The organism is Chitinivorax sp. B (assembly GCF_005503445.1).
Taxonomy (GTDB): domain Bacteria; phylum Pseudomonadota; class Gammaproteobacteria; order Burkholderiales; family SCOH01; genus Chitinivorax.
The window spans coordinates 1-57,671 of record NZ_SCOH01000001.1 but is presented as its reverse complement, the minus strand read 5'-3'; the positions used below and the strand labels follow the sequence as shown (position 1 = coordinate 57,671).

Genomic DNA, 57,671 nt, shown 5'->3' with positions numbered 1-57,671 from the left:
AATTTCCGCATCAACCATTTGCATGGTGGATTCAGACATATTCTTGTGCGTGGTAACGGAACGCCCCAAAAATACCTCTTGCTCATTATCGCCATACACCATAGGTCCCAGCGCTTCAGTCATACCATAGCGAGTCACCATGTCACGCGCAATTTGTGTAGCACGTTCAAAGTCATTGCCCGCACCGGTAGTCATCTGATTCATGAAGAGCTCTTCAGCAATACGGCCACCAAACAAGCACGCGATACGGGCCAGCAGATACTCACGGTCATAACACCAGCGGTCTTCTTCAGGCAGATACATCGTCACGCCCAAAGCACGGCCACGTGGAATGATAGTGACTTTATGCACAGGATCTGCCGAGGGTAACAGTTTACCAACAACCGCGTGCCCAGACTCGTGATAGGCCGTATTTTTACGCTCTTCCTCGCTCATCACCATGGAGCGCCGCTCGGCACCCATCATGACTTTATCTTTAGCCTTCTCAAAATCATCCATGTCAACCAAACGCTTATTCAAACGCGCGGCAAACAGTGCGGCTTCATTAACCAAATTGGCCAAATCCGCGCCCGAGAAGCCGGGTGTACCACGAGCCAACAGATCAGCACGTACGTCTGCGGCAATCGGAACCTTACGCATATGGACGTTGAGAATTTGCTCTCGGCCGCGAATATCGGGCAGCGGAACAACAACTTGACGATCAAAACGGCCAGGGCGTTGCAATGCAGGATCAAGTACATCAGGACGGTTGGTTGCAGCAATAACAATAATGCCCGAGTTGGCCTCAAAACCATCCATTTCAACCAATAGTTGGTTCAAAGTTTGCTCGCGCTCATCATTACCACCACCAAGGCCTGCACCACGTTGACGTCCTACTGCATCAATCTCATCAATAAAAATAATACAAGGTGCATTCTTCTTCGCTTGCTCGAACATATCCCGAACACGTGCAGCACCAACGCCCACGAACATTTCGACAAAGTCAGAGCCAGAGATTGAAAAGAACGGTACCTTGGCCTCACCAGCAATCGCTTTGGCAAGCAAAGTCTTACCGGTACCTGGGGAGCCTACCAGCAATACACCACGTGGGATGCGGCCACCCAGTCGTTGAAACTTGCTTGGATCACGCAAAAACTCAACAATCTCTTGTACTTCCTCTTTGGCCTCGTCACAACCAGCCACGTCTGCGAACAAGATCGGATTGCTGGACTCATCCAACATCCGGGCACGACTTTTACCAAAGCTGAATGCGCCTCCCTTTCCACCACCTTGCATCTGACGCATGAAAAAGATCCATACACCAATCAACAAAAGCATTGGGAACCAGGAAATGAATACCTGCATCAGCAAGGATTGTTCTTGTTCCTGTTTAGCAGCAAACCGAACCTTATGTTTGTATAGGTCATCAACCAAACGGTCATCACCTGGCGACAAGGTGGTAAAGGAAGTACTGTCAGTACGCTTACCCGTAATCAACTGACCACGTAGTACATTTCCTTCGATTTCAACAGATTGCACGCGACCACTCTTCACCTCTTCCAGAAATTCGGAATAAGGGATTTGACTTTGGGACTCATGCCGTTTGCTGAATTGGTTGAACACCGTCATCAGTACAAGGCCAATAATGAGCCAGATCGCGATGTTCTTGCCAATATTATTCACGTCAACTCCTTAGCGTGTGTGCGGAGCACAATACTCTCAGCTTGGATTCTAAACCCTCTTGACAACCCTGTCAGTAATCTGACGACATCTCACCGTCATCGGGGAAGACTGATGTGAAGTTTTCAAGCTTGTTCTTGCCAAGCAGGTAAATTTCGTTACTACGATCGCGGGAAGCTTTGGGTTTACGCGTCAACACCTGCTCAAAGCTCTTTCGCAGTAATGCCAAATACTCAGGATAGCCTGTTCCCTGGAAAGCTTTGACCAGATAGTTACCGCCAGGTTTCAGGTGGTGTTGTGCGAAATCCAGCGCCAACTCGATCAAATAGATACTTCGTGGCATATCCATCATGGCATTACCTGCCATATTGGGGGCAATATCCGAAATTACAAGATCAACTTGACGACCTTCCAACAGGGATTCGAACTCTCGTAATACCGGTTCTTCACGAAAATCCCCTTGCAGGAAGGTAACACCAGCCAGAGGATCCATTGGCAAGATATCCAAAGCGAGTACCTTGCCTTGGCGCCCAACTTTCTGGGCTGCGATCTGCGACCAACTGCCTGGGGCTGCCCCTAAATCGACGATGATCATACCTGGCTGAATCAGCTTGTCTTTTTCCATGATTTCAAGCAATTTGTAAGCAGCCCTGGAGCGATAACCCTCCTTTTGCGCCATTTGTACATAAGGGTCGTTAACATGCTCCGTCATCCATGCCTTGCTGGTCTTGGTTCGTTTCATAAGTTACAATACTAGGTTTTTCAGAGGGTTAACCCATGATCGAATTGACGCCGCTACAGCGCCGTTTTCTCCGCGCGCAAGCGCATCATCTGAATCCTACAGTGATGATTGGCGCCAATGGCTTATCCGAGGCCGTCATGCGGGAACTCGCCCGCAGCCTAGACGCTCACGAACTCATCAAGGTTCGGGTGTTCAGCGATGAACGTGATGCACGTGAAGCATTGTTGCAACAGATCTGCGACGATCTTGACTGCGCCCCCATTCAGCACATTGGCAAGCTTCTGGTTCTTTATCGCCCAGGCAATGAACCCAAGATCGAATTGCCCGATGACAAAAAGTCGCTTAACAAGCCTGCGCCCAAAGCCCCAGCTGAACCAACTTCTAAAAGAACAGCGAGTAAACCGATTGCCTCGGGTCGTCCTGGTGGCAATCGCCGCCGACGAGTAGGTCGCTAAATCCAAACAGCAAAAGGCAGCGGAAGCTGCCTTTTTGTTTTGCTTATTACTTACTACCTCGCGTAATCAACGCCAGTCCAAGCAAACACACACTCAAGTAGATGATACTAGAAATGGTATGTGCGGTTGCAAAACCACCGCCAAATGCCCCTGTTGCCACACTACCAGCCTTCGCCTTCAACCCGGTAATCCATGGATGGATAGCGAAGTGATTGATGGCAGTCAGAATTAACATCAACAAAACAATCCAGAATCCACTTTGCTTGAATGCACCAAAACCATCCGCTATCAGCGCATGCAACAACAGGTAAAAACCCGCCAACAACCCAATCCAGGCCATACCGACGAAAATCCGGCCTGCCAGTGCACCAGCCAGCGCTCGATCGTGTGGCAGGGCATGAAACAAGAGCGGTGCAACCAACGCACCCACAATCCACAGACCGCCAACCCACAGTGTCAAGGAGATGATTCTCAAGGTATCTGGAAAGTTGCCCATGGTATGTGCCTGCTTTTCTGGCTTAAATAAATTTCACATCCAACACTTCATACTCGCGAATACCACCTGGCGCCAACACCTCGGCGACATCGCCGGCATATTTGCCGATCAGGGCACGCGCAATTGGTGAGCTGATTGAGATTTTACCTAGCTTAAGGTCTGCCTCGTCATCCCCAACAATTTGATAGGTAACTGCATCGCCAGACTCCATGTCCTCCAGATCAACTGTCGCACCAAAAACAACACGACCATCAGAATCAACCAGCTTGGGGTCAATGATCTGCGCATTGGATAATTTACCTTCCAGCTCCTGAATACGACCTTCGATGAAGCCCTGGCGCTCCTTCGCCGCATCATATTCAGCATTCTCAGATAGATCACCCTGTGCACGTGCCTCCGAAATTGCTTCAATGACACGCGGACGTTCCACAGTCTTCAAACGGTGCAACTCCTCCTTCAATAACTCTGCGCCTACTACAGTCAATGGGACTTTGATCATAGCCAGAAACTCCACTAGCAAAACAACAGGCCGCCGTTCCGAAAACGGCGGCCTTGGGTAGGTTATAAAGATAATTTATCGGTTTTCTGCGAGTTGCGCGTGCAACCCTTGTAAGTCATATACCTGCAATTCAGCCATGTGCGCCATACCAATGGTGGCCGCACGTGCACCAGCCAAGGTAGTGTAAATGGTCAGACGAGCCTGTTGTGCCGCATGGCGAATGTAATAGCTATCCTGAATTGCCGAACGTTTTTCTTCCACCGTATTGATCACCATCTGAACCTGATCATTCTTGATCAGATCGACGATATTCGGACGTCCCTCATTCACCTTATTGACTGCCGTTACTGGAATACCAGCCTCCGCAATTGCAGCCGCGGTACCCTTGGTGGCCAGCAAACCGAAACCCAGCTCATGCAGATTACGGGCAACTTCAACCACACCAGCTTTATCCTGCTGCTTGACACTGATGAAAATGCTACCGGAGGTTGGCAATTTGATAGATGCCGCCAGCTGGCTCTTCATGAACGCTTCGGCGAAAGTTGCGCCCACACCCATGACTTCACCAGTCGACTTCATTTCCGGTCCAAGGATCGTATCGACACCAGGGAACTTAATGAACGGGAAGACTGCCTCTTTTACCGAATAGTACGGGGGAATGACTTCTTGTTGCACACCTTGGGCGTCCAAACTAATACCCGCCATACAACGTGCTGCAATCTTGGCCAACGGCAAGCTGGTTGCCTTAGAAACATAAGGCACTGTACGGGATGCACGCGGATTCACTTCCAGCACATATACGTCGCCATTTTGAATGGCGAACTGCACGTTCATCAAGCCAACAACATTCAGCGCCTTAGCCATTGCCACGGTTTGACGGCGCAATTCATCCTGCTTTTCCTGACTCAGACTAAATGGCGGCAGTGAGCAAGCAGAATCCCCGGAGTGAACACCAGCCTGTTCAATATGCTCCATGATTCCGCCAATCAGCACGCGCTCACCATCACTGATCGCATCCACGTCTACTTCTATTGCATCGTTCAGAAAGCGATCCAACAGCACCGGACTATCGTTCGACACCTTAACCGCCTCACGCATATAGCGTTCTAAATCGGCTTGAGCATGGACAATTTCCATGGCACGGCCACCCAATACATAAGATGGACGAACCACCAGCGGATAACCGATTTCCTGAGCCAATTGAATGGCTTCACCTGGGGTTCGGGCAGTACGGTTCGGCGGCTGACGCAAACCCAGCTCATGTAGCAGCTTCTGGAATCGCTCACGATCCTCCGCAGCATCGATCATATCCGGTGTTGTGCCGATGATGGGCACGCCGTTGGCTTCCAATGGTTTGGCCAACTTCAGCGGGGTTTGGCCACCATACTGAACGATCACACCAACCGGCTTTTCGACATGGACAATCTCCAAGACATCTTCCAGCGTCAGCGGTTCGAAGTACAGTCGATCAGACGTGTCATAGTCTGTCGACACCGTCTCAGGGTTACAGTTGACCATGATGGTCTCGAAACCATCTTCACGCAAAGCCAGCGCGGCATGCACGCAGCAGTAGTCAAATTCGATCCCTTGGCCAATCCGGTTCGGCCCGCCACCCAGCACGATGATCTTCTTGCGATCACTTGGCTGAGACTCGCACTCGTCCTCATAGGTTGAGTACATGTACGCAGTATCCGTTGAGAACTCAGCTGCACACGTATCAACACGCTTGTAGACCGGGCGCACCCCCAATTCCCAGCGATGCTTGCGAACATTGCTCTGATGCTCGCCAAGCAAAGTAGAAATTCGACGATCCGAGAAACCTTTACGCTTGAGGCGACGCATGGTTTCTGCATCCACCCCACTGAGGTCACGGCCCTTCAATGCTTGCTCTTCCTTAATCAGATCTTCGATCTGGATCAGGAACCAAACATCGATATGCGTATGGGCATGAATTTCTTCAAGTGTCATACCAGCGCGGAAGGCATCCGCCACATACCAGATACGCTCAGGGCCTGGGTCACCGAGCTCGGTTTCGATCTTTTCCAGATCACTGGTGATCTCATCCAGACCATAATGACCAGTTTCCAAACCACGCAACGCCTTCTGCAGCGATTCCTGGAAAGTACGGCCAATGGCCATGACTTCACCAACGGACTTCATCTGTGTCGTCAGGCGGTCATTGGCTTGCGGGAATTTCTCGAAGGCAAACTTTGGAATCTTGGTCACAACATAATCTATGGACGGCTCGAACGATGCCGGGGTCTTGCCACCGGTGATATCGTTCTTCAGCTCATCCAACGTAAAGCCAACAGCCAGCTTAGCCGCAACTTTGGCAATTGGGAAACCGGTTGCCTTGGAAGCCAGCGCAGATGAACGGGATACGCGTGGATTCATCTCGATGACGATCATCTCTCCATTGGCAGGATTGACCGCAAATTGAACATTGGAACCACCGGTATCAACACCTATTTCACGCAATACCGCCAGGCTGGCGTTACGCATGATCTGGTATTCCTTGTCGGTCAGTGTTTGTGCTGGTGCGACGGTAATGGAATCGCCAGTGTGCACCCCCATCGGATCGAAGTTTTCGATCGAGCAGATGATGATGCAATTATCGGCATGGTCGCGCACTACTTCCATCTCATACTCTTTCCAACCCAACACTGATTGCTCGATCAGCAATTCGTGGGTTGGCGAGGCTTCAAAGCCACGGGTACAAATTTCGAGGAATTCTTCTTTATTGTACGCAATACCACCGCCAGAGCCGCCCATGGTGAATGAAGGACGGATCAGTGTCGGGAAGTTGACTTCAGCTTGTGCCGCCAGCGCTTCTTCCATCGTGTGTGCAATGAAAGATTTCGGGCAGGACAGGCCGATCTTTTCCATCGCCAGTTTGAACTTGCCGCGATCTTCCGCTTTGTCGATAGCTTCCGGTGTTGCACCGATCAGCTCGACCTTGTACTTGTCGAGCACGCCGTTGCGCCACAGATCCAGCGCACAGTTCAGTGCAGTCTGGCCACCCATGGTGGGCAGAATGGCATCTGGACGCTCCTTGGCAATGATTTTCTCAACCATCTGCCAAGTAATCGGTTCGATATAGGTCACGTCCGCCATGTTCGGGTCGGTCATGATGGTCGCGGGGTTCGAATTGACCAGAATCACCTTGTAACCCTCTTCACGCAGCGCTTTGCAAGCTTGTGCGCCAGAGTAGTCGAATTCGCAAGCCTGGCCGATGACGATCGGGCCAGCGCCGATGATCAGGATGCTCTTGATGTCTGTCCGTTTTGGCATAGTGAATCCTTAATTACTTACGTTCAGCCATCAGCTTGATGAACTTGTCGAACAGGTAAGCCACGTCATGCGGGCCAGGGCTGGCTTCTGGATGACCCTGGAAGCTATAAGCCAGTTTATCGGTGAGCGCGATACCCTGCACCGTACCATCAAACAGCGAACGATGTGTAATGCGCACATTGGCCGGCAAACTGGCTTCGTCAACCTGAAAGCCATGATTCTGACTGGTAATCATGACTTGCTTATTATCCAGATCCTGCACCGGATGGTTAGCACCATGGTGACCAAACTTCATTTTGCTGGTCTTGCCACCGGCGGCCAAACCCAGCAGTTGGTGGCCTAAACAAATACCAAAAATCGGTAGATTCTTGTCCAGCAGTGTCTGGATTGCTTTGATTGCGTAATCACATGGCTCCGGATCACCCGGGCCATTGGACAGGAAGATACCATCCGGGTTGTGGCTAAGCGCTTCTTCCGCCGTGGCAGTGGCTGGCAATACGGTCAACTTGCAACCACGCTCAGCCAACATACGCAGGATGTTGTGCTTTACGCCATAGTCGAAGGCAACCACGTGGAATTTGGACGCAGTCTGCTCGGTATAACCAGCACCCAGCTTCCATTCACGGGTAGACCATTCGTAGGCTTTCTCGCTGGTGACCACCTTGGCCAGATCCTGACCAGCCATGGAACCAAAGCTCTTGGCCATTTCAACTGCCTTGGCAGCGTCAATATTGTCGCCAGTGATGATGCAACCAGGCTGAGCGCCCTTTTCACGCAGGATACGGGTCAGCTTACGTGTGTCGATTTCAGCAATTGCCACAACATTGTTCGCCTTCAGGTAGTCAGACAGGCTTTGCTCACTGCGCCAGTTGGAGGCAGTCAGCGGCAGATTGCGAATGATCAGACCGGATGCGAACACCTTGCGGGATTCGGCATCTTCCTGATTGACCCCGACATTGCCGATGTGCGGATAGGTTAGTGTAACCAATTGCTTGTAGTAGGACGGATCGGTCAGGATTTCCTGATAGCCAGTCATGGCGGTGTTGAAAACCACTTCACCAATCGTGTGGCCTTCACTACCAATGGAAATCCCGTGGAACAATGTGCCGTCGGCTAGCGCGAGCAGTGCAGACTTTGTGTGAGACACCAGCGGCTCCTGAAGTAAATGCTATACAGTCGGGTTCGGACTGTCAGCCGCGTTGCCAAGAAACCTGGCCGGGTAGACCGTTTCGAACCCCTCCGTAAGAAGGGCGTAACAAAACGGGATAGGCAAAGGGCCTATCCCGTTCGTTTGCGTTGAATTTGTTGCGATTTTAACGCAACCGGCTTTTTTCTTCAATCTGCGTTTCCGCTTTTCATTGAACGCATTTGCGCCAACAGGTCAGTTAACGTTGTTTTAAGTCCTTTGGCTACTGATAACTGGTGCCCATGTTGGCAAGTCATGTCGGCACGCATGGCGGCGGCTTTTCGACGTAAAGCCCTGCCCGTCTCGGTCAAACGGATGACAACATGGCGCTCATCATCCGTTGATCGTTGGCGGGCTACATACCCTACTGTCGCCAAACGTTTCAGCAATGGTGTCAAAGTGCCAGAATCCAGGTACAGACGCTCGCCGATCTGCTTGACACTCAAACCATCCTGCTCCCACAGCACCAACATGACCAGATACTGTGGATAGGTCAGACTCAGGGGTGCCAAAAACGGCTGGTAGGATTGCACCATGGCTCGAGATGCAGCATAAAGCGCAAAACACAATTGCTGATCCAGCAGAAGATCGGCCGTTTCACCGTTTTCTTGTGACATGGTGGGCGTGACTTACAGCAGTTTCTCAATATCTCCAGCAATATCCTCGGGCTTGGTTGTCGGCGCAAAACGGTCAACCACCTTGCCAGAACGATCCACCAGAAATTTGGTGAAGTTCCATTTGATACCTTCCAAGCCAAAGATCCCTGGGGCAGAGGATTTCAGGAATTGGTAGAGGGGGTGTGCGTTTTCGCCATTGACGTCAATTTTGGCGAACATTGGAAAAGACACGCCATAGTTAACTTGGCAGAACTCGGCAATATCATTCTCACTACCAGGCTCTTGTGAACCAAATTGATTGCAGGGAAAACCAAGCACGACCAAGCCCTTGGCTGCGTAGTCCTTATGAAGCTTTTCCAGACCTTCATATTGCGGTGTAAAACCACACTTGCTGGCCGTATTGACAATCAACAACACCTTATCCTTGAATTCACCAATCGAGACTTCTTTGCCAGTCAGTGATGTTGCAGCGAGATCATAGAGAGATGTGGTCATGATGACACTCCGTTTGATGAGTGGAAATTCACACTACTATAACAAGCAACTATATTGCATACAATTTAATTGCTTACATCAAACAATCCTGAACATGCCATAATACGATCAGACTCAATACACGATATAAGGTTGCTTGCTACGCGGATGCGTCACCCAATCGGCATCAATCTGATAGACCGCAGCCAGACGTTCCGGTGTCAGCACGTCGCAAGGAGAGCCATAGGCCGCAATCTGACCTTGGTTCAATAGCAGGACTTCGTCTGCATACTGCGCGGCCAGATTCAGTTCGTGCAGTACCAATACCATGCCGAACCCTTGTTGTCTGGCCAATTGGCAGGCCAGCTGCAGCACTTGCAATTGATGGCTGGGGTCCAGTCCTGCGGTGGGTTCGTCCAGCAACAGATATCGGGGGTTGCAGTCTGCGCCTAGCAATTGTGCCAATACCCGAGCCAATTGCACCCTGCGTTGTTCACCTCCAGATAAAGCGATGAATTGTCTTGCCGCGAAAGCAGTGACATCCGCCATGGCTAATGCTTGTTGGACAATTGTGGCTTCATTGCCTCGCTGTACAGGTGGATGGCAGTAGCAGCCCATCGCCACCACCTCGCTGACACTCAACGGAAAATCGAGCCGCGTCTGCTGCGCCAACATGGCCCGATGACGGGCCAACTGGTCGGCCCGGAAGTTTGTCAGCGATTGACCATCCAATGTCACCGTTCCTTCATCAGGCTGAAGTGTACCCGCCAAAATGGACAGCAATGTAGACTTACCGGCACCATTTGGCCCCAGCAACGCCAGGACACGGCCCGGGGCGACGGTCAGGTTGACGTTCTGCAAAACGTAGCGGCCACCACGACGCAAGATCAGTTGTTCGGCTTGCAACATTTAGCGATTTCCTTTGACCATCAACCACAAGAAAAACGGGCCGCCAATCAGACTGGTCAACAAGCCAATCGGCAATTCAGCTGGCGCAATCACCGTGCGTGCCACAGCATCGGCAAACAACAATAACATGGCCCCAGCCAAAGCCGATGCTGGCAGTAACCATCTATGGTTACCGCCCAATAACAAGCGCATCAGGTGTGGCACCACCAAACCAACAAAGCCGATCGCCCCACATAGTGCCACTGCAATACCCACCAACAATGCCACCAGCAATACCAGCCGGCGCCGAATTCGCGGGACATCGAATCCGGCGTGCCAAGCTTCGGCTTCACCCAACAACAAGGCATTCAGCGCCCGCCAGTCGTGCAAAATGAAACCAGCCAATAACAAGGCTGCAGGCATCAACAATGCGGCACTTTGCCATGTGGCACCACCCAAGCTGCCAAGGGACCAGAACACGATGCTGCGTAACGCTTCATCCCCAGCCATGTAAGTAAACGTGCCCATCATGCTTGTATTGATCGCGTTGACAGCGATCCCTGCCAACAATAAGGCCAGCGATCCACGGTTCGGTTGCAACTTGCCAATCAGCATGACCAGCGAAGTAGAACCCAATGCACCGACAAATGCCGCGAAAGGCAAGGTATAAACCCCGGCGAAACCCAAGGCAATGGTAACCGTGGCTCCCAATGCAGCCCCGCTGGACACACCCAATAACCCAGGGTCCGCCAGGGGATTGCGAAATAGCGACTGCATGACACAGCCGGATACGGCCAATGCAACACCGCAGCCGATTGCCAAGGCGATTCTCGGCAAACGGATCTGCAACAGAACGGTTCTGGCCAATTCAGCATCCTCACCTCGCTGCCCGGTCATGCCAGCCAGAAGCGATGACAAAGGAACACCAACAGCGCCAACAACGGCAGCCAGTAGACAGGTGGCAATCAGCAGTGCCAGCAAAATGGCCAACCACAGTGAAGGCGGCCAGGGTAAAGTAGGACGGGTGGAAGGCAAAGCGTGGTCAGTCATCACAAATAGAGTATGGCTATTGTTGGGGGGAAATGGGTACAGGTCAAAGTGTAGCCAGCCAAGCTACCTGTAACACCGACAACCTGCGTTTATCTGATATGCAAATATGACAGGAAAAACCTGGTGCCTGCTGGGCATAGGCTGTGGATCACACCACGTGTCTATGCCCTGCCAGATTTATTGACTGCTAGCCACAACCGGCGTACTTCGCCATGCCTTGCGCAGCTCGGCAACAGCCTCCGCCACCCGTGGACCGAAACCCAGCAGAAACAGATCGTCGAATACCAGAATGCGCTTCTCTCGTGCGGCAGGTGTTAATGCAACGCCAGGCAAAGCCTGGATGCGGGCAACGCCACCCATGGCGTCGGCGCTCATGGTGGTGGTGACAATCCAGTCTGGCTTCGCGGCCAATACCGACTCCAACGACAACGGTCTATAGCCGTCAAAGCCGGAAATGGCATTCACCCCACCCGCCAGTTCGATCATGCGATTGGCAATCGTATCCTGCCCTGCGGATTGCGGTGTGCCACCCCGCGCCATCAAAAACAGCACGCGCGGTTTGGTCTGACGATCTTTCGCTACCTGTTGCGAGAGTAGATCCAACCTCTGTTCAATCTCATCCAACTTTTGCCTTGCTTCAGCATCCCGCTCCAATGCCTTGCCGACCCCCAGTAACCGTTCGCGCAACGCCTGTCGATCAGGCTCCGAAGACAATGACAGCATGTGAAGTCCCGCGGCCTTCAGCTGCTGCACCGCGACTGGCGGCCCTGCATGATCGGACAGAATGACCAAATCCGGCTTCAGTGTGATCACCCCCTCTGCCGAGAAATTGCGGTAATACCCAACCTGTGGCAACGATCTGGCCACAACCGGATAGCGGCTAGACTGATCTACACCAACTACCTGTGTACCACCACCCAATGCATAGACCACTTCAGTCAGCGCGCCACCCAGCACGACGATGCGCACTGGTGCTGCCTGAGAGGCTGCCGTGGCCAGCAGCAACACCCCCACCAACCAACGCCGTATCATGCCGTCTCCTCAGCCGGGATCAAATCCAACAACATGGCTCGCCAGTCCGGCAGTTCCGGCAGCCCTGGCTTGCGCTTGCCGAAAAGTTGGACGATCAGGCCACCTTGCACATCATACAACTCCAATGAGGTCACCCAGCCATCGACAGTAGGCTTGCTGACAACCCAGCTACTGGCAATAGCAGTGGTATTCAGGTGCATGCTGAAGCGTTCATCCAGCACGTTGAACCAGGGTCCAGTACGAAGCAGCCGCTGTACCTTGCCTGTATGGATTTGCACCATGCCAGGATTACCAACAAACACCATGATGTCCGTTGCTGTCTCAGCAGCCCAGTGCAGCACTCGCTCCACAGCATCGTAGCTGACCTCGCACGCCAAATCGCCACCTGCATGACGCAATGCCGTCAGCCTGGGCAACGCCAGTGATTTCAGCATACTGAAGAAGTCATGTGTATCCTTCAATGCCAACCATTTGTTGCGCAACGTTGCCACGTCCACCTCGACATCCAGTCGCTCGGCAATTACAGGTGTCGTATCCAGCTCGATTCGGTCACTGGCCGTCACCGCATACTGCTGTCGTATTTCCTGATAAGCGGACACATCGCTGTGCTCGGTAAGATAGACCTTGTGTAGCGCCATACCACGAGCATCAAAGAACTGCAGACTGCGGCGTGGACCGGATTGACCGGGCTCTTCCACAGCAAAAGCATGTCGCCATTGACTGAAAAATACCCGCAGATCGATATCGTCCCCCAAGGTCAGGCCGATCATGCCTTCGGCCTGAATATTGAGATAGGTACCGTGCCTTTCGTGGACACAGAAATCGTTACGGGTCAATGCCATGACATCGCCCAAACTCCCCAACTGCTTGAACAGCGCACGTAAATCACCCACCAATCGCGTCGCCTGTACTCCACACTGTGCATCCACAAGCGCAGCCTCGTTCACGCCCAATCGGCTGGCGGCTTCTCGAATACGCAATTTCGGCTCTTGTTCACATAGGGCTTGCCATGCGGCATAAAGCGGGTTGTCTTGTGATGTCATGGTTACCTCCGGTAGATGGAAAGTAGGTACCCGTCATCAACCGGTACCTAGTTGGATATCAAAGCCGCCAAGTCAGGCTGGCAGACACGTGGCGACCAGATTGGGTAAAGCGATCAATCGCACGGTTGTCCGCACGCTCCAGTGCTACATCGGCAGCATGCCAATAACGTTTGTCTGTCAGGTTGAAAACGCCAGCATTCAATATGAGTGACTTATTGATGCGATAGAACGCAGTCAGGTCCAATACACCGTAACCTGGGGGCTGGAACAGTACCTGATCGCTGACACGCTTCTTCTTGCCGGCAAACTGGCTGACTAGCAAACCACCCCATTGATCACCCGCACGATACTGCACACCCACCATGCCACTGGTCGGCAACACGGTGTTGAGCGGCTGGCCACTGGTCTGATCTTCACCACGGGCCTGAGCGATGCTGCCACGCAGTTGCCATTGCGACGCAAATTGCCAATGGCCTTTCAGCTCTGCACCACGAATACGGGCACGTCCGATATTGATGTTGATAAACGTCATCGGTGCAGCGCAACGAGGATCGCCTGGGCAAGCTAGTGTGGTCTGTTCGATAAAGTCGCGGTAACGGTTCTGATAGGCCGCAAAAGCGAGCTGGGCGGTCTGGGTACTCCACTTGAAGCCAGCTTCCACACCGCGACTGGTTTCCGGCTTCAACGATGGATTACCGATAGAGGCATAACCATGTGCCAGATTGGTAAAACCGTTGTTCAATTCGACATAGCTAGGTGCGCGGAAACCATGAGCATATTGCACATAAGCCATGGCAGACGGTGTCAGCTGATAGGCCGCTGACAACTTGGGCGACACAGCATGATCAGTCAGCGACACAGCGGTATCACCCCCTGCAAACAAACTATCAACCCTCGGTTTTAGCTGATACCGATCCCAGCGCAATGCTGGGGTAATACGCCATTGGTCAAACGACAGCTGATCCTGCGCAAACACGCCCCATTGTGTTACTTCAGTTTTCGGGAAATCTCGTACCGGGAAACCGCGGGTATTTGGCGCACTACAACGCACCGGGTCGCATTGTCCACCATCACGCACTTCGTCACTTTCAGTGCGCCAGCCATCCATCCCGACCAGAATCTGCTGCTTCAGTGCTCCTTGTCCGACCCAGGATTCAACCTGACCACTGAAACCGTTGGTGCGTTGTTCGATACGACTGTCGCGCCACCAAGACTGACCACCCGGCGTCACCTGACTACGCTCGGTATGTTGATCAGCCTTTCCGGTCTGGCGATACAGGCGCAAATTAGCACGGTCGATCAATCCACCACCATTGCCCTCAAACCAATACTCTGCAGCAAACCGGCGGCGCTGCTGCTCATCATCACCCCGACTGGCCAACACAGTTGCAGACAAGTCGGTTTGCACATTCGTCTCGACTTCGGTACGGCTGGCATCCACAGTAAAGCCCAGTTTGTGGCCTGTTGCGATATTCAATCGATACTTGGCCAATATATTGCCGCTACGGGTATCTTGTGGATTGGGTGTGGTGCGTAGGGTACCAGGCACATCTTCACGCCCTTGATTATCCATTTCATGACCACGGCGGATGCCCACCTGCAGCAAGAACTCGCCAGCGTCAGTACGAGCAACCCCAGCCACTGACAAATGCTTGCCTCGATCTGCGCTGGCATAGCTGCTCTTTACTCGCAGACCCAGGTTTTGCTGCCCGGTCAGCAGATCAACTGGTTCGAGCGTGCGATAAGCGATCACACCGGCCAATGCATCTGAGCCATATTGGGTAGAACCGGTCCCACGCAGAATTTCCACGTTACTCAGGCTATCCAGATCCACCGTATTGCGATTGGTACGGAACAGTGGACCAAAGCTGAATTCATCCGGTGTACGAACGCCATCCAGCATGACTAGCACCCGATTGCCCTCCAGGCCTCGGATATTGAAGCCAGACAAACCATACCGCCCGGCTGCATTGATAGCCGTCACGCCGGGTTCGAAACGCAGCATATCGGCCACGTTCTCGACCAACTGCTGATCCAGTACGGTGCGGTTCATTGACGATACCGTTGCAGTGGTCTGTAAAGCTTGCTGCGGCACGCGCCCGACCACATAAACAGTTTCACCAATTGATTCGACTGCCTGTGCCATTGGTGTCAATGCCATTGCACACACCACGCCCCAACGCACTACTACCATGCATTTCCCTTTCGAAAGACAGTTGATCCAGGTCAAGGCATTCATATTAATGATAACCATTATCATTTGCAATTAAATTAACCCATTCGAACACAATCAATCAGTTATCTAATCCTCGTTGATGCAACCCCGTTTCATCTAGCCAGCAAGTCGGATGAGTTGCACAGACCACCATTACTTATGAGAAACCACACATGACTGTCCGCAACCCACATTTCCGCAATCCATGGCTAGAATTAAATATTCATTTGATCCACACCAACCATGGCAGCATGCCGCTACCCAGGCTGGCGTGAGCACTATTGCAATCGGACCTTCCCCATGCTGCCGATACCTCCGTTGCCGCCCATCGGCCATCAAACACATAGCCTGCTTCAGCAAAGCGGCTTTACAAGATTTCGCCGTGGCCTTGTCATGCTGGTACTGTATTGCACATGCATGTGTAGTGAATTGATTCATGCCCGTGACATTCGTATTCTGCGGCCTGAGACCGACGACGATCTGCGCAACGGCTATCCAGTCGCCCTGCTGGAGTTGGCGCTGAAGAAAGCGGATCGGCAAGATTTCAGATTGGTCAGAACCCAACTCAGAATGGTACAAAGTCGACTGCTGTCGGAGCTGGAGCAAGGCAAGACCGTCGATGTAGTGTGGTCGATGACGTCGATTGAACGTGAACTACGCCTGAAGCCCATCCGCATTCCGATCGACAAAGGGTTACTGGGGTGGCGGTTGTTGTTGGTAAAGAGAAATCGCGTGGATATTTTTTCAACCATCCAGGCCTTGTCAGAACTGGGCGAACTCGTTGCGGGACAGGGTCATGATTGGCCAGACACGATCATTTTGAAGGCCAATGGTTTAACGGTTACAGCAGGCAGTCGATATGAAGGGTTGTTCAAAATGCTGACCACCGGGTTTGTTGACTATTTCCCGCGCAGTCTTGTTGAGATTGGCGCAGAAGCACAGTCACATACCAATCAAGGTATTGTCATCGAGCCTAGACTGGCATTGCGATACCCAACCGCGCAATATTACTTTGTCAACAAACAGGATGCCGAGTTGGCATCAGCCATCACCACCGGCCTGGAGCGAGCCATTCAGGATGGTTCATTCAATGCCTTGTTCAATCAGTACTATCAAGCAGATATTGCCAATGCCAAATTGGGATCGCGTCGGATTTTCTATTTGCAGAATCCACTGATTCCGCCAGAAACACCACTTCAGCGGACCGAATTGTGGTTCAACCCGCAAGAGATGAAACGGTAGCAAAGCAATCCCTGGCCAGCACTTTGTAAGCAGGCGGCCAATGCTGCTGTGCCTTTAATGTCATAACATGTCAATCGACAAGAAACCTGCCATGCCTGATTCGATATCACCACAGGCCTATTCAGTTTCAGTCACCGATCACACACACCTGTTGATTGGCATCGTATCCTACTTGCTGTCCATTCCTGTTCATGCAGATACACCCGCTCTGGTTCGCGTTCCGCAGGCGGAAAGTACACGTGACGCACGCAACCATTATCCAATCAACCTGCTCAAGCTAGCCTTAAGCAAACTGGACGACAAAGATTTTGAAGTGACAGCCAGCAACATACGCATGACGCAAAGCCGTGCAATGGCAGAGTTGGCACAAGGTAAGCAGATCGACGTCGCCTGGACAATGACTTCCGCCGAGCGGGAGCAGCAACTACTACCAATCCGCATCCCGATCTACAAAGGTTTGCTAGGCTGGCGCCTATTGCTGATCCACAACAGCCGGCAAATACCGCTTGCCGCAGTCAACTCCCTACCGGATCTGGCGCAATTCAAGGCTGGGCAAGGCCATGATTGGCCCGATACCGCCATTCTTCGACAAAACGGACTACCTATTGAAATCAGCGGTAATTATGATGGGCTATTCAAAATGCTGACCGTTGGCCGCATCGATTACTTCCCGCGCGGGCTGAACGAAATTGGCGATGAATGGCGGTTACATGCCAAAGACGGGTTGATGATCGAACAACATCTGGTCTTGCAATACCCAACTGCATGCTATTTCTTCGTGAACAGACACAACACTGAGCTGGCCAACACCCTTCACACCGGGCTGGAACTGGCCATCAAGGATGGTTCGTTTGATGCATTGTTCAACAAATACTTCAAACACGATATCGAACAAGCCAGGCTGGGAACACGTACAATCCTGCGACTGAAAAACCCGCTACTGCCGCCACAAACCCCGCTGCATCGATCGGAACTGTGGTTCATGCCCAACTAGTCATCTACACTACAGACCACCCAACATGCGCAACCGTGCCAGCCGGGTTGGGTCTGCCCGCACTGCGGGGTCATCTTTCAATGCTGCATAAGCTTTGGCAAACCACTTGGTGGCATCAGAAGGCTGATCCTTCGCCAACAAGTTTTCGCCCAGTTCTTCATAGACATAACCATCAGGCTGATCGGCTGCTTCCATTTGCTGGCGCAACAATTGCATTAAATGCAAGGCATCGTCGTAACGCTTCATGGTTCGTAACGTCCAGCCTATCATCCAACGGCCTTCGAACTCCCGTTGCGTAGCGCCCTGTACCCGCCATAACGGTATGGCGGATTCGAAGTATTGCAGCGCCAAGTCATAACGACCTTGGCTGTGATACGTCATACCGATGTTGTGCAATAAGCGGCTCGCCCATTCACGCGTACGCCGATCCTGACTGGCCTCGGCAATCGCCAAGGCGCGGCGATTCCAGTCGAGCGACGCATCACCTCGGGTGGCAATGGCTAGCATGTGCATTGCATCCACCACATAAAAATCAGCCTTGGCCCGCTGTGCTGCAGCCAGGGCAGCCTCGAACAAACCAATCGCCCGTTCGTTCTCTCCTGCCGAGTTGTAACAACGCCCCCGCTCCAACAGGTACCGGGCCTGCGCCCGTGGGCTGGCCTGTGTCAGGTCTGGGACCAAGCCATCCAGCAAGGCATGGGCCTCGGTAAACTGATTTCGCAGACTATAGGTACGGGCCAATTGCGTGGTCAGTTCGACCCGGTAATCCAGACTCTGCCCGCCAGCCTTGGCCTGAAATTCACGAAAACTCTGTTCGCTCAGGGCCGGCTGGCCGTAGTTCCAGACCAAGTCGAAATCTCTCGGCGCGCTCGGATCGAATTGGGTTACGGCACATCCTGAGCAGAAAAACAAAGCGGCCAGCATCATGGCTGACCGTTTGCCTTGTCGATGAGAAGACGCACATGCGTTCATGCTCTAGAAACCCAGCACGTCCTGCATATCGTACAACCCGGCAGGTTGCGTCATCAAAAAACGCGAAGCCCGTACTGCCCCTTGTGCAAAAGTAGCGCGGCTGGATGCTTTATGGGTGATTTCAACACGCTCACCCATTGTGGCAAATACCACGGTATGGTCACCCACCACATCACCACCACGCATGGTGGCAAAGCCAATGGTGGACGGGTCGCGTTCGCCGGTCACACCTTCGCGACCATACACCGCACAGTCCTTCAAATCCCGCCCCAAGGCCTTCGCCACCACCTCACCCATACGCAGTGCCGTGCCGGATGGCGCATCGATCTTATGGCGATGGTGCATCTCGACAATCTCGATGTCGTAACCGGTATTGAGTACCTTAGTAGCCATTTCCAGCAACTTCAGTGTCAGGTTCACCCCCACACTCATATTCGGCGCAAAGACAATCCCAACCTCTTTGGCACCTTCGGCCAGTTGTTGCTTTTGCTCATCGCTGAACCCAGTGGTGCCAACAACCATCTTCACACCCAGCTTGCGGCAGATGGACAGATGATGCAGTGTGCCTTCCGGACGGGTGAAATCGATCAGTACATCCACACCCTGTAACGCCGTCTCCAGTTGGTCGGTCACAATCAAATCGACAGGGGCACCTGGTGCCAACAGTGAGGCAGGACTACCCAGCAATGCACTGCCGCTATGCTCAAGCACCGCGGCTAGTCTGCAGCTGTCGGCTTGCATCACGGTTTCGATCAGGGTACGGCCCATACGGCCGCCAGCGCCGGCAATGGCGATCTTCAATGTCATGCTGTGCTCCGTTATTTGTCAGCAGCGCGCTTGGCATCGCTTTGCGCCTTTTCGGCTTCGGCGGCCCCTGCTTGCTGTAAGGTTTGTTCTCGCGCACTCTGTGGTGCTGGGGCTGCGATGAAGTTCTTCTGCGGAGGGAAAACATCACCTTCGAAACTCACCGCCTTGTCGCCATCAAAATTAACGATATAGCGTTTTTCGCTGACCAGCTTGCCACCTTTTACTTCACGGTAGACATAATCCCAGCGATTGGCATGGAAAGGATCCGTCAACAGCGGCGAGCCCAACACATAACGCACTTGATTGCGCGTCATGCCCGGCTTGAGCTTGGCAACCATGTCCTCGGTAATGTAATTGCCTTGCTGGATGTCCAGTTTGTAAGGTGTCAGCATGCTGCAGGCAGACAGCAACATACTCGCGGTAAGCACGGAAAGCAGTTTTTGCATTGTTTGGCGTTGGCAGGTGAATAAGTCAAATACACGGGAAGGACTGAACACGTCGAACAACCTCGGATTTCAAGCAAAACAGGCGGTACATGAACAATACTGGTACAACATATGTCTGATCGGTAAGACCGTAACTCTCAATCAGTCACACCAGCTTGCAAGGAAAGTTAGGGTTTATCGAGCCATCGGTTCGTGTAAACCCGCGTAAAACGCTATACTATAACCCAAATTCTTTACCTCTCTATCAGCCAATGAGCAAAGCCAGCGATCTTAAGGACATCGGCCTCAAAGCCACTGCCCCCCGTTTGAAAATTCTCAATTTGTTCGAAACCTCGGAACAACGCCACATGACGGCTGAAGACGTCTACCGTCTGCTCATTGCCGAAGACCTCGACATTGGCCTTGCAACTGTCTACCGCGTGCTGACTCAATTCGAACAAGCCGGCCTGCTGGTCCGTCATCACTTCGAATCCGGCAAAGCCGTGTTCGAGCTGAACCAGGGCAGTCATCACGACCATCTGGTATGCGTCAAATGTGGCAAGGTCGAGGAGTTTTTCGATGCCGAGATCGAAAAACGCCAAGATGCTGTTGCAAAAAAACACAGCTTCGTCATCGAATCCCATTCCATGTACTTGTACGGTTTGTGCAAGGACTGCCAGCCCGTCAAGGGCAAATCCGGCCATTAAGACACCCCGCACATGCTACGCTGGCTAGGCCCTTCGCTTGACTTCCCGCCATTGGATTCGGCGTTGATCAAGCCAAATGGCCTGCTGGCAATGGGAGGCGATCTATCGCCGGCGCGTGTACTGGCAGCTTACCGTCAAGGCGTGTTCCCCTGGTTCAACGAGGGTGAGCCCATCCTATGGTGGAGCCCCGATCCGCGTATGATCCTGTTCCCAGACGAACTGCGCATCACACGCTCGCTGGCCAAGACACTGCGCAACAAACCCTACGAAATCCGCGTTGACACCAATTTTCGCCAAGTCATGCAGGCATGTGCCGCACCACGCGACATTCATGGCGGCACCTGGATCACTGATGAAATGATCGACGCTTATTGCGTGTTACACCACATGGGTTATGCGCACTCCATTGAGTGCTGGATGGAGGGCGAACTGGCTGGCGGCTTATATGGCATGGCCATTGGCCAGATGTTCTACGGTGAGTCGATGTTTACGCACCGCACCGACGCCTCGAAGATCGCCTTTGTGCATCTGGTCAGACAACTAGGGCGTTGGGAGTTCCGCATGATCGATTGCCAGATGAAGACCAACCACTTGGCCAGCCTGGGTGGGCGCGAAATAGCAAGAAGCAATTTCGCTGCTAGACTCAAAGTACTGGTCGATGGCATCCATCGCCCTGGTCCATGGCAATTCGAACACAGCAGCGTATTAATTCAGGGGGCAGGATCAGCATGAGCAAACTGTCGGAACACGGACAATCGCTAATCCAGTTCTATGTCACTGCCCCCTACCCCTGTAGCTATCTGCCAGATGAAATGGCCCGTTCCCAGGTGGCCATTCCCGGTGATCTGATTGATGCCCAGATCTACAGCCAACTGGTACGTGCCGGATTTCGCCGCAGTGGTCTGTTCACCTATCGTCCTCAGTGTGATCGCTGCCGAGCCTGTGTACCAGTTCGTATTCCAGCCAAGGCATTCGCCCCCAACCGCACGCAACGGCGGGTGTGGAAACGCAACGAAACGATGACTGCAGAAATTCTCAAGCTGGGCTATAGCGAAGAACATTACCAACTTTATCGTCGCTACCAGGAAACCCGTCACGCCGGTGGTGGCATGGATGAGGATAGCCGTGAACAGTACCGCAGCTTCATTCTGAAAACCCACGTCGCCAGCTTTCTGGTCGAGTTTCGTGACGAACAGGGTACGCTAGTGATGGTAAGCCTGATTGACGAACTGGAAGATGGCCTGTCGTCCGTCTACACCTTTTTCGACCCGGATCTGCAGCAAGCCAGCCTGGGCACCTACAATATCATGTGGCAACTTCGCCTGGCCCGTAAGCTGGGTCGACAGTATTTGTACTTGGGTTATTGGATCAAGGACTGTCGCAAGATGACCTACAAAGTCAATTTCCATCCCATCGAAGGCCTTCAAGGGGGGAGCTGGGCACCGCTGCACTTATAGCCCGCTCTGCTTGTCAAGCGGCTTTCGAGCAAGCCACGTCAACATAACCAGCAGGATCGATCTGGTGAAATTGTTCCCATCATCCCGCAGTACAACCGTTCGCAAAGCTGGATCATCGTCATCTTTGCACACCGCAACGCAGCTGTTCCGCTATAATTCAGCGGTTTTGCCTGTCAGACCAACGATCCGATGATGACCACCGCCTACGCCCTTGCCCGCCCTTTCCTGTTCATGCTGGATGGCGAGAAGGCCCACCACCTGACGTTAGGTGCGCTGGACCTTCTGCACACTATTGGCCTTGCCCGGACTTTCGCCGGCCACGATGACGCGCAACAGCGCAAAGTCATGGGAATTGAGTTCCCCAATGCCGTCGGATTGGCGGCTGGCTTGGACAAGAACGGCGATCATATTGATGCGTTGGCTGACCTGGGCTTCGGCTTCATCGAAATCGGCACCATCACCCCACGCCCGCAATCGGGCAACCCCAAACCCCGCTTGTTTCGCTTGCCACAGGCCGAGGGCATCATCAACCGAATGGGATTCAACAATGCGGGGGTTGACGTATTGATCGATAACGTCAAACGGGCCAAATACAAAGGTGTGTTGGGGATCAACATTGGCAAGAATTTCGATACCCCGATCGAAAACGCTGCGGATGACTACCTGATCTGTCTGCGCAAAGTGTATGAACTGGCGACTTACGTCACCGTCAACATCTCCAGCCCCAACACCAAGAATCTGCGTCAGTTGCAGCAAAGTGACGAGCTCTCCGGTCTGCTGGGCAAACTGAAGGAAGAGCAGAGCAAGCTCGCAGACCAACATGGCCGTTACGTGCCGCTGACAGTGAAAATTGCTCCGGATCTGGATCCGCCACAAATTGGCGTGATTGCAGACTTGTTGATTCAGCATCGCATTGACGGTGTAATCGCCACCAACACCACGCTATCCCGTGCCGGCGTTGAACAGCTGCCACATGGTAACGAACAGGGTGGCCTATCCGGTACACCGGTTCGCACCAAATCCACCACGGTAATCCGTGAATTGTCCGACCGTCTGGATGGTGCCCTGCCGATCATCGGTGTAGGCGGCATTCTGGAAGGCGCCGATGCAATTGAAAAAATGCAAGCGGGTGCCAGTCTGGTGCAGTTGTATAGCGGGTTGATCTATCGCGGGCCAGAACTGGTTGGCGAATGTGTGCGTGCCATTGGTTGAGCCACAAGCCATCATGACCTCGATCCGATCCGAACAGATCCACCGCGCTTCAGCATCCATTCTGCTGCCGCTGATCAATCATCTGCCCAAACAGCGGGATGCCCTGACCTCGCTGGTCGACATTGGCTGTGGCCCTGGCCACTACACCATCGCGCTGGCCAAGCGAGGCTTTCCGATCGTTGGGGTGGATCATTCGGCGGCCATGCTGTACGCAGCCCGTAACAAAGCGCCCAAGTTGCCTTGGGTTCGCGCTGATGTGCACGCCCTGCCACTTGAGGATCAATCTGTCGATGTCGCTATCAGCACCTTATCCAGCCATTACTGGCGTGACCGTGCTGTTGCTTATCGCGAGCTGCGTCGGGTAGCCCGTCACTGCTTGGTGGAATTCACCAACTGCCGTGAATACATTGAACATTTCTGGCTGAATCGCTATTTTCCCAAGGCCATGCGCCGCACTGCCGAGCGCTTCCCAACACTGGAGCAATTGCGCCAGACGCTTCGCCATGCCGGCTTCTGTCATGTTGATCTCCAGCCATGGTTTGTCCCCAGGCCAGAACAGGTGACCACGCCCGTGGATGGCTTTCTGTATTGCGCCAAATACCAGCCAGCACGTTATCTGGATGACGATTTCCGCGAAGCCATCGGCACCTTCGTCAATGACATCGAACCCGGTGAACTCAACAAGGGCTTGCAGCAACTGTCTCAAGACATCGCCAACGGAACAATCGCCGCATACATTGCCAGCATCCCGCAGGATGTGCCGGATTACCTGTTCATCATCGCTGAGTGATTTTACCTGCCGTCCGGTAACGAACCGGCTGCTGTTTCCGTGAGTGTATCCATGGCCCGCAATATCGAAATCAAAGCCCGGGTGACCGACCGTGCCGCTTTACTGAAACACGCCAATGTCATCGCCGGCCAGCCAGCTGCCCTGCTTCAGCAGCGTGATACCTTTTTCCTATGCCAGCATGGCCGGCTCAAACTCAGGGTACTGCAGCCCGGCCAAGGCCAACTGATCCACTATCACCGGGCTGACCAGCAAGGCCCCAAGTTGTCTGACTATCGGATCACCGATATTGACCAGCCCGATGCCCTGCGCAATACGCTGAGCATGGCCTTGGGTATTCTTGGCGAAGTCATCAAGCAACGTATTCTTTATCTTGTCGGTCAGACCCGTATTCATATTGACCAGGTCGACGGATTAGGTGATTTCATGGAGCTGGAAGTGGTGCTACGTGACGATCAAACGGCGGCAGAGGGCGAGGCCATTGCACTCGCGTTGATGCAACAACTGGGCATTCATGCCGATGACCTGATCGAGGTGGCCTATCTGGATCTATTGCTGTCCCCGGAGATTGCCTGAGATGCGTCACTTACCTTCCTGCGACTATCCTACCCGCCCTTGGAAAAATGGCGGCGGGCAAACCCGGGAAATCATTGTATTCCCAGAGGGTGCCGGATTCGATGACCTGGACTGGCGCGCCAGCATGGCCCAAATCGACCAGCCTGGGCCGTTCTCCGCGTTCAACGGGCTGGATCGTTCCCTGACCTTGATTGCCGGTGACTCCCTGTCGTTATACGACGAAGACCGCTGTTATACATTGACGCCTTATGCACCTTCGATCGACTTTCCGGGTGAAACCGCCTTTGACGCCCACATACCGGATGGCCCGGTGCTGGATTTCAATGTGATGAGCCGTCGTGGCCGTTTCATGCACACCCTGCGACGGTGCAAACTGCAAGGACAGCACCAGTTACGCTGGCAAGGTGATGTGCTACTGCTGTTTCTGGCCAGTACCAAACCCGTAACGTGTCATGGCAGCCACACCGTCACACTGCAACAGCATGATGCCGTGTTAATGACTCGGCAAGATGTAGAAGTGATTGAAGTGACGGGCAATACGTTTGATTTGATCCTGATTGAAATCAGCGATTTGCGCTGAGAAAACCTATGCCGACCAACCTTGAACGTATCCCATTGCCGGCAGATAATTCCCGCAATACCTGAATTGCTGATGACGCTCTATTCCAATCTATTCCGTGCCAGTTGAACCATGTCGCTTTCTCATTACTTACTCCTGATCGTCGGCACGGTGTTTGTGAACAACATCGTGCTGGTCAGCATCTTGGGCTTATGTCCATTCATGGGCGTATCAAAAAAGCTCGATACTGCGGTCAGCATGGGTTTGGCCACGACCTTCGTATTGACGCTGGCGTCAGGCGCTTGCTATGTGCTGCAGCAATACGTCTTGGTGCCTCTGGATCTGGCTTATCTGCAGACCTTGAGCTTCATCGTGGTCATTGCCGCCATCGTGCAATTTGTGGAGATGGTGATTCACGCTACCAGCCCCTTGCTTTATCAGGTGCTGGGCATCTACTTGCCGCTGATCACCACCAACTGTGCCGTGTTGGGTATCCCGCTGCTCAACGTGCAACACCGTTACAACTTTGTGGAATCGTTGCTCGCCGGTGCCGGTGGGGCCATCGGCTTTACCTTTACGATGGCAGCATTCGCAGCGATGCGGGAACGGCTGGAAGGTGCAGACGTACCTGCCGCCTTCAAAGGAGTGCCGATCGCCCTGTTTACCGCCGGGTTGATGAGCCTGGCATTCATGGGTTTTGCCGGATTGGTCAAGAACTGAGATGAGCCCATTGTTGACAGCCTTATTGGTATTGGGGGGCATCGGCCTGTTGCTGGGTGCTGTATTAGGCTATGCCGCAGTACGCTTCAAGGTACAGGAAGACCCGCTGGTCGAGAAAATTGATGCAGTCCTGCCGCAAACCCAATGTGGGCAGTGTAGCTACCCTGGTTGTAAGCCATATGCCCAGGCCATTGCCGATGGTGAAGCGGACATCAATCAGTGCCCGCCGGGTGGCGATGAAGGCATCCACAAACTGGCAGAACTGACTGGGCTGGATTACAAGCCATTGAACGGCGAACACGGCATCGAAAAGCCCAAGGCAGTTGCCTTCATCGACGAACAGACCTGTATTGGCTGTACGCTGTGCATTCAAGCCTGCCCGGTGGATGCCATCGTGGGTAGCGCGAAAATGATGCACACCGTGATCGCCAGCGAATGCACCGGCTGTGAACTATGTATTGCCCCCTGCCCGGTCGATTGCATCAGCATGGTGGAGGAAGGCCAGACCATCGATACCTGGAAGCCCAGCTACCCGGTGTTTCAACTGAAGCTGGTCAAAGAGCCCGCCCGCGTATGAGCACGCTGACATTGCATCGCTTCCACGGTGGCATCCATCCGCCCGAGCACAAGGCTGAATCGAATGGCACGCCGATCGCCCAGCTACCTTTGCCACCCAGATTGATCCTGCCATTGCGGCAGCACCTGGGCAATGCCGCAGAAGCATGCGTGGAAGTCGGTCAAGCGGTCTTGAAAGGCCAGTTGGTTGCGCGGGCAGCAGGCGTGGTATCCGCGGCGTTGCATGCCCCCACCTCCGGCACGGTGATTGCCATTGCACCCCATACTTTGCCCCACCCATCGGGCCTGGCCGAGCCTTGCCTGGTGATTGAACCGGATGGCCGTGACCAATGGCAGCAGCGCACCCGTTTCGATTGGCAGACCGCCGGCCCGCGCGCTACCCGCGATTATCTGTGCGATATGGGTGTCGTTGGCCTGGGCGGGGCGGTCTTCCCTAGCCATGTCAAACTGAACGTGCCTGCTGACAAAGGGCTGGATACGTTGGTGATCAATGGGGCCGAATGCGAACCCTATATCACCTGTGACGATCGGTTGATGCGTGAGCGCGCTGCCGACATTGTCGCCGGTATCCAGATCATGCGCGAATTGATGGCGGCCAAATCAGTGCGTGTGGGCATTGAAGACAACAAGCCGGAAGCCCTGGCAGCCATGAAACAGGCTGCAGCCAATTGCGATATCGACATTATCCGTCTCCCTACACTGTACCCAAGCGGAGGCGCTAAACAATTGATCAAGCTGCTCACTGGCATTGAGGTACCGGGTGGTACGCGTGCCACAGCGCTTGGGGTGCAGTGCTTCAATGTTGGCACCGCTTACAGCATCCAGCGTGCAATTGTCTACGGTGAACCCGTCATTTCACGCATTGTGACGCTGACAGGGAATGTGGCACGGCCGCAGAATGTGGAAGCATTGTTGGGCACGCCGATTCACTGGCTGTTGGATCATGCCGGCAACCTGCCGGATACCGATCGTATCCTGATGGGTGGCCCCCTGATGGGGATCGAGTTGCCATCTCCCTTTGTACCGGTGGTCAAAGCAAGCAACTGTTTGCTGGCCGCATCGCCGCGTACCCTGCCCAAGCCTCGACCCGCCATGCCCTGTATTCGCTGTGGCGAGTGCGCAGCAGTCTGCCCTGCTGAACTGCAACCGCAAGACCTGTATTGGTTTACGAAGGCACATCAATTGGGCAAAGCGCAGGAATGGCATTTGTTCGACTGCATTGAATGCGGTGCATGCAGTTATGTCTGCCCCAGCCAGATTCCGCTGGTGGATTTTTACAAGGTGGCCAAGGCCGACATCTGGGCCGCCGAGCGCAAAAAACGTGCCGCCGACCAAGCCCGCCAGCGCCATGAATATCGGGCCGAAAGACTGGAACGAGACAAAAACGAACGCGCCATACGCCTGGCTGCCAAGGCAGCAGATGCCCGCAAAGCCGCCGAAACAGCCCAGGCGGAAGCCGCAGCCAATCCGGTGGCCGCACAGGCAATGGCTGATAAACAGGCTATCATTCAGGCAGCATTGGCCAGGGCGCAGGCAAAGCGCGCGGAACAGATCGAATCGCCCCCTTTACCTCAAATCGTCGATTCAACCGCGCCCGTCGACAGTAAACAGGCGATGATTCAAGCCGCCATGGCCCGTGCTGCGGCAAAAAGGGCATCGAAGCCACCCGACGATCCAACCAATCAATGAACTTGGTCCACCAGTTTGAATGGTGCGCACAAGGCCTGCGGGGCAGCCCGTCTGCTATGTGCATGGATCACAGAACCTTGGTACCTTGTGTCAAAGCTCAGGTGCGGAAATGGTCAACACAAACTCGATAACCCGTTCAAGCAGATCTGATTCGAGTGACAACTTTGTGAGTGCGTCATGTCTTATATTCAAGTTCAGCAACCTATACATCTACATCCCCGTCGTCGCACAGCCTGGTGGCAAACTGGTCTCTGTCTGGTTGGTTTGAGTCTGGTCAATGTAGCTTATGCAGATGATCCTACCCAGTATGCGACAGCCGGGGTTTGGATGGGTGCGCCCCTGGGAGCCAGCCTGGAAGCAGGTGCCGCCATCCCGTTGAGCGATGCGGATACCGCGATCATCGGCGGCGCAGAGATCGGAACCGGCGGCCATAAATACATGGTCGGTATGCGACTGATCGCCAAGGGACATGGCGCAGTCTGGGGTTCGTTGCGCTATGCGCAATGGCACGCCAATGATCATGCCATCGGGCTCAAGGATAATGCCATCTATCGTGGTCTGGAAGCACAGTTCCTGATCTTCAAGGCCTCGCTGATGTTCCCTGATCGCACTGCCCGTCATCGCGGTGCAGATCCGATGATTGGGCTATCGATTGGTTTTGGTATCTAACGCTGTTTGATGATGATCTTTTTCTCTACACCATCGTGGTCCCCATTACAACGAATCATGTTCAAGGTGCTGCTGGCCCTAGTGCCTGGCATCACCGCCTATGTGCTAGCCTTCGGGCCGGCCATTCTGTTGCAGCTGGTCTGGGCCAGCGTCCTGGCCCTGGGCATGGAAGCCGCCATGCTGGTGCTGTGCCACCGGCCTGTCGTGCCCTTTCTGACCGATGGATCGGCCTTGTTGACGGCCTGGCTACTGGCCCTGAGCCTGCCGCCCACAGCGCCCTGGTGGCTGATGGCTGTTGGTATATTCTTTGCCATTGTCGTGGCCAAACATCTCTATGGTGGGCTGGGAAATAACCTGTTCAACCCGGCCATGGTCGGTTTTGCTGTCTGTATCGTATCCTTCCCAGCCCAGATATCACATTGGTTGGCACCGATTAGCCTACAGACCCAGCCAATCGCCTTCACCGATCTGGCCAGCCAGATATTCCATTCCACACCCTGGGATGCCATGACCAGCGCGACCCCGCTGAATAGTCTGAAAACACAGCTACATACCGGGACTCCGATCCATACCATCCGGCCCCAACCTGTTTTTCAACAGGCAGGCCTGCTTTGGATTACGCTGGGCTATCTGATCGGTGGACTGTGGCTATTGCAACAGCGGGTCATCAGTTGGCATGTACCCATCGCAACACTTGGTACCTTCACCTTGCTGGCTGCCGCCCTGTGGCTGGTAGATGGCAGTCACTTTGCCTCACCCTGGTTTCACTTGCAGTATGGTGCCATCGTATTAGGAGCATTTTTCGTGGCCACCGACCCCGTCAGCGGGCCAACCACGCTTTTGGGCAAATTGATCTTTGCCAGCCTGATTGGCTTGCTGGCCTATGTGATCCGCGTGTTTGGTGGTTATCCGGATGGTGTAGCATTCGCTGTCCTACTGATGAACTCGTGTGCACCACTGATCGACCACTACACACAACCCGCGGTGTTCGGGCACAAAGGTAAGGCCAGCTCATGACCCCTACCTTGCACCATGTACAACGTGCCAGCTTGGTCCTGCTGGTGTTTTCCTTACTGGCAGCCGGCATATTGGCCGGTACCTACCTGATCACCGCCCCACGCATTCAACAAGCAGAAAATGAAGCCAGACTGGATTTGGTGAAGCAGATTCTGCCTGATGACCTGTTCGACAATGACCTGCTCGCCACCGAACGCACGTTGCGAGCTGCGGATGCCCCGACACTGAACAACGTCGAGGACACGCCCTACTACCTGGCCACCGTCCAGGGCAAGCCGACCGCCATTATCCTGCAGGCTAACGCCCCGGATGGTTACGCTGGCACAATCACCTTGCTGATCGGAGTCCTGTCGGATGGCACTGTCAGTGGCGTACGTGCGCTCCACCACAAGGAGACCCCCGGCTTGGGCGATTACATTCAACTGGGCAAACCCTATACCAGCCAAGGGCAACGCAAGACCGACTGGGTCCGTCAACTGGATCGGCAACCGCCGCAAGCCGCACCGCAATGGGCTGTTAGCAAGGATGGCGGCCACTTTGACTACATGGCTGGCGCCACAATCAGCCCCCGCGCGGTTCTGAAGGCCGTTGCGACCACTCAGCAATTTGTGCTGACACATCGGGATCGCTTGTTCAATCCATGAAGCCGGCACTGCGACAACGCGTCCAACTGGCCAGGGTTGTGCGCGACCGAATGCCAAGAAAAGGTGACCGCACACGCATACTGCAGCGATTGATCCAAAAGGGTATTGCCGATACTGTTCAATGCCCGTGTGTTTCCACCCCGCACCGCTGTTCGTGCCATCGAATCACGCCATCGAGCCGGTATTCGGCAGGTAGCAATGCTGGGAAGCCCGACCGCCATCTACCTACAGGGGATGTATGACGAGCTGGGCCAGCAGTGCCAAACGGCCTGAACGTGCTGCATGGCGATTCAAAAAAGCGGCTGACTGTGGACACCCGCGAAGCATGTGGATACATGCTCTGGATCGGTTCTGGGGCACGCCCTACTTTCCCCAAAACGCTGCCATCGGCCACCGTTATTTACGGCAGGCCATTGCTGCTGGCTTACCGGAAGCGTGAGATACGTTGGCGGATTATTTAGGCTCTGTTGACGTAGTTTCACGCACGCGTTGACCTGGTTTTGGGCATGAGCCTAAGAGCGAAGCTCGCCGCATAGTGATCTATGCAAGCGGTTTGCGACAACGGTGCATGCCCAAAGTCAGATCGGCGCGAGCTATGAAACTACGTCAACAGAGCCTACAACAGGGTTTATTGGGTTACACAATGGATCACGAACAAGCAGCATATTTTCGGCAACTTGCCAAGCGGCTCGAAAACCTGCCGCCGGCCAAAAGCCTTTGGCAACATTGGCACAAGCCGACCAGCCATACCATCACGCGACCCGTCAAACATCGTCACCAGTCTGACTAAGTGTTGTTTCAAAACAGCATTCCCATGACATTGGCAATCTGCAGCAATGCCAGTCCGATTTCCGATAACGATTGCAAATCCGTTGTCAACCACCCACTACGGATTTCACCAGTAGCGGAAATCCCTAACCCCGGCTATCGTGCGACCTCGCCCGAGTTTTCATAATCGGGTTTTGCGTCCTATACCGTTACTATCTTCTTGAAAGATCGGTAAGAGTACGCCCTTATAAGGACTGTGAACCATGAAATACAACTCGCTCGTTTTCTCTGCACTTTTTCTGGCTGCAGGCGTGGTCCATGCCGATGCGCTGGATGACATCAAAAAGAAAGGTACGCTGCTGGTTGGCGTTTCTTATGAATCGCCCCCATTTGGCCAACTGGACCCGAAAAGCCGTACCGTGTCAGGTTATGACATCGATTTTGCCGATGGCATTGCCAAAAAACTGGGTGTGAAACTGGTCATCAAGCCAATTGCCTTGGCAGATCGTTTGTCTGTGCTGCAAAGCCAACAAGTCGATATGGTCGCTGCGACCTTTACCAAGAATGTAGAGCGGGAGCGTCAGGTAGATTTCAGTTTCGGTTACTTCATTACGGGTCAAAAGTTTGTAGTGAAGAAGGGTCGTGTATCCAATGTAGACCAGCTGACCCAAGCAACGATCGCTGCAGTGAAAGGCACCACCAGCGAGAAACAGCTACGTAAAGAGCTACCACACGCCAAGGTTGTCGTGGTCGACACCGAACCTGACATGTTCAAACTGTTGGGCGAAGGCAAAGTGGATGCCGTGACCAACGACGAGCCTAACCTGGCGGCGCTGTTGGCCAAGATGCCAGGCAAGGAACAGTATGAAATCGCCCCGGTTTCGATTTCATTCGACGCTTATGGCATTGCCGTTCGCAAAGGCGAAAAACGCCTGTTGAAGGAAATCAACGACGGCCTGATCGACATGGAAAAGAACGGCGAAGCCACCAAGATCTTCAATCGCTGGTTCAACACCATGCCAATCTACCGTACTTTCAAGATCATTCCTTGATCGTGGCGTAACCGAGGGCGTGTGCCGCCGGCACACGCCTTTGACGTTCCCGTGCAAACCGACACGGCACCCTGCTGAATCCGACCAATCATGCAATCAACCTCATTGCAGTCTTTCAGCCTCTCCTTTCACAACCACCTGTTACACGCCGACCGTCTCGGCCAACATAACCCGCTACTGATGTTGCATGGTGCAGGTCAAGCATCACGCCAGCAATTTCTAGCCTTGCGATATGCCTTGCTGAAACAGGGACGAGCCAGTGTAGCGGCAGATTTGATTGGCCACGGTGAGACGGGTGGCCTGATACAGCACAGCAGTCTGTCGTTGCGTACCCAACAGACTCAAGCCGTCATTCAAGCTACAGACCTGGCCGGCCCATTGTCGTTACTGGGCTCTAGCATGGGGGCTTACAATGCAATCCGGCTCAGTACACTTTATCCGACCGTTCAACTGATACTTTGCGTGCCTGGCATCTATATACCTGCAGCATATGCTGTGCCATTTGGTCCGGCATTTTCTGCCATCATCCGCCAGCCTGATAGTTGGCAACACTCCGATGCCTGGGAAATTCTGTCTGGCTTTACAGGGCGGTTATTGATTGTAGCGGCAGAGCAGGATGCAGTGATTCCCGCCGCTATAGTCGAACGACTCTATACATCCGCCAACCGAGCCCGCGAGCGGGAACTGGTCTGGTTACCCACAAACCACGCCATTTGGCCCTGGCTGGATCAACACCCTGCGCACTTGGCTGCGCTGTGCGATAAAATCGGGGCATGAACGAGAAAACCCTATCAGATATCTGCCAAGATGCGTTGTGGCACCAAAACCCCGGTCTCATACAACTGCTCGGCTTATGTCCGTTATTGGCCGTCAGCAACACATTGGTCAACGGCACCAGTCTTGGTCTGGCCACCACCTTAGCCATGGCCGCATCAAGCACCGCCGTCAGCACCATCCGGCATTGGGTGCCAAGTGAAGTCCGCATCCCGGTCTTCGTGCTGATCATCGCTGCCTTGGTGACCGTGATCCAGTTGATGATGCAGGCTTGGCTACCCGGCTTGTATTCCATACTGGGCCTGTTCGTTGCCTTGATCACTACCAACTGCATTGTATTGGCCCGTGCGGAGGCCTTCGCCGCCAAGCATCGTGTGCTGCCGTCATTGGTGGATGGCTTCATGATGGGAATTGGCCTGACTGCCGTACTTGCCACCTTGGGAAGTTTGCGTGAACTGGTTGGCCAAGGCACCTTGCTTGCCGGGATTGATTTGATTGTCGGCCCTGAGTTTGGCAAAGCATGGGTGATTCATGTCCTACCGGTTGATTACCCTGGCTTTCTGTTGGCGTTGTTGCCCCCAGGTGCCTTCATGGGCCTGGGTTTATTGATAGCTGGACGTAATGCATGGCTAGCACACACGGCACGTCGCCATTCAGATCACCCGGCCCAAACCACCACAGCCATCGCCTCCTGATCACTACTTCTCAATTGTTGGACCGTATGAACGCCGCCAAACGTCGCCAGATTTTCGAACGCCTGCGTGAGCAGAACCCGCATCCCACCACCGAGCTGGATTACACCACGCCTTTCGAGCTGCTCACTGCCGTGTTGCTATCGGCACAGGCAACCGATGTTGGGGTCAACAAGGCGACCCGCAAGCTATTCCCCGTTGCCAACACGCCTGCCACCATTCTGGCCCTGGGCCAGGAAACCCTTGAGCATTATATTGGTAGTATCGGCCTGTACCGCAGTAAGGCCAAAAATCTGCTGGCTACCTGTCGCATCCTGCTTGAACGGCACGGCGGCGAAGTCCCGCGTACGCGGGAAGACCTGGAAGCCTTGCCTGGCGTTGGCCGGAAAACCGCCAACGTGGTACTGAATACAGCGTTCGGCGAGCCAACCATCGCTGTCGATACCCATATCTTCCGTATCGCCAACCGTATTGGGCTCGCCCCAGGCAAGAATGTGGAAGAGGTAGAACAGAAGCTGTTGAAAGTCGTACCCGCTGAATTCAAGCAGGATGCGCATCACTGGCTGATCCTGCACGGGCGCTACGTGTGCAAGGCCCGTAAGCCCGAATGCGAGCGCTGTGTGATTCTGGATCTGTGCGAATACAAGAGCAAATCCGTCTGATCTGCCCTTGGTTCGGCATCGCCTGGAAGCAACCACCTCATCACACAGTCCTTGCCAGCTGCCCCACCTGTATTGACCACCCCTCGCGTTGTGACGGGGTGGAATTCAGTACTGGGCCAAACTGCAACGTTTTGACTGGTTGAATGCCGCAAAACGCCAGCGTTGTCTTCTCCATTTGATACACCCCGGGCATGCGGTAAATCCAGCGGAAGTACCAAGGTGGTGTATCCAATGTCACAATCAGGTGAGCCGTGCGACCTGACAATAACTTGTCCGGCCAGAGCTTGCCGGGCTGATATTTGAATGCGAACCCAGGCAGAAAAACCCGGTCAAGAAAACCTTTCAATATAGCCGGCACGCTCCCCCACCAGATTGGATACACCCACACCAGATGCTCGGCCCATTCAATGGCTGCTTGCGCATCCAGTAAATCCGGCTCCAGCGCTTGAATTTGCTGATACCCTTCGTGCAGATTCGGATCAAACTGCATTTCGCCCAACCGCAAGATCTTGACCTGATGGCCAGCAGCGCGGGCCGCTTCAACATAGGTACCAGCCAATGCACTGCAAAAGCTGCTTGATGAAGGGTGCCCCAACAGCACCAATATACGTTTTGACATCTTGTTTCCCGATCCTGAAAGACCAGGTCAGGATAAAGTCTGCCCTTGATGGCAGAGTCAAGCTTGTCGATTGTCGATAACCCAATTGGCCATGTCACAGGGTGATTGATATTCGCTATCGGTCAGGCATTCATACATTGCCTGACGGACTTCACCCAAATGCCGGTCCAGCGTTTGTAACCGGGCAATTTCCTGGCGGAGCATGGATTGCTTCGAGTCAATCTGGGTCAACAGGCCATACCAGTCAGGTTCGTCGAGGCTCCCGTCCAATACCAGATTCAGCTCCGCCAGCCGAAACCCCAGTGTCTGCGCCTGTTTGATCAATTTGATCCAGACGACATCCCGATCTGTATAGCGACGATACTTACCAGCCCGTGGCACCTGCCCCAGCAGGCCCAGTGTTTCATAGTGCCGGATTGCCTTGACCGATGCACCTGTCCGGCGTGAGACTTCACCGATGTACATGCAAGCTCCTGTTCGTGTCGTTATTGATGACGCATACCAGTGTCATCACGCTGTTAATTTCCTGTTGGCACACTTACAAAAAAACATACGTTTTCTCATTAGTAAAACATCATCCATCCGGATTTGATGAATTAGCCCGCATACCGCACAGCCATAGGAACACGTACCGTCCATGCATGATATTTGGCATGGAATCCCGACACGGCCGGTTGAAACCGGCAGTTTTTTCATCTGGATTAATATGCGTCCATGGTCAATAGTGCAATCCATGCTGTGTGCCAATCAACTGTCATGGAAAGAGGGGTACTCATGTCTGCTGCTCAAGTCCTACCCAGTGATACCACCATCGTCAAGGCCGGCATCTATCCGGCTATCGGCATCGCCCGTGTGGGCAACAGCTTGGAAGATTTTTATATTGGGCCCGAAGTACCAGAACCCCACCCCCAGCCTCAAGGTTTTTATCGCGATGCCAGCGGTGCCATCAAGCGCGAAGCAGCGCGGTTCCGCGTTTATGGTTTCAACATGGCCGGTGAAGTGGTCACAGAGCTGACCGCCGACAATGCCGAAATCGAATGGGCCGTAACGCTGGCCAACGAAAAGGCTGCCTGGTACCAATTCCAGATTGCATTAGATATCCCTGAAGCAGCCACAGCCCCGCCCTCCTTCCTACGTAACATGGCAGTGTCGGATCGTCGTCTGCTCAGTATCCAACCGGGTGAACGTACCATCACCGGACGCGACAAACATGGCCAGGCTTACGCTTTCAACACCGGTCAATTCATGGGCAAGTCAGTGTACTTAGGTGAACTTCGCACCGATAGCCAGGGCAGGCTGGTAGTGCTGGGTGGGCACGGAAAATCGGCATCCTGGAATGGTGCACAAGCCATCACCTTTGCCAATAACGAAGGTTGGTATGACGATGTGGGTGATGGCCCGGTCAAGGCTACCGTCCGCTATCAGGGCCAGGATCTGCCCGTGGACCCAGCTTGGGTCGTTGTTGCCCCACCCAACTATGCGCCACAGCAAAAGTCGGTACGGACAATGTGGGACCTGATGCGCGATCTGTTCGCTACTGAAGAAAAACTGCCCGTTCCAGCCAAACCATCCTTCCAGAACGACATCCGCCCCATTTTTGAACGGATGTCACGTTTACAATGGGTCAATGCAGGCTTTGCCGCCGCCTTCGGGCATGGTGGGAGTACGCCGTTCAGTCAGACGACTTGGATGAGCAAACTCGCCAATCCATCAGATAGCTTGAAGGAATGGCGTCAGACGCTGTTCAATCAGTTCCGGCAGTTCAAACGCGATGCCTGGGCGCCATCCCCTTGGCCATGGCTGTATGGCGATGCAATGAGTATTCCGCCGGCAGATACTCCGCTACAGAACGCCGCCCTGAGCAATCTGCAGTTACTGTTCCTGAAGCAATGGGCGGCGGGTGACTTCATCGCCGATTACGACCCCAAAGCCGTGCCACCGCAAAAAATAGAAGAGGTACCGCTAGCTCAGCAGCCAGATACGTTAATCCAATCCGCTATGGAATTCTGCCTGGCGGATGCATTTCACCCTGGGTGTGAAATGACCTGGCCCATGCGACAAGCCACGCTGTATATGGCGCCATTCAGGATAGCCCATGTCCCACCCGGCTGGGTCGAGCCCAATTACGGCGGGGTACTGACACCTGACAATATTGCCAGCCCATGCGGGCCACAAGCACCCGGCGGCATCACCCGCTGGATGGCCGTACCTTGGCAGACCGATACAGCCAGTTGCCGTTCGGGTTATCAAAAATCCTACGACCCATATGTACCTACCTTCTGGCCTGCCCGTGTACCCAATCAGGTGATGACGCAACAGGCATACGACACAGTGATGAATGAATCGCTCCCAGTTGACGAGCGCCTGCAGGCATTTGCCACACGTGCCAGTTGGATCAGGCCACTGGGCAATATCAGCTATCAGGAGCAGATCAACAATATGATCCGCGATATGGCGCAGATGGGGATTGTGGAAGTCCGCGACGGGCCGCGTGATGGTGCGGGGTTTCCCACCACACTAGAGGTGGAGCAACTCCCGCCACCCAGCGGCGAAGCCCGCTTGTTGGCTGCTGCGATCCCGGTGCCGGAGGAGTTTGAGGACGTTGATCTCACCGCCACGGATAAAGCACGTCATCTCAGCTGGCGGCGAGGTTAGATCATGCTCAAAACCGATGTCCTGATTCTTGGGGCTGGGCCTGCGGGCGCAACGGCAGCGCTCAATCTCGCCACCCGTCATCAAGTCCTGATGATTGATCGGCTAGCCATCCCCACCCCTCGCATAGGCGAATCGCTCCCTCCGGCCGCCAAGCGTCTGCTAACCGATATGGGACTGTGGGACGATTTCCTGAAACAAGGTCATGCACCATGCCACGGCAACCGGTCGATATGGAATGGCATGGCCGCCGAGCAGGATTTCCTGCGGGACCCGAATGGACATGGCTGGCATCTCGAACGGGCACAATTCGAAATTTGGCTTCGCCACCACGCACTAGCCCGGGGGGCAGCCTTATTGACTACCAGCACCGTTACATCCGTCTCGGCAACACCAGGGGGCTGGCAACTGATGTTGAATACGGCAGCGGGTCCTTGTCGGCTACAAGCCAGCGTACTGATCGATGCCACAGGCCGGTCAGCCAACCTGGCACGCAAGCTTGGTGCACGTCAACAACGACAAGACAAGCTGATCTGCGGCTGGCTGTATGGCCGTGATCAGGCGCGCCTGGGTGACGGACTATCCATCATCGAATCGACGGTGGATGGCTGGTGGTATAGCGCTGCGCTGCCAGGTCAACGACGTGTACTGGCCTTTCATACTGACAGTGACCTGCCCACAGCCCGTTCGTTGCGTAATACCGGCTGGTTGAACCGCACCGCGCGCAAGCAGGACATTTTGGGGGAACTGCTATCGGCCTGTGCATTCACCTCAGGAGATGAAGTCAATCTCACCGCAGCGCATTCTGCCATGCTCAACCCTGGTGCTGGTGCACGCTGGTTTGCAGTGGGTGATGCTGCGTTAAGCTTTGATCCCCTTTCATCACAGGGCCTGTTCAACGCCCTTTATACCGGCTTGGCTGCTGCTGAAGCCTGTGACCGAACCCTGCAAGGCGACCTCAGCGCACCGGACGATTATCGACGTGAACTATCCAACATTGCCACTGCCTATCAACGGCATCTGGATTTCTGGTATGGCGAGGAGCAACGCTGGGCGGGATCAGCGTTCTGGCAGCGCCGGCAAAAGCGTTACACTCAAGCGCTGGTCACCCCAGTGCAGGATCGCAGCATGCTGGCACATTAGTCAAAACGGCCACCTATTGGTTTTAAGGTGGCCACTTCGGATCAATCATCAACTCCGCTATCCAGTCAACATATACCAGCTTGAATCGGTCACACTGTAGTAGCGAGATGTTGGCGGGAATTGGCATTCAAGGCTTGACGCCAGTACCAATTGCACAAACCATTGTATCAATCAGCATTCATGTCAAATCAACACCATGAAACAGGCCCATACCCACCAAGATAACCTGCCGTTCTGCCAGATCACGACCCACGAGGACATCCCCGAATCCGAAGCACTACACATTGATGCCGGCTTGGGGGCTGCCAATTCGGCCGCCGCACCACTTCACGAAGTTCGCCCATTGGCATGTTTTGCGCGCTCAACAACAGGCGAGGAGCAAGCAGTGGGCGGTGTGATCGGTCGTACTTGGGGGCAATGTGCCGAGCTGCAGCAACTATGGGTCGAGCCTGCTTTTCGTCAGAAAGGTATTGGTGCACAACTGATACGCACGTTCGAAGAGACTGCGTTGGCACGAGGGTGTACGTTGTGTTATCTGGAAACCTTCAGTTTTCAGGCGCCTGTGCTGTATCAATCCATGGGTTATGAAATCAAGCTTGAACTACAGGGCTTTGCACCTGGCATCGTCAAATATGTCATGACCCGGGATTTGACCGCCGCCCCCAAGCCGTACGCTTCCAATATGGGCAGCTATAACCCTTAACGCAATATCACATCACGTACCCCCCAATCCACCGGACATCGACGAACCAGGTCGCCACGTTTGCAGACGTCAAAACGCTGCGCGTTTGTGAGCGACAGATTTGATGTACAACCATCAATCCTCACCGATCACACCATATTCAATCGGAACCTTGATATAAAACACGTTGACCTGTTCATCCCTTAACCGCTGAAACAATCGCTGCGCCTCGCCCTCGCTCACCGCCATGGTCACCTCGACAGGTTGATCAGGTAACTCGAAAAAGTGAGCCGCATGTAGCCGGCCATGGCGACCAAACCCTTCGGCGGCCAAAATCAACGTTGCACCACCCACACCCAGCTGTCGGGCGGTTTGTACCAGCCACTCACCCAATGGCTGCCCACTGTGCCGATGGTCCTGTTGTGTGAAAAAAGTCAGTTGATAGCCTTCCACCTCATGTCTCCCTATCAGACTACTTTGACTATAGGGCACAGTACCCAAAGAAAAACCCGGATGCTGCATTTGCAGCGATCCGGGTTTTGGTTAGGGTGACCAGCTACCGATCAGGCCAACTCACCCCACAGATCATGCTCGTCCGAATGCGTGATGGTGACATTGACGATGTCACCCACCTTCACCTTGATATCCGGATCGTTCAGATAAACCAAGCCATCGATTTCCGGCGCATCCGCCTGACTGCGGCCCACGGCACCTTCTTCGTCCACTTCGTCGATCAACACCGGCATGGTACGGCCCACTTTACGGGCCAATCGCTCAGTAGAAATCCGGGCCTGCAATTCCATGAAGCGTCCCTTGCGATCTTCGGCTACGTCTTCCGGCACATGATCCGGCAAATCGTTTGCTGTCGCACCTTCCACCGGGGAATAGGTGAAACAGCCAACACGATCCAGCTGCGCTTCTTCGATAAAGGCCAGCAATTCCTGGAAGTCCTCTTCCGTCTCGCCAGGGAAGCCAACGATAAACGTACTGCGGATGGTCAGGTCCGGACAGATCTCGCGCCATTGTTTGATGCGCGCCAACACATTACCCGCGTTGGCTGGCCGCTTCATGGCTTTCAGAACGCGCTGGCTGGCGTGTTGGAACGGGATATCCAGATAAGGCAGTATCTTGCCCTCGGCCATCAGCGGAATCACTTCGTCCACATGCGGGTACGGATAAACATAGTGCAAGCGCACCCAGATGCCCATCTCACCCAATGCCTGACACAGTTCGGTCATGCGTGTCTTGACCGGACGGCCATTATGGAAGCCAGTCTTGTACTTCACATCCACGCCATACGCAGAGGTATCCTGCGAAATGACCAACAGCTCCTTCACCCCCGCCTTGGCCAGGTTCTCCGCTTCTCGCAGCACATCATGTACCGGCCGGCTGACCAGATCACCGCGCATCGATGGAATGATGCAGAAGGTGCAACGATGATTACAGCCTTCGGAAATCTTCAGGTAGGCATAATGCGTGGGTGTCAGCTTCACCCCTTGCGGCGGCACCAGATCGACAAATGGATCATGCGGTTTCGGCAAATGGGTATGAACATGTTGCAACACTTCCGTGGTCGCATGGGGGCCTGTGATTGCCAGTACCTTGGGGTGCGTTTTCTGGACGATATCGCCTTTGGCGCCCAAACAGCCGGTCACAATCACTTTGCCATTTTCGGCCAACGCTTCGCCAATCGCATCCAGCGATTCCTGCACCGCTGAATCGATGAACCCACAGGTATTGACCACCACCAAGTCGGCATCGTTATAACTACCCGAAATTTCGTAGCCCTCGGCACGCAGCTGGGTCAGAATCTGTTCGGAATCGACCAAGGCTTTCGGACAGCCCAATGAAACGAAACCGATACTATGTGGCTTATTCATGCTTGAAATTCTATTTTGCAAAAACCTTAAGTATACAGCGACTTACAGTTTTCTGACGCAAAAATAATCGGAATCGACATCTACTTTTCGCAAATATCGATTCGAAACAATAATCTGCCGATAACTCACCCCGTCTCCAAACAGGCTACATGACTTCGTGCAATCGTCTTTTATACAAGTAAGCACCGCTCCAAATATCCGGATACCCGCAGCCCAATGGTCACTTATTTTCCTGACAAGTTAGCATCATGATTAAAATCGCTACCGCCGATCCCGGCTGGGCATCTGCCCTAATTCAACTTGCCTGATCCGGACAACCGCTTTAACGTGCCCTAATCCCTTCATGCACACCATGCCAATCCATGAATAATGCCAATATCACCCGCTTGATCGACCTGTTGGTCAACATGGCCATGTACAACGACAAGGGCTTTCAATGGACCGGTCACCGAACTGCACAGATTCAGGAAATGCGCCAAGGTTTTCGCCAATCGATTGATCAATTCATTGAGGAAGTGAGGCCAGAACATATCCCTGAACCCATCTTGGCCTTACTGCGTTCGCCAGACATTCTGGAAGATGGTCATGGGGCAATCCTCAGCCAGATATCCCAGTTGCTTAAGCCCGTGTAATGGTTGCGCGGTTTGCTGACAGTATCGTCTGGCTTGCAAATGACGGCACCAAAGGACTGAATGTCATGCCTAGCTTGAGCAGCAAGCTTACTTGCCGAAAACAATCCGTTGCTTTACCACTTCGCTTTTTCCGTCGGTTGATGCTCAGCGTGGCTACGCTGATACTTACCGCGTGTGCAGCACAACCGGTTCACCAAGACACTGATAGCCCAGCCCGTGCCGCGACAAGTACCACGCCGAGGGCAAGTCAGATCACTGAAATTGATGGCCAGCAGGTGGAATATTGGCTAAGCCGCGCACCACAGGCGCGGGCCAGCCTGATATTTGAGAACGGTTTGATGTTGCCGTTTTCCACTTGGCAGGCGGTAATCTCTGCTTTCACAGACAACTGCAATGTACTGGTGTACAACCGCGCTGGTGTCAGTCGCAGTACATTGCCGACAGTGCCTCAGACACCGACCCAGGTCGTGCAGCAACTGCGACAGCTACTGCAGGATCGTCAATTGCAACCACCCTATCTACTGATCGGTCACTCACTCGGTGGTCAATATGTGCAATTTTTTGCACAGCACTATCCGGATCAAGTCAGCGGCATGGTGCTTGTCGATGCACTGCCACCTGGCTTGGTCAAACCGATCGCTAAGTTCCCGTGGTTTACCCGTTTAGGCCTATGGTTGTTTGCACCTGAGTACGCTCAGCGTGAGATCAGCAATATCGCACCATTGGGGGAAAGACTACTGGCTGAGCCCGGTTTTTACCGAAAACCGATGATCCGGCTTGTTGCTGCAACCAATCCAACCGCGCCCAAACCGGAGGGGCTGATCAAAGATTTGTGGAAAGGTGCACTTTATGCTGAGGATTTTGGCGTCTGGGCCATCGATCCCGACATTGCCGAAGCGCACATGGATCAGCTTTATCCGCAAGCCATTGTCCAGCAGCTGCAAACCCCGCACCGCATTCAAGAAACCCACCCGAAAGTGGTGATTGATGCAATCAATACAGTCATCGACATAATGGCACAACGCGGTGCATCGGCGATGATCAATGAAACAATGGATACTGTGATAACAAAGACTCAGTAACAGCCATTGAAAACCAGCGACGTGCTGCACTGAAATGATGTCAGCACTCTCCACCTCGGTGGCCTACTCCCAAATTCGGTTGATTAGCATCAAAGGAAAGAAAAACCATGCAAGGTTCAGTAGTATCAGCGCCCTCACCCGGCAAAATCATTTTATTGAATGGTGCCTCCAGTGCTGGTAAGTCGACGCTGGCAAAAGGCTTGCAAGACCAGCTGGATCAACCTTTCTGGCACTTCTCGATTGATCATTTGATTGCCGCCAACATGCATCCCCATCAACGGGCTGACAATGCCGCATTCAGTTGGCGTATGCTGAGAGAACCCTTCTTCAGCGGTTTTCATCACTGCTTACCAGCACTTGCTCGCACCGGCAACAATCTGATTGTGGAACACATCATTGAAACCCGAGCGTGGATGGATCGCCTACTCCAGTTGTTGGATAGACACGATGTATTCTTCGTAGGAGTGCATTGCAATTTACCCGAACTGGAAAGCAGAGAACAGCAACGTGGGGACCGTCGCATTGGAGAAGCCCGGGCAGACTTCGAGATTACCCACACATTTGGTCAATATGATTTTGAAATCGACACGTCCGCTGCCTCACTGACGGATAATGTCCAAACAATCATTGCCGCGTGGCACGCCCGACGCCAGCCCAGTGCATTTGATCGCATGTGTCAACAACGCTCCACCTGTTGAGCCCGCCCGGCTCGCCATCATATGATGGCTGGGTATTTTTTCAACCAGCCCAGTTGCTTTTTCCAAGCTACGCCCATATTGGGATAAGCAACACATCACAATAGGCAACATGCAGTTTCATCCCGCCAGATTTCCCGCATGAAGCATGCCAGCCCTTGGCATTCACCCAATTTGATTTGCGCGCCATGACAAAAATTGACCTGATCCACACCGATATCAACGAAAAAAACATTATTCGTAACCTGTACCAATTCTACAGCTATGACTCTTCCGATTGGGAGAGCTTTGATCTTGAATCAAACGGGCTGTTTTATATGGATGACAACTACTTTGCCCACTATTGGGAGTTGGAAGGCTGGAGCGCCAATCTGATCAAGGTCAATGACGAAATCGCGGGTTTCCTGCTCATTGAGCACAACACCTTACCGGGGCTGGATGCACCTGAATTTGCCGATTTGTTCCTGATGAAAAAATACCGCCGACAAGGCATTGGCCAACAAATTGTCGAAGGCGTCATGCTGGGTACCGCCCACCCCTGGGTTGTCAATGTATTTGTAGATGACACGCAGGCCATGGACTTCTGGAATGCCATGTTCAACCGACTGCCGTTCCATTCCGTCCGTACATTCATTGACCCAGACCGTACAGACCTGCGCATTTTTGTGATCAATGAAGAGGAATGAATACCGTTGATCACATCATGTTTTCACCCACACAAAAGATACTGATCACAAAACAACAGCCCCAGGTAATTGCACTGGGGCTGTTGTTTTGATCGGCAATGGAGATAACCTCAACTACCGGGTTTTTTTGCATTCCCATTCGGATCTACGGCGGGCGGCGGTGTTGCATCATCTGCGGTCGGATAACCGGGGAAACCAAATCCGCTGAACAGATTCCGGGCACGATCCTGTAATTGCTGCTGCATATCGACGAACATATTGGTAGATTGTTCCAGATACGTGGTCAACATACCTTGCATGGCCGGTGCCTGAAACTTCAGGAAATCACTCCACACATTGTTGTTCAGCATTGGGTTATCGCCATAGACCGCTTTGGTCTGTTCCTGCAGGCGTTCCTGCATCTGGGTGAAAATCTGCAGATTCTTTTCCAGATAATTGCCCATCAACCCCTGCATGGCATGACCGTAAAAACGGATGATCTGCGTCAGCACATCATAGGTGAACATCGGCACACCACCGGATTCCTCTTCCAGAATGATCTGCAGCAGGACGCTACGGGTAATGTCATCGTGGGTCTTGGCGTCCACAATCTGGATCGTGATGTTTTCGAGAACCAGTTTTTTCACGTCCTCAAGGGTGATGTAACAGCTGGTGGCTGTGTCGTACAAACGCCGATTCGGATACTTTTTGATCACCCTTTTCTCTTCGCTCATTACCTTCTCCATCATCTTGTCATTGTGTTGGCGGCACGCGCCAGAAAGTCAAAAGAGCAAACGCCGGATACAACCTGAATGCCCGACGACGCATTTAGAATCAGGATATTGTATCAGCTCGCCTGCATCACGCCAGTAGCGGCATATCACGTTTGATGCGTTGCAACAAATTCATTTGACAGTACAAAATTCGACTAGTAGTATGACTCTAAATTTGTGCAAGGCACAAAATATAACAAAAGGGCACGTCGCTGACGATGAAGTTTTGGTTCCGCACGACATCGGCCCTACCGACCTGCATGAACAGAGTAGTTCCTATCAGAACGTTTTTGTTTATGAACCCGAAAATATAAAGTCGAAGGAGTTGATTATGTTTAATACGCCGGAACACTTGAGCGAATTCGCCAGCATCAATACTGAAACCCTGTTGCGTCTAGCTCAGTTGTCACTGGACAGTAGCGAACGCCTGACCAAGGTCAATCTGGATGCGACAAAACACGCCTTGGAAAACGCAGCAGAAAATGCCAAAGCCTTGGTCGCGGTGAAAGATCTGCAAGAAGCAATCGCACTGCGTAACAAGATGGCAGAAACTGCCTCTGAACAAGTGCTGAGTTACACCCGCAGTGTATATGAAATTGCCTCCCAGGCGCAGAGCGAACTGTCCAAGTTGGTTGAGGAACGCCTGACCTCCTTCAACAAGGGCTTGGTGACATCGATCGACAAGGCTGCCAAATCAGCTCCGGCTGGTGCCGATGTTGCGGTTGCTGCACTGAAATCCACTGTAGCGGCAACCGCCGCGGCAGTAGACAGTATGACCAAGGCGGCCAAGCAGGTTGCCGATTTTGCCGACGCGTCAGTCAAGGCTGCGACCACGGCCACTGCCGATGCCGTCAAAAGTGCGACCAAAAAAGCATCCGCCGCCTAAGACAGCCAAGCACAAGCCAACAAACAAACCCAGCTGAATCAGGCTGGGTTTGTTGCTTTCAGGTCAGTCTTTTCGCCACCACATTGGCGATTCTCATAATTGGCTTGGCCAGCCACTAAAATACAATGATCAGTCTTCATGGCCACATCAAGAGAACATCATGTCATCACGTGACTGGGTCGCCCACGCCATTGCGCGCATCGAAGCCGATTTTCACCGCTCGGCCGATACTCATCTGATTCCGGTCAATCTACCGGCATTTCCAGGAATCGATTTTTACCTCAAGGATGAATCGAGCCACCCAACCGGCTCCCTCAAACATCGTCTGGCCCGGTCTCTATTCCTCTATGCCTTATGCAATGGCAAATTGCACGAGAAGAGCACCGTCATTGAGGCCTCCAGCGGCTCCACCGCCGTGTCGGAAGCCTATTTTGCACGCTTGCTTGGCCTGCCGTTCATCGCTGTAATGCCAGCAACAACCTCTCCGGAAAAAATCTCGGCCATCGAATTTTATGGTGGCCGTTGTCATCTGGTGCCGGACCCCACACAAATCTATGCAGAATCCGAGCGTTTGGCACTTGAAACCGATGGTCATTTCATGGACCAGTTCACTTATGCCGAACGTGCCACAGATTGGCGTTCTAACAACAATATTGCTGAGTCAATCTTTCACCAGATGGAGCGGGAACCACATCCGATCCCAAGCTGGGTGGTAACCAGCCCAGGTACTGGCGGCACCACTGCAACTATTGGTCGATATGTCCGCTATCAACGCCATGCAACCCAAGTGTTGTGTGTCGACCCACAGTATTCGGTGTTCTATGACTATTATGTCAATCGCAACCCGGCCATTACCCTGGATTGCGGCTCAGGAATCGAAGGGATTGGACGACCACGGGTCGAGGCTTCATTCATTCCAGAGGTTGTCGATGAAATGCTCAAGGTGCCCGATGCATTGTCCCTGGCCGCCATGCATTACCTGGCGTCGGTTTTGGGACGACGCGTAGGAGGCTCAACTGGCACCAACCTAGTTGGCGCATTGCACATCGCGTTACGGATGAAACAACAAGGTCAAACCGGTTCAATCGTTGGGATTTTATGTGATGGTGGCGAACGTTATGTTCACAGCTATTACAACGATGAATGGCTCGCCACTCGTGGGCTGGATCTGGCTCCCTTGATTGAGCAGGTCAAAACCTGTGCCGAGCAGGCAGTGCCGCTGTCCCCACTACAATCCGCACGACATGATAAACCTCAATACTTTTGAGCAAGCAGCCATAATGGCAGCTCACTTATGATAGCCATAAAAAAAGCCTCTCGAACGAGAGGCTTTTTATTCAATTGCACAATATCGATCAACGACGTTCGATTGCCAACGCAACGCCCATACCACCGCCAATACACAGCGTAGCCAAACCTTTTTTCACGTCACGGCGAATCATTTCGTGAATCAGCGTTACCAGAATCCGGTTACCGGATGCACCAATCGGATGACCTAGCGCAATTGCACCACCATTGACGTTGACGCGACTCATGTCCCATTTCAGCTCACGCGATACGCCCAAAGCCTGGGCCGCAAAGGCTTCATTGGCTTCGATCAGGTCAAGCTGATCCAGACTCCAGCCTGCACGTGCCAAGGTGCGCTGCGTAGCCGGCACCGGCCCCATACCCATGACCGAAGGCTCCACGCCGGCTGATGCATACGCTTTGATGTAAGCCAATGGTTTCAACCCCAACTCAGCCGCTTTCTTGGCAGACATCATGATCACGGCCGATGCACCATCATTGATACCAGAAGCATTCCCCGCTGTGACGGTCCCTTCCTTATTGAAAGCAGGCTTCAGTTTTGCAAGTGCTTCCATCGTGCTACCTGCCTTGATGTATTCATCTTGATTGAACAGAATGGGGTCACCTTTGCGTTGCGGGATTTCCACACCAATGATTTCATCAGTAAAGCGACCAGCCTTTTGTGCGGCTTCGGCTTTTTGTTGCGAAGCCAACGAAAATTCATCTTGTTCGCTGCGGGAAATACCATACTTGGTTGCGATATTCTCTGCGGTCACCCCCATGTGATATTGGTTGTAGACATCAGTCAGGCCATCGTAGACCATGCTGTCCACCAGGGTGCCATTGCCCATACGGATACCGTTACGGCTGTTCTGCAATAAGTGTGGGGCAGCAGACATGTTTTCCTGACCACCGGCAATCACGATGTCGCTGTCTCCCAACGCAATCGCCTGTGCCGCCAGGTGAGTGGTTTTCAATCCGGAGCCACACACCTGATTGACCGTCAGGCCAGGAACATGCACCGGCAAACCTGCTTTGATCAATGCCTGGCGCGCCGGGTTTTGACCCAATCCTGCTGTGAGTACATTGCCCATGATGACTTCGCTGACTTGATCTGATGCGATCCCAGTTTTTTCCAACAGGACTTTGATGACTCTGGCGCCAAGTTCCGGGGCGCTGATACCTGCCAAGCCGCCACCAAAGGAACCAATCGCGGTACGGCCTGCTGCTACGATCACGACTTCATTCATGGTAAGTCTCTCCAAAGATTGAATTTGACGCCCGACCATGCTCCCGTCAGGCGCTTTGGGTTATTGATACCGCCGTAGAAATGTAACGGCAATGGGTGGATGATACCTGTTCAGTAGCGGATGAACCGGATTGTGCAGCACGAACAGCGACGATCTGCAGCTCAAACCGGTACATCGCCTACCAGCAGTTGATTGCAATATGAACCCACTTTCACACCCATCCCCTCTCGTTTCATACCTTCACAGCACGCTCTTTGACGTAACGCCCTGGCGCTGGCTCAAGTGGCCTGTACTGACGATTCCCCAGCACTTTGGGTGCTGCGACCAGCTTGCCGGATTGCGGGGCCAACCAATCATCCCAATCAGCCCACCAACTACCGGGTTTCGATTCCGCACGGGTCAGCCAATCATCTGCAGATTGATTCAAATCCACATTTACCCAGTAATTGCGCTTGCCCAATTTAACAGGGTTGATCGACCCTGCAATGTGCCCCGAAGCCCCCAATACAAATCGCACCGGCCCACTTAGCAATGTATTGGTGAGATATGCGGTCTTCCACGGCACAATATGATCTTCTCGTGCCGCAAAGTTATAGACCGGCAAGGTCACTTGTTTCATATCGATCTTGACACCACATAACTCGGTCATGCCAGGCTTCACCAAGGCATTTTCGAGGTACATATTACGCAGAAAGAAAGTGTGCATCGGCAGCGGCAAGTTGGCTGAGTCGTTGTTCCAGTACAACAGATCGAATGCCGGTGGTGTCTTCCCTTTGAGGTAGTTGTTGACGACGTAGTTCCAGACCAGGTCATTGGCACGCAACGACGAGAAGGTACGTGCAATCTCCTTGCCACTGATCACGCCACCTTCTGCCATTTTGGCTTCGCGACGACGTACCAGTGCTTCATCAATGAAATTCTTGATTTCGCCCGGCTCACTATGGTCCACCATCACAGTCATCAACGTGGCAGACTCAAACCAATCATCACCACGTACCTTGGCTACAGCCAACGCAGTGGCAAGAATTGCCCCGCCGACACAAAAACCAAGCACATTGATCTTGTCAGCCTTACCAACAGACTGGACTACTTTGGTAGCCGCAAAAATACCCTTCTCGATATAGTCATCCCAGGTCAGGTGGCCTTCAGCCGGCGTCGTGTTCTTCCACGAGATCAAGAAAGTGTTGTAGCCACGCTCAACCATGTAACGAACATAAGAGTTATCTGGCTGCAAATCCATCAGGTAATACTTGTTGACGCACGGTGGCACCACCAGCAACGGTCGCTCGTACACCTTGGCTTGGGTGGGTGCGTATTGAATCAGTTGCAGCAATTCGTTTTCAAATACAACCTCACCTGGAGTAACAGCAATATTGCGACCCACCTCGAACAACGACTCATCAGTCATCGAGATATGGCCTTTTTCAATATCTTCTGCCAGGTTCTTTAAGCCTGCAGCCAAACTCTGTCCATTGGTTTCCACCGCCAGCTTAAGCACCTCGGGGTTGGTCAGCGGAAAATTGGTTGGACTCATTGCGTCTACATACTGACGCGTGAAAAACAATGCCTTTTCCTTTGCCTCCTCGTCCAGCTCAGCGCCTTCGATCAGTTCAGTCAGCCATTTACCCGTGAGCAAATAATACTGTTTGATGTAATCGAACAGTGGATATTGCTGCCATTCAGGTGCATTGAAACGGCGATCGGTACTATCCGGTCGAGCCACCGTACGTCGATCCTCGCCACGATGCGCACCCAGCATGCTCATCCACAAACCCATCTGCTGCTTGTAGAACTCGCCTTGCTTTTCGACAAGATGGGAAGTGTTCTGCATCAGGCTGTTGATCAGGCTGGGCACGAACTGCTCGGTTGTTTCAGATTGTACCGGGGCAAGTGGTTTAACAAACTGTTCAAACCATTGCTTGTTGGATTCGGTAATCGACTCGAACAATTTATCGAGTACTACACCGTTGTTTTCTACTGCCACGCGACGTCCCCCTTCCGGATGATTGCTGCATTGCAACTTCAAACCTGCTGAGTCCAGCCCCGGCAAGGTATCGATCAGGCATTGCACACTGACCAGGTGACACCTGCAAAGGCTGGGAGACCGCTGTCGATAACGGTGGTATACACCTAGGTATTGAACCACCTTTAGCCCAATTGGTGGAGCCTAAGTTATGTTGACATAGCAGTTTTACAAGAATCTTTTCGCACCTGCAACAAAGGAATTCACCGAGAGGGGAAATCCGGATGGTGCCATTCATTCAGACCGCATCCAGCTTGAAACCCGTCGAACTGCCATCATCACAATCAAATATATTGAGCAAAGCTATGCCGATGCCAATTTATCGTCAAATCCAAATCTCACTCGTCATATCATCGATATAGCTCGAAGCCCTTGCGGCACAAAGACCTCCAAAATACATAACAAATATCAAATGTATAAAGGTTTTCGAAAAACAACTTTTCAGCATCATTTCATTACAAAACGATGATTCAAAACACCTGAAAAACGCTCTATCATGGCTCGTTCGATCAACTGCAAGGCGCGACTGTCGTGCTTGCAACTGATCGATAAGGATCACTTACAAGTACTCAGCAATACGCCCATTCCACGCGAAGCCGATTCGGCCGCGTCAACCCATGAGGAAAGAGCATGCAACGTCGAGGATTCATGACATCACTGGCCGCTGGTACTGCACTTGCCGTGTTCGGGCAACAAGCTACTGCCAGCCAGCATCATCACAAGCATCGTGGACAGGTCATGCTGGATACCGGCAAATGGGCTCCCAATACCCATCGCCGCGTTGCACAGGTGATCGAACAGTTTGGTCAATCCGGAAAACGCTACCGTGCTGACAAGCGGCCCTATGTTGTCTTTGACTGGGACAACACCTCGATCATGCACGATACCGAAGAAGCATTGCTGATGTACCAGATCAACCACCTGGCTTTCCGCCTGACCCCGGCCGAGTTCGCAGCCATCGTCAAGCAAGGGGTTCCGGCCGGTAACTTCTCAGCTGATTACAAAAATACGGACGGCCAACTTGTCTCGCTTGATTCCATCAGTAGCGACTTGATTGACGATTACTCAGAAATCCACCAGCGCTACAAGGGTATGGCAGGCTCACAAAGCCTGGAGGAAGTTCAGGATAGCGATGTATTTGCCGATTTCCGCGCCAAACTGTACTTCATGTATGAAGCAATCAACGATACCCATGGTCCCAATATTGGCTACCCATGGGTGATCTACTTCTTCGCCAATATGGCGGTAAAAGAAGTCGCCACCCTAGCTGAAGCCTCGAACGACAATGGCCTGGGGGATGCCATCCGCAAAGTCAAATACACCAGCCCGGCTTCGCGATCTGGCAAGGCCGGTATTGTCAACACCGCACACACCCACGGTCTGCGACTGACACCCGAAATCGCCAACCTGATGCATGTGCTGCAGGCAAATGGCATCGATGTCTATGTCAGTACCGCCTCACTGGAAGATGTCGTGCGTGTCTTTGCGACCCTCCCCAAATATGGTTATGGTTTGGACCCCAAGCAGATTCTGGGCTTACGTCTGGAAACCACCGCAGATGGTGTATTCAAGAACGCATACAAAGCAGGCTGGCCGCTGAACTGGGGACCAGGCAAAACCGAATTGATCAAACGTGAACTTGTCACCAAAAAAGGCTATGGCCCACTAATGGTTTTTGGCGATAGCGATGGGGATTACGATATGCTACGTGACTTCCCGGATACGCAACTCGGGGTCATCGTCAATCGCCTGAAGAAGGGTAAAATCGGTACCTTATGCAGCCAAGCCGCAGAAAGCCTTGGCAAACCCAATGCACGGTATGTGATGCAAGGGCGGGATGAACGCACCGGGCAATGGATTCCGGAGGAAATGACACTCAAGCTGGGCAAAACAGAAAAGAAACTGCTTGGGTAATGCCTGTCGGGTGACAGGCCATCACAGCGATCCTGATGATGGCCTGCAGCCGGCATCATGCCAGCAGGGCTCTCCACCAAACCCGCTGGTAATACGCTGACCATAATGAAGTTGGGAGATGAAGTCATGAAGCCATTCCAAACAGCCCTCGCCACATTGGCTGCCACGCTGATCAGCTCTGGCATCGCCAATGCAGAGGAAATCACCCTGGGCCTGATCGCACCCACCACCGTACAGGAAACCACCGACAACTGGCGACCACTGGCTGCCGAGCTGGAAAAAACACTGGGTATGAAGGTGAATCTGGTTGCATCCACCAACTACAACGACATCGTACAAGGCATGAAGGACAACAAGATCCAGATCGCCTGGCTATCAAACAAAGTTGCCATTGACGCCGTCAGCGTGGCCAATGCCGCTGTATTTGCCCAAGTGGTCAAAGCCGATGGCTCACTGGGCTATCGCTCATTGATCATCACCCAGCAGAACAGCCCGATCAAATCGCTGGAAGACCTGTTAGCCAACGGCAAGAAATATTCGTTTGGCCATGGCGATCCCAAATCCACGTCCGGCAACCTGATTCCTAGCTACTACGTGTTTTCGCGGAACAACATCGACCCAGCCAAACACTTCAAATCCATCGTCTATCAAAACCACCAGAAGAACTTCATGGCAGTGGCAGATGGCAAACTGGACGCAGCCACCAGCAATACCGAAGACATGGATAGCTTCAAGACCGAATTTGCCGACAAATACAAGAATATCCGCACCATCTGGGAATCGGACCTGATCCCCAACGATCCAATGCTCTACCGCAATGACCTGCAGCCCGCCGCCAAGAACAAAATCAAGCAGTTCTTCTTCAGCTATGGCAAGGGTGGTGGCGAACAGCGTAAGGTATTGCTGAATATCCGTGATTTGTCTGGCTTCAAATCGTCAACCAATTCACAACTAATGCGCATTGCTGACCTGCAGATGTTCCAGGAGCACCAAAAACTGATGTTGGATGAATCCGTCCCGGCGTCGGAAAAAACAGCACGCTACGAAGAAATTTCAAAGAAATTCGGGCGCATCACTCGAATGCTCGAAGTCAAGGAAAAGAACTAAGCTATCCATTGGCCGCGCCGCAAGGCGCGGCATCTTCCTATGCGCTATATCCTCATCATCGGCTGGCTTTATGTCGCCCTCATGTTTTCTGTCGCCAGCAGCAATTGGGTCGATGGATTGTTCAAATTCCTGTTTCTGGGCGTATTCGTCACCAGCATATTGCTCTGGCTTGCTACCGGAAGCGCACGCCGTCAGCGACGAGCACAAAAGGAAAACAGCCAAAGCAACAAAGAAATTTAAATAATTAAAAATCAGCAACTTGCCAGAACAACTCCATCCTCAAATCCTGTCAATACGTATTTCCTATTATTGGTTTTTTACATTCTGAAACACTTATGTTAGCCTTTGACCCAGCAGGGATCGAGAGACGAATCAACAGCAGTACCCAATGCAGGTATTGCGGGCTTCACCGATAAAAAACCGAATACATTCGGAAAACGGCATTCAATGCCATTCGGTCATGACCACAATTACGCCACGCTGTATTGCTTCGTTGGTCAACAATATCAAAATCAATTTGCGTTAGGGCATTTTCAGTGCCATTTAATGCATGGCTTACTCTCGATCTTTTGCCAAATCAAGGCCTTCAGGCCAGTCAAAACAGAGTCAAGAGAGAGTGTAAGTATGCGACTGAAACCCATCACAATGGCGCTCGCGACCGCAGGAGTCGTCAGCAGCCTAGCTCCCGCTTTTGCAGACGAGCAACCGAAAAAGACTGAGCGCATCGAAGTAACCGGTAGTCATATCAAGCGGATCTCCGCAGAGGGTGCGACACCGATCCAGGTTGTTAAACGTGAAGACATTGCGAAAACCGGTGCCTCCAATGTGAAAGAACTGCTTGAGACCTTATCCGTCTCCACCAGCACCAGCTCCATGTCGGACATTGGCCGTAGCAACTCGTTCGCAGCGGGCTCCTCAAGCGCGTCATTCCGCAACTTAGGGCAACAGTCAACACTAGTGTTACTCAACTTCCGTCGTGTTGCACCTTATGCCCTCGCAGACTACTCAGAAGTATTCACCAACCTCGATGCATTGCCATTGGATGCAATCGAACGGATCGAAGTCTTAAAAAGCGGGGCATCTGCAATCTACGGATCCGATGCGGTTGCCGGTGTCGTCAACATCATCACCCGTAAAGATTATCAAGGTTTCCAAATCAAAGCGGATCACAGCAGATCCCATACCAGCGGTAGCTTCAAATCCAGTTCTGCCAGCCTTACCGGTGGCATTGGCGATCTAAACAATGACCGCTACAACTTACTGATTAACGCTGACTTTTATAAACGAGACAGCGTCATCTGGCGAGATGTAATTGATCACGTTAACCGCAACGTGACAAAAAAATTCTCTGGCTTCGGCACCCCTTCCACTTTCTCCTACCCGGGGAACGTAGATCTGCAAGCCTTACCTGGCTGCGAATCCGTCAATTCAGCAGGCCTGTGCACCTATGATCGATACACACGCTTCGAAGCGGTACCTAAGTCAGAGCGTGCTAATTTCTTTGCTGCCGGTAAAATTCAATTTAGTGACAATCTGTTGGGATTCTCCGAGCTCACTTACTCCCGAATCAAAACAGACTATATTTCGGCCTACATGCCTTATGGACCAGGTTCCGCACCAACGGTATGGGGTGACCCGCGTACCAATAAGTCCAAAACATTCACTCAGCGTGGCCTACCGGCAGGACACCCACTGAACCCCACTGGGGATGAGGTGGATTTACGTTATCGCTTTGTTGATGGCCCTGCAGAGCAACACGTTGATAGCAAATCATATCGTGTTGTATTTGGACTGAAAGGTTCTGCCGCTGGTTATGATTGGGAATCTGCTGCTGGAATATTAGGCTCGGAAACTGATTCCACCGAACGAGGTAGATTTAGCGAAACTGGCTTTAAAGAGCTGATTGGCGATTACACCCAAGCGACACTCCCAGCTGATTTCTTTAACAAGCCCAACGGTTACAAACTCGGTCAACAAAATAGCGCTGAAGTGCTAAGAACACTTTTCCCGCAATATGGATACAAAGGCGAAAACCGTCAAACATTCGTCGATGGCAAAATCTCTGGAACAATTGCAGAACTTTCAACTGGTTCGTTAGGTGTTGCCGCGGGCTTTGATATTAGGAAGGAAACGTTCAAAATCACACCGACAGAGAACCTTGCAACAGGTGATGTCGTTGGTGTTGGTCAAAGCAGTACAGATGCATCCAGAACGATGGGCGCCATCTTTGCAGAATTGAGTATCCCTGTTGCAAAAAATCTGGAAGCACAAGTTGCCGGACGACTGGATAAAGCAAAAGGCTTCGATGCCCATTTCTCCCCGAAATTCGGTTTAAGGTATGAACCCAGCAAATCGCTGCTGTTCCGCGGCACATTTGAATCGGGCTTCCGTGCACCGAATTTGACAGAAAGTGCACCATCTACCAAGTTCGCCTTTAGCAATGGCACTGCAGATCCCAAACGATGTCCGGCAGCTCAACAACTTGCGGAAAACTTGCTAGCGCAGGCTAATTTGCTACCTGCAGGTGACCCCAATAAAACAGCACTGGAAGCCAGAGCTGACATCATTACTTCCAATGAATGTTCAGGTGGTATCGCCAGCATAGTGAAGAATAACCCTGACCTGAAACCCGAAGTCAGCAACACATTCTCGTTGGGTATGGTTGTCGAGCCAATCCGTGGTCTGAGCACCTCGATTGACTACTGGAACATTAAACGTAAAGATGAAATTGGTCGAAAATCCATCACAGAATTACTTGCGAATGAGAATAGCCTTGAGCCCGGTGTACTTGTACGGGATAGCTTGGCAAATGATGGTACGTTTACCCCTGCAGAACAGGCCCAATATGGCGTAACAGCGGGTTCATTGAGTAGTAGTAACCAGAAATTCACCAACACATCCAAAACCAAAACTGATGGTATTGACTTTAATGTTCGTGGCGCAATTGCCGCTGGAGATTTTGGTCGCTTCCAATATGACTGGAATACCACTTACCTCCGCTCGTACTATTCGTGGAGTGATGTAAAAAGTGGATATGGTGACAATCTTGCTGGCAGATACGGATATTCGAAGTACACCAGCGATCTGACAACCTCGCTATCAAATAAAGGTTTCACCAATGGCCTGCGCTTCAACTTCAAGAGTGGCACCATGCTGAAGCTGGACTATGATGATGACACCTACAGCGATGAAGGATGTACAAGTCGTCGCTGGAACAAGAGCGAATGTCAAATTGCCAGCTACCTGACCGTTGATTACTTCCTCAGCTATAGCGGCATCAAGAACCTCACAATCAACTTTAACGTGAAGAACTTGTTCAACCGTAAGCCGGAAGCGGACCTGCGTAAGATGCTAGAAGAAGGTAGTGGCATCGTTCCTCAGGATATTCGAGATGCACAAGGCCGGATGTTGAAGCTGGGATTTGAATATAAGTTTCTCTAATTGAAACTATAGATAGGTAATTTGGCTTCGCCACCGAATTACTTTCCAATCATGAAATGGCACACACATGTGTGCCATTTTTTACATCGGCTCAAACTACGATTAACATCGTATAATTTAACTGTCAGGTCCTGGGAGATTACCTCAACCTTTCCAAGCGAGCCCACTACCTGAATTTGCTTCTTGCTTGCCATCCTGCTACCGTGCCGCCCCCTGTTGGCGTGCCCGCTATGATGTTGCTGTTGACCTGTCTCCTACTCTGGCTGTACCAGTTCCGCCGTTGCCGGACGGT

56 protein-coding genes (1 of these 56 running past the window's edge) are annotated in these 57,671 nt (G+C 52.8%); 33 read left to right on the top strand and 23 right to left on the bottom strand.

Going from position 1 to position 57,671, the window contains the following annotated elements; translation table 11 throughout:
* Together ftsH and FFS57_RS00275 are read right to left on the bottom strand one after the other, a co-directional pair.
* Positions 1 to 1,662: the 5' portion of an ATP-dependent zinc metalloprotease FtsH gene (ftsH, locus tag FFS57_RS00280; RefSeq protein WP_137935748.1), read on the bottom strand. The gene continues 246 nt to the left of window position 1, outside the view; 1,662 of the gene's 1,908 nt are visible here — the first part of the coding sequence; it begins with the start codon at positions 1,660 to 1,662; the stop codon falls past the left edge of the window.
* Positions 1,663 to 1,732: 70 nt separating this feature from the next.
* On the bottom strand, positions 1,733 to 2,401 hold the full coding sequence (locus FFS57_RS00275; RefSeq protein WP_137935747.1) for an RlmE family RNA methyltransferase: 669 nt from the start codon (positions 2,399 to 2,401) through the stop codon (positions 1,733 to 1,735).
* A gap of 35 nt (positions 2,402 to 2,436) precedes the next feature.
* On the opposite strand from FFS57_RS00275, the gene yhbY reads away from it, so the two are divergent.
* Positions 2,437 to 2,856: a ribosome assembly RNA-binding protein YhbY gene (gene yhbY, locus FFS57_RS00270; RefSeq protein WP_137935746.1), complete on the top strand. Its 420-nt coding sequence runs from the start codon at positions 2,437 to 2,439 to the stop codon at positions 2,854 to 2,856.
* 46 nt (positions 2,857 to 2,902) lie between these two features.
* Here the strand turns inward: yhbY and FFS57_RS00265 are convergent, their stop codons facing one another.
* The 11 genes from FFS57_RS00265 to FFS57_RS00215 all read right to left on the bottom strand — a co-directional run bounded on the left by FFS57_RS00265 (position 2,903) and on the right by FFS57_RS00215 (position 15,626).
* Positions 2,903 to 3,352 carry a DUF4149 domain-containing protein gene (locus FFS57_RS00265; protein WP_137935745.1) on the bottom strand — a complete coding sequence of 150 codons (450 nt, stop codon included), beginning with the start codon at positions 3,350 to 3,352 and terminating at the stop codon, positions 2,903 to 2,905.
* A 22-nt stretch (positions 3,353 to 3,374) separates the two neighbouring features.
* Positions 3,375 to 3,851 carry a transcription elongation factor GreA gene (gene greA, locus FFS57_RS00260; RefSeq protein WP_137935744.1) on the bottom strand — a complete coding sequence of 159 codons (477 nt, stop codon included), beginning with the start codon at positions 3,849 to 3,851 and terminating at the stop codon, positions 3,375 to 3,377.
* A 75-nt stretch (positions 3,852 to 3,926) separates the two neighbouring features.
* On the bottom strand, positions 3,927 to 7,142 hold the full coding sequence (gene carB, locus FFS57_RS00255; RefSeq protein ID WP_137935743.1) for a carbamoyl-phosphate synthase large subunit: 3,216 nt from the start codon (positions 7,140 to 7,142) through the stop codon (positions 3,927 to 3,929).
* Positions 7,143 to 7,155: 13 nt separating this feature from the next.
* A complete protein-coding gene (gene carA / locus FFS57_RS00250) occupies positions 7,156 to 8,289 on the bottom strand; it encodes a glutamine-hydrolyzing carbamoyl-phosphate synthase small subunit (RefSeq protein ID WP_137935742.1) in 1,134 nt (377 codons plus the stop codon).
* A 188-nt stretch (positions 8,290 to 8,477) separates the two neighbouring features.
* On the bottom strand, positions 8,478 to 8,945 hold the full coding sequence (locus FFS57_RS00245) for a MarR family winged helix-turn-helix transcriptional regulator (protein WP_137935741.1): 468 nt from the start codon (positions 8,943 to 8,945) through the stop codon (positions 8,478 to 8,480).
* 12 nt (positions 8,946 to 8,957) lie between these two features.
* Positions 8,958 to 9,440, bottom strand: a complete 483-nt coding sequence (locus FFS57_RS00240) for a glutathione peroxidase (RefSeq protein WP_137935740.1) — start codon at positions 9,438 to 9,440, stop codon at positions 8,958 to 8,960.
* 114 nt (positions 9,441 to 9,554) lie between these two features.
* Positions 9,555 to 10,328, bottom strand: coding sequence for a heme ABC transporter ATP-binding protein (locus FFS57_RS00235; RefSeq protein ID WP_137935739.1), 774 nt, complete (start codon positions 10,326 to 10,328; stop codon positions 9,555 to 9,557).
* A complete protein-coding gene (locus FFS57_RS00230) occupies positions 10,329 to 11,357 on the bottom strand; it encodes a FecCD family ABC transporter permease (RefSeq protein ID WP_137935738.1) in 1,029 nt (342 codons plus the stop codon).
* Positions 11,358 to 11,534: 177 nt separating this feature from the next.
* Positions 11,535 to 12,389 (bottom strand): heme/hemin ABC transporter substrate-binding protein, encoded by an 855-nt coding sequence (locus tag FFS57_RS00225; protein WP_137935737.1) that lies wholly within the window; start codon positions 12,387 to 12,389, stop codon positions 11,535 to 11,537.
* Positions 12,386 to 13,432: a hemin-degrading factor gene (locus FFS57_RS00220; RefSeq protein WP_137935736.1), complete on the bottom strand. Its 1,047-nt coding sequence runs from the start codon at positions 13,430 to 13,432 to the stop codon at positions 12,386 to 12,388. The genes FFS57_RS00225 and FFS57_RS00220 overlap by 4 nt, the downstream gene beginning before the upstream one ends.
* A 58-nt stretch (positions 13,433 to 13,490) precedes the next feature.
* A complete protein-coding gene (locus tag FFS57_RS00215; protein ID WP_171013465.1) occupies positions 13,491 to 15,626 on the bottom strand; it encodes a TonB-dependent hemoglobin/transferrin/lactoferrin family receptor in 2,136 nt (711 codons plus the stop codon).
* 321 nt (positions 15,627 to 15,947) lie between these two features.
* Between FFS57_RS00215 and FFS57_RS00210 the strand changes: the two genes are divergently transcribed.
* Positions 15,948 to 16,889, top strand: a complete 942-nt coding sequence (locus FFS57_RS00210) for a substrate-binding periplasmic protein (protein WP_171013463.1) — start codon at positions 15,948 to 15,950, stop codon at positions 16,887 to 16,889.
* A gap of 91 nt (positions 16,890 to 16,980) precedes the next feature.
* Positions 16,981 to 17,883: a substrate-binding periplasmic protein gene (locus FFS57_RS00205; RefSeq protein WP_171013461.1), complete on the top strand. Its 903-nt coding sequence runs from the start codon at positions 16,981 to 16,983 to the stop codon at positions 17,881 to 17,883.
* A gap of 9 nt (positions 17,884 to 17,892) precedes the next feature.
* Here FFS57_RS00205 and FFS57_RS00200 read toward each other — a convergent pair whose 3' ends face one another.
* Genes FFS57_RS00200 through FFS57_RS00190 form a run of 3 tightly spaced genes read right to left on the bottom strand, consistent with a single transcriptional unit; the run spans position 17,893 to position 20,108 of the window.
* Positions 17,893 to 18,855: a tetratricopeptide repeat protein gene (locus FFS57_RS00200; RefSeq protein WP_137935732.1), complete on the bottom strand. Its 963-nt coding sequence runs from the start codon at positions 18,853 to 18,855 to the stop codon at positions 17,893 to 17,895.
* 3 nt (positions 18,856 to 18,858) lie between these two features.
* Positions 18,859 to 19,662, bottom strand: coding sequence for a 4-hydroxy-tetrahydrodipicolinate reductase (dapB, locus tag FFS57_RS00195; RefSeq protein ID WP_137935731.1), 804 nt, complete (start codon positions 19,660 to 19,662; stop codon positions 18,859 to 18,861).
* Between the two features lie 11 nt (positions 19,663 to 19,673).
* Positions 19,674 to 20,108 (bottom strand): outer membrane protein assembly factor BamE, encoded by a 435-nt coding sequence (locus FFS57_RS00190; RefSeq protein WP_137935730.1) that lies wholly within the window; start codon positions 20,106 to 20,108, stop codon positions 19,674 to 19,676.
* Positions 20,109 to 20,359: 251 nt separating this feature from the next.
* Here FFS57_RS00190 and fur point away from each other — a divergent pair, with 251 nt between their 5' ends.
* From fur to nth, 17 genes are all read left to right on the top strand, one after another.
* On the top strand, positions 20,360 to 20,794 hold the full coding sequence (gene fur, locus FFS57_RS00185; RefSeq protein ID WP_137935953.1) for a ferric iron uptake transcriptional regulator: 435 nt from the start codon (positions 20,360 to 20,362) through the stop codon (positions 20,792 to 20,794).
* A 12-nt stretch (positions 20,795 to 20,806) separates the two neighbouring features.
* Entirely contained in the window at positions 20,807 to 21,526 is a 720-nt protein-coding gene (aat, locus tag FFS57_RS00180; RefSeq protein ID WP_137935729.1) for a leucyl/phenylalanyl-tRNA--protein transferase, read from the top strand.
* Positions 21,523 to 22,251 carry an arginyltransferase gene (locus tag FFS57_RS00175; protein WP_137935728.1) on the top strand — a complete coding sequence of 243 codons (729 nt, stop codon included), beginning with the start codon at positions 21,523 to 21,525 and terminating at the stop codon, positions 22,249 to 22,251. Before aat ends, FFS57_RS00175 begins: the two co-directional genes overlap by 4 nt.
* Before the next feature lie 189 nt (positions 22,252 to 22,440).
* The gene (locus tag FFS57_RS00170; protein ID WP_249383821.1) at positions 22,441 to 23,463 is read left to right on the top strand and encodes a quinone-dependent dihydroorotate dehydrogenase; all 1,023 of its coding nucleotides are present in this window, start codon (positions 22,441 to 22,443) and stop codon (positions 23,461 to 23,463) included.
* Positions 23,464 to 23,476: 13 nt separating this feature from the next.
* Entirely contained in the window at positions 23,477 to 24,253 is a 777-nt protein-coding gene (locus FFS57_RS00165; RefSeq protein ID WP_137935727.1) for a class I SAM-dependent methyltransferase, read from the top strand.
* 51 nt (positions 24,254 to 24,304) lie between these two features.
* The gene (locus tag FFS57_RS00160; protein WP_137935726.1) at positions 24,305 to 24,826 is read left to right on the top strand and encodes a class IV adenylate cyclase; all 522 of its coding nucleotides are present in this window, start codon (positions 24,305 to 24,307) and stop codon (positions 24,824 to 24,826) included.
* A 1-nt stretch (position 24,827) separates the two neighbouring features.
* On the top strand, positions 24,828 to 25,406 hold the full coding sequence (locus tag FFS57_RS00155; RefSeq protein ID WP_137935725.1) for a HutD/Ves family protein: 579 nt from the start codon (positions 24,828 to 24,830) through the stop codon (positions 25,404 to 25,406).
* Positions 25,407 to 25,517: 111 nt separating this feature from the next.
* Entirely contained in the window at positions 25,518 to 26,105 is a 588-nt protein-coding gene (rsxA, locus tag FFS57_RS00150) for an electron transport complex subunit RsxA (protein WP_137935724.1), read from the top strand.
* A gap of 10 nt (positions 26,106 to 26,115) precedes the next feature.
* The gene (rsxB, locus tag FFS57_RS00145; RefSeq protein WP_137935951.1) at positions 26,116 to 26,682 is read left to right on the top strand and encodes an electron transport complex subunit RsxB; all 567 of its coding nucleotides are present in this window, start codon (positions 26,116 to 26,118) and stop codon (positions 26,680 to 26,682) included.
* Positions 26,679 to 28,370, top strand: coding sequence for an electron transport complex subunit RsxC (gene rsxC / locus FFS57_RS00140; protein ID WP_137935723.1), 1,692 nt, complete (start codon positions 26,679 to 26,681; stop codon positions 28,368 to 28,370). The genes rsxB and rsxC overlap by 4 nt, the downstream gene beginning before the upstream one ends.
* Before the next feature lie 177 nt (positions 28,371 to 28,547).
* On the top strand, positions 28,548 to 29,039 hold the full coding sequence (locus tag FFS57_RS00135; RefSeq protein WP_137935722.1) for a hypothetical protein: 492 nt from the start codon (positions 28,548 to 28,550) through the stop codon (positions 29,037 to 29,039).
* 57 nt (positions 29,040 to 29,096) lie between these two features.
* Complete coding sequence (locus tag FFS57_RS00130; RefSeq protein WP_249383820.1) at positions 29,097 to 30,056, top strand: RnfABCDGE type electron transport complex subunit D; 960 nt, start codon at positions 29,097 to 29,099, stop codon at positions 30,054 to 30,056.
* Entirely contained in the window at positions 30,053 to 30,700 is a 648-nt protein-coding gene (locus tag FFS57_RS00125; RefSeq protein ID WP_137935721.1) for an RnfABCDGE type electron transport complex subunit G, read from the top strand. Before FFS57_RS00130 ends, FFS57_RS00125 begins: the two co-directional genes overlap by 4 nt.
* A gap of 1,031 nt (positions 30,701 to 31,731) precedes the next feature.
* Positions 31,732 to 32,520 carry a transporter substrate-binding domain-containing protein gene (locus tag FFS57_RS00120; RefSeq protein ID WP_137935720.1) on the top strand — a complete coding sequence of 263 codons (789 nt, stop codon included), beginning with the start codon at positions 31,732 to 31,734 and terminating at the stop codon, positions 32,518 to 32,520.
* Positions 32,521 to 32,610: 90 nt separating this feature from the next.
* Complete coding sequence (locus FFS57_RS00115) at positions 32,611 to 33,297, top strand: alpha/beta fold hydrolase (protein WP_137935719.1); 687 nt, start codon at positions 32,611 to 32,613, stop codon at positions 33,295 to 33,297.
* Positions 33,294 to 33,989: an electron transport complex subunit E gene (locus FFS57_RS00110; protein WP_137935718.1), complete on the top strand. Its 696-nt coding sequence runs from the start codon at positions 33,294 to 33,296 to the stop codon at positions 33,987 to 33,989. Before FFS57_RS00115 ends, FFS57_RS00110 begins: the two co-directional genes overlap by 4 nt.
* Before the next feature lie 26 nt (positions 33,990 to 34,015).
* Positions 34,016 to 34,648 (top strand): endonuclease III, encoded by a 633-nt coding sequence (nth, locus tag FFS57_RS00105; protein WP_137935717.1) that lies wholly within the window; start codon positions 34,016 to 34,018, stop codon positions 34,646 to 34,648.
* A gap of 40 nt (positions 34,649 to 34,688) precedes the next feature.
* Here the strand turns inward: nth and FFS57_RS00100 are convergent, their stop codons facing one another.
* The gene (locus FFS57_RS00100; protein WP_137935716.1) at positions 34,689 to 35,267 is read right to left on the bottom strand and encodes an NAD(P)H-dependent oxidoreductase; all 579 of its coding nucleotides are present in this window, start codon (positions 35,265 to 35,267) and stop codon (positions 34,689 to 34,691) included.
* Positions 35,268 to 35,324: 57 nt separating this feature from the next.
* Positions 35,325 to 35,732, bottom strand: coding sequence for a MerR family transcriptional regulator (locus tag FFS57_RS00095; protein ID WP_137935715.1), 408 nt, complete (start codon positions 35,730 to 35,732; stop codon positions 35,325 to 35,327).
* A gap of 309 nt (positions 35,733 to 36,041) precedes the next feature.
* Between FFS57_RS00095 and FFS57_RS00090 the strand changes: the two genes are divergently transcribed.
* The 3 genes from FFS57_RS00090 (at position 36,042) to FFS57_RS00080 (ending at position 39,765) form a co-directional block, all read left to right on the top strand.
* Positions 36,042 to 37,922, top strand: a complete 1,881-nt coding sequence (locus FFS57_RS00090; RefSeq protein WP_137935714.1) for a LodA/GoxA family CTQ-dependent oxidase — start codon at positions 36,042 to 36,044, stop codon at positions 37,920 to 37,922.
* 3 nt (positions 37,923 to 37,925) lie between these two features.
* Entirely contained in the window at positions 37,926 to 39,062 is a 1,137-nt protein-coding gene (locus tag FFS57_RS00085) for a tryptophan 7-halogenase (protein WP_137935713.1), read from the top strand.
* 196 nt (positions 39,063 to 39,258) lie between these two features.
* Positions 39,259 to 39,765: a GNAT family N-acetyltransferase gene (locus FFS57_RS00080; protein ID WP_137935712.1), complete on the top strand. Its 507-nt coding sequence runs from the start codon at positions 39,259 to 39,261 to the stop codon at positions 39,763 to 39,765.
* A gap of 114 nt (positions 39,766 to 39,879) precedes the next feature.
* Here the strand turns inward: FFS57_RS00080 and FFS57_RS00075 are convergent, their stop codons facing one another.
* Complete coding sequence (locus FFS57_RS00075) at positions 39,880 to 40,197, bottom strand: DUF190 domain-containing protein (RefSeq protein WP_137935711.1); 318 nt, start codon at positions 40,195 to 40,197, stop codon at positions 39,880 to 39,882.
* Positions 40,198 to 40,307: 110 nt separating this feature from the next.
* Positions 40,308 to 41,624 (bottom strand): 30S ribosomal protein S12 methylthiotransferase RimO, encoded by a 1,317-nt coding sequence (rimO, locus tag FFS57_RS00070; RefSeq protein WP_137935710.1) that lies wholly within the window; start codon positions 41,622 to 41,624, stop codon positions 40,308 to 40,310.
* 362 nt (positions 41,625 to 41,986) lie between these two features.
* Here rimO and FFS57_RS00065 point away from each other — a divergent pair, with 362 nt between their 5' ends.
* From FFS57_RS00065 to FFS57_RS00050, 4 genes are all read left to right on the top strand, one after another.
* Complete coding sequence (locus tag FFS57_RS00065) at positions 41,987 to 42,256, top strand: hypothetical protein (RefSeq protein ID WP_137935709.1); 270 nt, start codon at positions 41,987 to 41,989, stop codon at positions 42,254 to 42,256.
* 65 nt (positions 42,257 to 42,321) lie between these two features.
* The gene (locus FFS57_RS00060) at positions 42,322 to 43,338 is read left to right on the top strand and encodes an alpha/beta hydrolase (RefSeq protein WP_171013457.1); all 1,017 of its coding nucleotides are present in this window, start codon (positions 42,322 to 42,324) and stop codon (positions 43,336 to 43,338) included.
* Positions 43,339 to 43,445: 107 nt separating this feature from the next.
* Positions 43,446 to 44,036, top strand: a complete 591-nt coding sequence (locus FFS57_RS00055; RefSeq protein WP_137935707.1) for a chloramphenicol phosphotransferase CPT family protein — start codon at positions 43,446 to 43,448, stop codon at positions 44,034 to 44,036.
* Positions 44,037 to 44,221: 185 nt separating this feature from the next.
* Positions 44,222 to 44,719 carry a GNAT family N-acetyltransferase gene (locus tag FFS57_RS00050; RefSeq protein ID WP_137935706.1) on the top strand — a complete coding sequence of 166 codons (498 nt, stop codon included), beginning with the start codon at positions 44,222 to 44,224 and terminating at the stop codon, positions 44,717 to 44,719.
* Positions 44,720 to 44,829: 110 nt separating this feature from the next.
* On the opposite strand, the gene phaR is transcribed toward FFS57_RS00050, so the two are convergent.
* On the bottom strand, positions 44,830 to 45,432 hold the full coding sequence (gene phaR / locus FFS57_RS00045; RefSeq protein WP_137935705.1) for a polyhydroxyalkanoate synthesis repressor PhaR: 603 nt from the start codon (positions 45,430 to 45,432) through the stop codon (positions 44,830 to 44,832).
* Between the two features lie 370 nt (positions 45,433 to 45,802).
* Between phaR and FFS57_RS00040 the strand changes: the two genes are divergently transcribed.
* Positions 45,803 to 46,357 (top strand): phasin family protein, encoded by a 555-nt coding sequence (locus FFS57_RS00040; RefSeq protein ID WP_137935704.1) that lies wholly within the window; start codon positions 45,803 to 45,805, stop codon positions 46,355 to 46,357.
* Between the two features lie 160 nt (positions 46,358 to 46,517).
* Complete coding sequence (locus tag FFS57_RS00035; protein ID WP_137935703.1) at positions 46,518 to 47,624, top strand: PLP-dependent cysteine synthase family protein; 1,107 nt, start codon at positions 46,518 to 46,520, stop codon at positions 47,622 to 47,624.
* A gap of 88 nt (positions 47,625 to 47,712) precedes the next feature.
* On the opposite strand, the gene FFS57_RS00030 is transcribed toward FFS57_RS00035, so the two are convergent.
* Both FFS57_RS00030 and FFS57_RS00025 read right to left on the bottom strand, forming a co-directional pair.
* The gene (locus FFS57_RS00030; RefSeq protein WP_137935702.1) at positions 47,713 to 48,894 is read right to left on the bottom strand and encodes an acetyl-CoA C-acetyltransferase; all 1,182 of its coding nucleotides are present in this window, start codon (positions 48,892 to 48,894) and stop codon (positions 47,713 to 47,715) included.
* A 232-nt stretch (positions 48,895 to 49,126) separates the two neighbouring features.
* Positions 49,127 to 50,965, bottom strand: coding sequence for a PHA/PHB synthase family protein (locus FFS57_RS00025; RefSeq protein WP_249383819.1), 1,839 nt, complete (start codon positions 50,963 to 50,965; stop codon positions 49,127 to 49,129).
* A 582-nt stretch (positions 50,966 to 51,547) separates the two neighbouring features.
* On the opposite strand from FFS57_RS00025, the gene FFS57_RS00020 reads away from it, so the two are divergent.
* The 4 genes from FFS57_RS00020 to FFS57_RS00005 all read left to right on the top strand — a co-directional run bounded on the left by FFS57_RS00020 (position 51,548) and on the right by FFS57_RS00005 (position 57,379).
* Entirely contained in the window at positions 51,548 to 52,831 is a 1,284-nt protein-coding gene (locus FFS57_RS00020; RefSeq protein ID WP_137935701.1) for an HAD family hydrolase, read from the top strand.
* A 126-nt stretch (positions 52,832 to 52,957) separates the two neighbouring features.
* Complete coding sequence (phnD, locus tag FFS57_RS00015) at positions 52,958 to 53,938, top strand: phosphonate ABC transporter substrate-binding protein (RefSeq protein WP_171013455.1); 981 nt, start codon at positions 52,958 to 52,960, stop codon at positions 53,936 to 53,938.
* A gap of 39 nt (positions 53,939 to 53,977) precedes the next feature.
* Positions 53,978 to 54,178: a hypothetical protein gene (locus FFS57_RS00010; protein ID WP_137935699.1), complete on the top strand. Its 201-nt coding sequence runs from the start codon at positions 53,978 to 53,980 to the stop codon at positions 54,176 to 54,178.
* A 105-nt stretch (positions 54,179 to 54,283) separates the two neighbouring features.
* Positions 54,284 to 57,379: a TonB-dependent receptor domain-containing protein gene (locus FFS57_RS00005; protein WP_137935698.1), complete on the top strand. Its 3,096-nt coding sequence runs from the start codon at positions 54,284 to 54,286 to the stop codon at positions 57,377 to 57,379.
* Positions 57,380 to 57,671: the final 292 nt, after the last annotated feature.

Excerpts from the sequence above, each read along its gene's own strand:
- FFS57_RS00200 (WP_137935732.1), bottom strand. The coding sequence starts at position 18,855 with ATGAACGCATGTGCGTCTTCTCATCGACAAGGCAAACGGTCAGCCATG.
- FFS57_RS00135 (WP_137935722.1), top strand. The coding sequence starts at position 28,548 with ATGTCTTATATTCAAGTTCAGCAACCTATACATCTACATCCCCGTCGT.
- rsxC (WP_137935723.1), top strand. The coding sequence starts at position 26,679 with ATGAGCACGCTGACATTGCATCGCTTCCACGGTGGCATCCATCCGCCC.
- FFS57_RS00220 (WP_137935736.1), bottom strand. The coding sequence starts at position 13,432 with ATGACATCACAAGACAACCCGCTTTATGCCGCATGGCAAGCCCTATGT.
- FFS57_RS00125 (WP_137935721.1), top strand. The coding sequence starts at position 30,053 with ATGACCCCTACCTTGCACCATGTACAACGTGCCAGCTTGGTCCTGCTG.
- FFS57_RS00100 (WP_137935716.1), bottom strand. The coding sequence starts at position 35,267 with ATGTCAAAACGTATATTGGTGCTGTTGGGGCACCCTTCATCAAGCAGC.
- FFS57_RS00090 (WP_137935714.1), top strand. The coding sequence starts at position 36,042 with ATGTCTGCTGCTCAAGTCCTACCCAGTGATACCACCATCGTCAAGGCC.
- FFS57_RS00050 (WP_137935706.1), top strand. The coding sequence starts at position 44,222 with ATGACAAAAATTGACCTGATCCACACCGATATCAACGAAAAAAACATT.
- FFS57_RS00030 (WP_137935702.1), bottom strand. The coding sequence starts at position 48,894 with ATGAATGAAGTCGTGATCGTAGCAGCAGGCCGTACCGCGATTGGTTCC.
- FFS57_RS00175 (WP_137935728.1), top strand. The coding sequence starts at position 21,523 with ATGAGCAAACTGTCGGAACACGGACAATCGCTAATCCAGTTCTATGTC.
- FFS57_RS00055 (WP_137935707.1), top strand. The coding sequence starts at position 43,446 with ATGCAAGGTTCAGTAGTATCAGCGCCCTCACCCGGCAAAATCATTTTA.
- FFS57_RS00165 (WP_137935727.1), top strand. The coding sequence starts at position 23,477 with ATGACCTCGATCCGATCCGAACAGATCCACCGCGCTTCAGCATCCATT.
- FFS57_RS00160 (WP_137935726.1), top strand. The coding sequence starts at position 24,305 with ATGGCCCGCAATATCGAAATCAAAGCCCGGGTGACCGACCGTGCCGCT.
- FFS57_RS00040 (WP_137935704.1), top strand. The coding sequence starts at position 45,803 with ATGTTTAATACGCCGGAACACTTGAGCGAATTCGCCAGCATCAATACT.
- FFS57_RS00225 (WP_137935737.1), bottom strand. The coding sequence starts at position 12,389 with ATGATACGGCGTTGGTTGGTGGGGGTGTTGCTGCTGGCCACGGCAGCC.
- FFS57_RS00060 (WP_171013457.1), top strand. The coding sequence starts at position 42,322 with ATGCCTAGCTTGAGCAGCAAGCTTACTTGCCGAAAACAATCCGTTGCT.
- FFS57_RS00035 (WP_137935703.1), top strand. The coding sequence starts at position 46,518 with ATGTCATCACGTGACTGGGTCGCCCACGCCATTGCGCGCATCGAAGCC.
- FFS57_RS00245 (WP_137935741.1), bottom strand. The coding sequence starts at position 8,945 with ATGTCACAAGAAAACGGTGAAACGGCCGATCTTCTGCTGGATCAGCAA.
- FFS57_RS00210 (WP_171013463.1), top strand. The coding sequence starts at position 15,948 with ATGCTGCCGATACCTCCGTTGCCGCCCATCGGCCATCAAACACATAGC.
- FFS57_RS00205 (WP_171013461.1), top strand. The coding sequence starts at position 16,981 with ATGCCTGATTCGATATCACCACAGGCCTATTCAGTTTCAGTCACCGAT.
- FFS57_RS00095 (WP_137935715.1), bottom strand. The coding sequence starts at position 35,732 with ATGTACATCGGTGAAGTCTCACGCCGGACAGGTGCATCGGTCAAGGCA.
- FFS57_RS00235 (WP_137935739.1), bottom strand. The coding sequence starts at position 10,328 with ATGTTGCAAGCCGAACAACTGATCTTGCGTCGTGGTGGCCGCTACGTT.
- phaR (WP_137935705.1), bottom strand. The coding sequence starts at position 45,432 with ATGAGCGAAGAGAAAAGGGTGATCAAAAAGTATCCGAATCGGCGTTTG.
- FFS57_RS00085 (WP_137935713.1), top strand. The coding sequence starts at position 37,926 with ATGCTCAAAACCGATGTCCTGATTCTTGGGGCTGGGCCTGCGGGCGCA.
- fur (WP_137935953.1), top strand. The coding sequence starts at position 20,360 with ATGAGCAAAGCCAGCGATCTTAAGGACATCGGCCTCAAAGCCACTGCC.
- rsxA (WP_137935724.1), top strand. The coding sequence starts at position 25,518 with ATGTCGCTTTCTCATTACTTACTCCTGATCGTCGGCACGGTGTTTGTG.
- greA (WP_137935744.1), bottom strand. The coding sequence starts at position 3,851 with ATGATCAAAGTCCCATTGACTGTAGTAGGCGCAGAGTTATTGAAGGAG.
- FFS57_RS00240 (WP_137935740.1), bottom strand. The coding sequence starts at position 9,440 with ATGACCACATCTCTCTATGATCTCGCTGCAACATCACTGACTGGCAAA.
- carB (WP_137935743.1), bottom strand. The coding sequence starts at position 7,142 with ATGCCAAAACGGACAGACATCAAGAGCATCCTGATCATCGGCGCTGGC.
- dapB (WP_137935731.1), bottom strand. The coding sequence starts at position 19,662 with ATGACATTGAAGATCGCCATTGCCGGCGCTGGCGGCCGTATGGGCCGT.
- phnD (WP_171013455.1), top strand. The coding sequence starts at position 52,958 with ATGAAGCCATTCCAAACAGCCCTCGCCACATTGGCTGCCACGCTGATC.
- FFS57_RS00265 (WP_137935745.1), bottom strand. The coding sequence starts at position 3,352 with ATGGGCAACTTTCCAGATACCTTGAGAATCATCTCCTTGACACTGTGG.
- yhbY (WP_137935746.1), top strand. The coding sequence starts at position 2,437 with ATGATCGAATTGACGCCGCTACAGCGCCGTTTTCTCCGCGCGCAAGCG.
- FFS57_RS00215 (WP_171013465.1), bottom strand. The coding sequence starts at position 15,626 with ATGGTAGTAGTGCGTTGGGGCGTGGTGTGTGCAATGGCATTGACACCA.
- FFS57_RS00130 (WP_249383820.1), top strand. The coding sequence starts at position 29,097 with ATGTTCAAGGTGCTGCTGGCCCTAGTGCCTGGCATCACCGCCTATGTG.
- FFS57_RS00275 (WP_137935747.1), bottom strand. The coding sequence starts at position 2,401 with ATGAAACGAACCAAGACCAGCAAGGCATGGATGACGGAGCATGTTAAC.
- FFS57_RS00170 (WP_249383821.1), top strand. The coding sequence starts at position 22,441 with ATGATGACCACCGCCTACGCCCTTGCCCGCCCTTTCCTGTTCATGCTG.
- nth (WP_137935717.1), top strand. The coding sequence starts at position 34,016 with ATGAACGCCGCCAAACGTCGCCAGATTTTCGAACGCCTGCGTGAGCAG.
- FFS57_RS00155 (WP_137935725.1), top strand. The coding sequence starts at position 24,828 with ATGCGTCACTTACCTTCCTGCGACTATCCTACCCGCCCTTGGAAAAAT.
- aat (WP_137935729.1), top strand. The coding sequence starts at position 20,807 with ATGCTACGCTGGCTAGGCCCTTCGCTTGACTTCCCGCCATTGGATTCG.
- FFS57_RS00020 (WP_137935701.1), top strand. The coding sequence starts at position 51,548 with ATGCAACGTCGAGGATTCATGACATCACTGGCCGCTGGTACTGCACTT.
- FFS57_RS00120 (WP_137935720.1), top strand. The coding sequence starts at position 31,732 with ATGAAATACAACTCGCTCGTTTTCTCTGCACTTTTTCTGGCTGCAGGC.
- FFS57_RS00190 (WP_137935730.1), bottom strand. The coding sequence starts at position 20,108 with ATGCAAAAACTGCTTTCCGTGCTTACCGCGAGTATGTTGCTGTCTGCC.
- FFS57_RS00110 (WP_137935718.1), top strand. The coding sequence starts at position 33,294 with ATGAACGAGAAAACCCTATCAGATATCTGCCAAGATGCGTTGTGGCAC.
- FFS57_RS00230 (WP_137935738.1), bottom strand. The coding sequence starts at position 11,357 with ATGACTGACCACGCTTTGCCTTCCACCCGTCCTACTTTACCCTGGCCG.
- FFS57_RS00115 (WP_137935719.1), top strand. The coding sequence starts at position 32,611 with ATGCAATCAACCTCATTGCAGTCTTTCAGCCTCTCCTTTCACAACCAC.
- rimO (WP_137935710.1), bottom strand. The coding sequence starts at position 41,624 with ATGAATAAGCCACATAGTATCGGTTTCGTTTCATTGGGCTGTCCGAAA.
- FFS57_RS00010 (WP_137935699.1), top strand. The coding sequence starts at position 53,978 with ATGCGCTATATCCTCATCATCGGCTGGCTTTATGTCGCCCTCATGTTT.
- FFS57_RS00065 (WP_137935709.1), top strand. The coding sequence starts at position 41,987 with ATGAATAATGCCAATATCACCCGCTTGATCGACCTGTTGGTCAACATG.
- FFS57_RS00080 (WP_137935712.1), top strand. The coding sequence starts at position 39,259 with ATGAAACAGGCCCATACCCACCAAGATAACCTGCCGTTCTGCCAGATC.